This is a genomic window from Sphingomonas cavernae (assembly GCF_003590775.1).
In the GTDB taxonomy this organism is placed as follows: domain Bacteria; phylum Pseudomonadota; class Alphaproteobacteria; order Sphingomonadales; family Sphingomonadaceae; genus Sphingobium_A; species Sphingobium_A cavernae.
This window is the reverse complement of the sequence record NZ_QYUM01000002.1, coordinates 1305659-1361151: the sequence shown is the minus strand read 5'-3', so window position 1 is coordinate 1361151 and position 55493 is coordinate 1305659. Positions and strand designations below refer to the sequence as shown.

The 55493-nt window shown below is 65.0% G+C and carries 54 protein-coding genes, 1 tRNA gene and 2 pseudogenes (2 of these 57 running past the window's edge); 23 read left to right on the top strand and 34 right to left on the bottom strand.

Going from position 1 to position 55493, the window contains the following annotated elements; genetic code table 11:
* Positions 1-340, top strand: the end of a protein-coding gene (locus D3876_RS06660; protein ID WP_119760503.1) for a cyclodeaminase/cyclohydrolase family protein. Its footprint begins 362 nt before the window's first position; only the last 340 of its 702 coding nucleotides appear in the window; its start codon lies beyond the left edge, outside the window; it ends in the stop codon at positions 338-340.
* Positions 341-381: 41 nt separating this feature from the next.
* On the opposite strand, the pseudogene D3876_RS06655 reads toward D3876_RS06660, so the two are convergent.
* The 7 genes and pseudogenes from D3876_RS06655 to D3876_RS06630 form a co-directional block, all read right to left on the bottom strand.
* A pseudogene (locus tag D3876_RS06655) lies at positions 382-675 on the bottom strand (hypothetical protein); the annotation flags it as partial.
* Positions 675-857 (bottom strand): hypothetical protein, encoded by a 183-nt coding sequence (locus tag D3876_RS06650; RefSeq protein WP_119760501.1) that lies wholly within the window; start codon positions 855-857, stop codon positions 675-677. The gene D3876_RS06650 and the pseudogene D3876_RS06655, both read right to left, overlap by 1 nt.
* Positions 832-1110: a hypothetical protein gene (locus tag D3876_RS21110; RefSeq protein ID WP_338014314.1), complete on the bottom strand. Its 279-nt coding sequence runs from the start codon at positions 1108-1110 to the stop codon at positions 832-834. The genes D3876_RS06650 and D3876_RS21110 overlap by 26 nt, the downstream gene beginning before the upstream one ends.
* Before the next feature lie 138 nt (positions 1111-1248).
* Positions 1249-1374, bottom strand: coding sequence for a hypothetical protein (locus D3876_RS21105; protein WP_338014313.1), 126 nt, complete (start codon positions 1372-1374; stop codon positions 1249-1251).
* A complete protein-coding gene (uvrA, locus tag D3876_RS06640) occupies positions 1371-4379 on the bottom strand; it encodes an excinuclease ABC subunit UvrA (protein WP_119760499.1) in 3009 nt (1002 codons plus the stop codon). Before uvrA ends, D3876_RS21105 begins: the two co-directional genes overlap by 4 nt.
* A gap of 546 nt (positions 4380-4925) precedes the next feature.
* Positions 4926-5372: a hypothetical protein gene (locus D3876_RS06635; protein WP_119760497.1), complete on the bottom strand. Its 447-nt coding sequence runs from the start codon at positions 5370-5372 to the stop codon at positions 4926-4928.
* A 108-nt stretch (positions 5373-5480) separates the two neighbouring features.
* A complete protein-coding gene (locus D3876_RS06630) occupies positions 5481-6521 on the bottom strand; it encodes a cupin-like domain-containing protein (protein WP_119760495.1) in 1041 nt (346 codons plus the stop codon).
* A 262-nt stretch (positions 6522-6783) separates the two neighbouring features.
* Between D3876_RS06630 and D3876_RS06625 the strand changes: the two genes are divergently transcribed.
* Together D3876_RS06625 and D3876_RS06620 are read left to right on the top strand one after the other, a co-directional pair.
* The gene (locus D3876_RS06625; protein ID WP_338014312.1) at positions 6784-8019 is read left to right on the top strand and encodes a dicarboxylate/amino acid:cation symporter; all 1236 of its coding nucleotides are present in this window, start codon (positions 6784-6786) and stop codon (positions 8017-8019) included.
* Positions 8020-8303: 284 nt separating this feature from the next.
* Positions 8304-8696 carry a UrcA family protein gene (locus D3876_RS06620; RefSeq protein WP_119760491.1) on the top strand — a complete coding sequence of 131 codons (393 nt, stop codon included), beginning with the start codon at positions 8304-8306 and terminating at the stop codon, positions 8694-8696.
* A gap of 444 nt (positions 8697-9140) precedes the next feature.
* Here the strand turns inward: D3876_RS06620 and D3876_RS06615 are convergent, their stop codons facing one another.
* Both D3876_RS06615 and D3876_RS06610 read right to left on the bottom strand, forming a co-directional pair.
* A complete protein-coding gene (locus D3876_RS06615) occupies positions 9141-9866 on the bottom strand; it encodes a LytR/AlgR family response regulator transcription factor (RefSeq protein ID WP_119760489.1) in 726 nt (241 codons plus the stop codon).
* Positions 9867-9888: 22 nt separating this feature from the next.
* The gene (locus tag D3876_RS06610; protein ID WP_119760487.1) at positions 9889-11010 is read right to left on the bottom strand and encodes a sensor histidine kinase; all 1122 of its coding nucleotides are present in this window, start codon (positions 11008-11010) and stop codon (positions 9889-9891) included.
* Between the two features lie 127 nt (positions 11011-11137).
* Between D3876_RS06610 and D3876_RS06605 the strand changes: the two genes are divergently transcribed.
* A complete protein-coding gene (locus tag D3876_RS06605) occupies positions 11138-11362 on the top strand; it encodes a hypothetical protein (RefSeq protein ID WP_147417600.1) in 225 nt (74 codons plus the stop codon).
* A 205-nt stretch (positions 11363-11567) separates the two neighbouring features.
* Positions 11568-12119: a hypothetical protein gene (locus tag D3876_RS06600; protein ID WP_119760484.1), complete on the top strand. Its 552-nt coding sequence runs from the start codon at positions 11568-11570 to the stop codon at positions 12117-12119.
* 109 nt (positions 12120-12228) lie between these two features.
* Here the strand turns inward: D3876_RS06600 and D3876_RS06595 are convergent, their stop codons facing one another.
* The 13 genes from D3876_RS06595 to D3876_RS06540 form a co-directional block, all read right to left on the bottom strand.
* Entirely contained in the window at positions 12229-12414 is a 186-nt protein-coding gene (locus tag D3876_RS06595) for a hypothetical protein (RefSeq protein ID WP_147417599.1), read from the bottom strand.
* A gap of 258 nt (positions 12415-12672) precedes the next feature.
* Positions 12673-13263 (bottom strand): DUF3800 domain-containing protein, encoded by a 591-nt coding sequence (locus tag D3876_RS06590; protein WP_119761130.1) that lies wholly within the window; start codon positions 13261-13263, stop codon positions 12673-12675.
* Positions 13263-14774, bottom strand: coding sequence for a phospholipase D-like domain-containing protein (locus D3876_RS06585; RefSeq protein WP_119760480.1), 1512 nt, complete (start codon positions 14772-14774; stop codon positions 13263-13265). The genes D3876_RS06590 and D3876_RS06585 overlap by 1 nt, the downstream gene beginning before the upstream one ends.
* Positions 14775-14829: 55 nt before the next feature.
* Positions 14830-15216 carry a hypothetical protein gene (locus D3876_RS06580; protein ID WP_119760479.1) on the bottom strand — a complete coding sequence of 129 codons (387 nt, stop codon included), beginning with the start codon at positions 15214-15216 and terminating at the stop codon, positions 14830-14832.
* A gap of 3 nt (positions 15217-15219) precedes the next feature.
* Entirely contained in the window at positions 15220-17172 is a 1953-nt protein-coding gene (gene ftsH / locus D3876_RS06575) for an ATP-dependent zinc metalloprotease FtsH (protein ID WP_119760477.1), read from the bottom strand.
* Between the two features lie 91 nt (positions 17173-17263).
* Positions 17264-18199 (bottom strand): tRNA lysidine(34) synthetase TilS, encoded by a 936-nt coding sequence (tilS, locus tag D3876_RS06570; protein ID WP_119760475.1) that lies wholly within the window; start codon positions 18197-18199, stop codon positions 17264-17266.
* A 127-nt stretch (positions 18200-18326) separates the two neighbouring features.
* The gene (locus D3876_RS06565) at positions 18327-19238 is read right to left on the bottom strand and encodes a tol-pal system YbgF family protein (RefSeq protein ID WP_119760473.1); all 912 of its coding nucleotides are present in this window, start codon (positions 19236-19238) and stop codon (positions 18327-18329) included.
* Positions 19239-19321: 83 nt separating this feature from the next.
* Positions 19322-20227: a helix-turn-helix domain-containing protein gene (locus tag D3876_RS06560; protein ID WP_119760472.1), complete on the bottom strand. Its 906-nt coding sequence runs from the start codon at positions 20225-20227 to the stop codon at positions 19322-19324.
* Positions 20228-20331: 104 nt separating this feature from the next.
* Positions 20332-22617, bottom strand: coding sequence for a phosphoenolpyruvate--protein phosphotransferase (gene ptsP, locus D3876_RS06555; RefSeq protein ID WP_238475271.1), 2286 nt, complete (start codon positions 22615-22617; stop codon positions 20332-20334).
* Between the two features lie 48 nt (positions 22618-22665).
* Complete coding sequence (locus D3876_RS20600; protein WP_238475270.1) at positions 22666-22980, bottom strand: YdeI/OmpD-associated family protein; 315 nt, start codon at positions 22978-22980, stop codon at positions 22666-22668.
* 72 nt (positions 22981-23052) lie between these two features.
* Positions 23053-23274: a YdeI/OmpD-associated family protein gene (locus tag D3876_RS20595; protein WP_220475420.1), complete on the bottom strand. Its 222-nt coding sequence runs from the start codon at positions 23272-23274 to the stop codon at positions 23053-23055.
* An 89-nt stretch (positions 23275-23363) separates the two neighbouring features.
* The gene (locus D3876_RS06545) at positions 23364-24350 is read right to left on the bottom strand and encodes an NAD(P)H-dependent flavin oxidoreductase (RefSeq protein ID WP_182911924.1); all 987 of its coding nucleotides are present in this window, start codon (positions 24348-24350) and stop codon (positions 23364-23366) included.
* 29 nt (positions 24351-24379) lie between these two features.
* Positions 24380-25642, bottom strand: coding sequence for an aspartate kinase (locus D3876_RS06540; protein ID WP_119760468.1), 1263 nt, complete (start codon positions 25640-25642; stop codon positions 24380-24382).
* A 67-nt stretch (positions 25643-25709) separates the two neighbouring features.
* Between D3876_RS06540 and ubiG the strand changes: the two genes are divergently transcribed.
* Together ubiG and D3876_RS06530 are read left to right on the top strand one after the other, a co-directional pair.
* Positions 25710-26438 carry a bifunctional 2-polyprenyl-6-hydroxyphenol methylase/3-demethylubiquinol 3-O-methyltransferase UbiG gene (ubiG, locus tag D3876_RS06535; RefSeq protein ID WP_119760467.1) on the top strand — a complete coding sequence of 243 codons (729 nt, stop codon included), beginning with the start codon at positions 25710-25712 and terminating at the stop codon, positions 26436-26438.
* A 2-nt stretch (positions 26439-26440) separates the two neighbouring features.
* Positions 26441-26893 carry a GNAT family N-acetyltransferase gene (locus D3876_RS06530; RefSeq protein ID WP_119760465.1) on the top strand — a complete coding sequence of 151 codons (453 nt, stop codon included), beginning with the start codon at positions 26441-26443 and terminating at the stop codon, positions 26891-26893.
* Between the two features lie 52 nt (positions 26894-26945).
* Here the strand turns inward: D3876_RS06530 and D3876_RS06525 are convergent, their stop codons facing one another.
* From D3876_RS06525 to D3876_RS06490, 8 genes are all read right to left on the bottom strand, one after another.
* A complete protein-coding gene (locus tag D3876_RS06525; protein ID WP_220475419.1) occupies positions 26946-27404 on the bottom strand; it encodes a RidA family protein in 459 nt (152 codons plus the stop codon).
* Positions 27405-27447: 43 nt separating this feature from the next.
* Positions 27448-28119: a glutathione S-transferase family protein gene (locus tag D3876_RS06520; RefSeq protein ID WP_119760461.1), complete on the bottom strand. Its 672-nt coding sequence runs from the start codon at positions 28117-28119 to the stop codon at positions 27448-27450.
* 176 nt (positions 28120-28295) lie between these two features.
* Positions 28296-28739, bottom strand: a complete 444-nt coding sequence (locus tag D3876_RS06515; RefSeq protein ID WP_119760460.1) for a hypothetical protein — start codon at positions 28737-28739, stop codon at positions 28296-28298.
* A gap of 89 nt (positions 28740-28828) precedes the next feature.
* Positions 28829-33349: a glutamate synthase large subunit gene (gene gltB / locus D3876_RS06510; RefSeq protein WP_119760458.1), complete on the bottom strand. Its 4521-nt coding sequence runs from the start codon at positions 33347-33349 to the stop codon at positions 28829-28831.
* Entirely contained in the window at positions 33346-33906 is a 561-nt protein-coding gene (locus D3876_RS06505; RefSeq protein ID WP_182911896.1) for a DUF2059 domain-containing protein, read from the bottom strand. Before D3876_RS06505 ends, gltB begins: the two co-directional genes overlap by 4 nt.
* Positions 33903-35357 (bottom strand): NAD(P)-dependent oxidoreductase, encoded by a 1455-nt coding sequence (locus D3876_RS06500; RefSeq protein WP_119760455.1) that lies wholly within the window; start codon positions 35355-35357, stop codon positions 33903-33905. Before D3876_RS06500 ends, D3876_RS06505 begins: the two co-directional genes overlap by 4 nt.
* A gap of 159 nt (positions 35358-35516) precedes the next feature.
* Positions 35517-36323 carry an undecaprenyl-diphosphate phosphatase gene (locus tag D3876_RS06495; protein WP_119760453.1) on the bottom strand — a complete coding sequence of 269 codons (807 nt, stop codon included), beginning with the start codon at positions 36321-36323 and terminating at the stop codon, positions 35517-35519.
* Between the two features lie 122 nt (positions 36324-36445).
* Complete coding sequence (locus D3876_RS06490; RefSeq protein ID WP_182911895.1) at positions 36446-37381, bottom strand: complex I NDUFA9 subunit family protein; 936 nt, start codon at positions 37379-37381, stop codon at positions 36446-36448.
* A gap of 101 nt (positions 37382-37482) precedes the next feature.
* On the opposite strand from D3876_RS06490, the gene D3876_RS06485 reads away from it, so the two are divergent.
* Positions 37483-37569, top strand: a tRNA-Leu gene (locus D3876_RS06485).
* 70 nt (positions 37570-37639) lie between these two features.
* Here the strand turns inward: D3876_RS06485 and D3876_RS06480 are convergent.
* The gene (locus D3876_RS06480) at positions 37640-38101 is read right to left on the bottom strand and encodes an ExbD/TolR family protein (protein WP_238475269.1); all 462 of its coding nucleotides are present in this window, start codon (positions 38099-38101) and stop codon (positions 37640-37642) included.
* A gap of 163 nt (positions 38102-38264) precedes the next feature.
* Here D3876_RS06480 and D3876_RS06475 point away from each other — a divergent pair, with 163 nt between their 5' ends.
* Genes D3876_RS06475 through D3876_RS06445 form a run of 7 tightly spaced genes read left to right on the top strand, consistent with a single transcriptional unit; the run spans position 38265 to position 42647 of the window.
* Positions 38265-38933 carry a hypothetical protein gene (locus tag D3876_RS06475; RefSeq protein ID WP_147417598.1) on the top strand — a complete coding sequence of 223 codons (669 nt, stop codon included), beginning with the start codon at positions 38265-38267 and terminating at the stop codon, positions 38931-38933.
* A 56-nt stretch (positions 38934-38989) separates the two neighbouring features.
* On the top strand, positions 38990-39367 hold the full coding sequence (gene crcB / locus D3876_RS06470; protein WP_119760448.1) for a fluoride efflux transporter CrcB: 378 nt from the start codon (positions 38990-38992) through the stop codon (positions 39365-39367).
* Complete coding sequence (locus D3876_RS06465) at positions 39364-40473, top strand: RluA family pseudouridine synthase (protein WP_119760447.1); 1110 nt, start codon at positions 39364-39366, stop codon at positions 40471-40473. Before crcB ends, D3876_RS06465 begins: the two co-directional genes overlap by 4 nt.
* Positions 40473-41075, top strand: a complete 603-nt coding sequence (locus D3876_RS06460) for an FMN-binding negative transcriptional regulator (RefSeq protein WP_119760445.1) — start codon at positions 40473-40475, stop codon at positions 41073-41075. The genes D3876_RS06465 and D3876_RS06460 overlap by 1 nt, the downstream gene beginning before the upstream one ends.
* Positions 41072-41734 (top strand): HAD-IA family hydrolase, encoded by a 663-nt coding sequence (locus tag D3876_RS06455; protein WP_182911894.1) that lies wholly within the window; start codon positions 41072-41074, stop codon positions 41732-41734. Before D3876_RS06460 ends, D3876_RS06455 begins: the two co-directional genes overlap by 4 nt.
* Positions 41731-41958 (top strand): hypothetical protein, encoded by a 228-nt coding sequence (locus D3876_RS06450; protein WP_119760443.1) that lies wholly within the window; start codon positions 41731-41733, stop codon positions 41956-41958. Before D3876_RS06455 ends, D3876_RS06450 begins: the two co-directional genes overlap by 4 nt.
* The gene (locus D3876_RS06445; protein WP_119760441.1) at positions 41955-42647 is read left to right on the top strand and encodes an ATP12 family chaperone protein; all 693 of its coding nucleotides are present in this window, start codon (positions 41955-41957) and stop codon (positions 42645-42647) included. Before D3876_RS06450 ends, D3876_RS06445 begins: the two co-directional genes overlap by 4 nt.
* Here the strand turns inward: D3876_RS06445 and D3876_RS06440 are convergent.
* Positions 42639-43736 (bottom strand): alkene reductase, encoded by a 1098-nt coding sequence (locus D3876_RS06440; protein ID WP_119760439.1) that lies wholly within the window; start codon positions 43734-43736, stop codon positions 42639-42641. The genes D3876_RS06445 and D3876_RS06440 overlap by 9 nt on opposite strands.
* Positions 43737-43822: 86 nt before the next feature.
* On the opposite strand from D3876_RS06440, the pseudogene D3876_RS20740 reads away from it, so the two are divergent.
* The 3 genes and pseudogenes from D3876_RS20740 to D3876_RS06430 all read left to right on the top strand — a co-directional run.
* A pseudogene (locus D3876_RS20740) lies at positions 43823-44032 on the top strand (transposase); the annotation flags it as partial.
* Positions 44002-44634, top strand: coding sequence for an IS5 family transposase (locus D3876_RS06435; protein WP_338014295.1), 633 nt, complete (start codon positions 44002-44004; stop codon positions 44632-44634). The pseudogene D3876_RS20740 and the gene D3876_RS06435, both read left to right, overlap by 31 nt.
* A gap of 8 nt (positions 44635-44642) precedes the next feature.
* Positions 44643-45554, top strand: a complete 912-nt coding sequence (locus D3876_RS06430; RefSeq protein WP_119760438.1) for a DMT family transporter — start codon at positions 44643-44645, stop codon at positions 45552-45554.
* 9 nt (positions 45555-45563) lie between these two features.
* On the opposite strand, the gene D3876_RS06425 is transcribed toward D3876_RS06430, so the two are convergent.
* A complete protein-coding gene (locus D3876_RS06425; protein ID WP_119760436.1) occupies positions 45564-46127 on the bottom strand; it encodes a urate hydroxylase PuuD in 564 nt (187 codons plus the stop codon).
* A 110-nt stretch (positions 46128-46237) separates the two neighbouring features.
* On the opposite strand from D3876_RS06425, the gene D3876_RS06420 reads away from it, so the two are divergent.
* The 4 genes from D3876_RS06420 (at position 46238) to ssb (ending at position 49643) form a co-directional block, all read left to right on the top strand.
* A complete protein-coding gene (locus D3876_RS06420) occupies positions 46238-46933 on the top strand; it encodes a COQ9 family protein (protein ID WP_420801938.1) in 696 nt (231 codons plus the stop codon).
* A gap of 73 nt (positions 46934-47006) precedes the next feature.
* The gene (locus D3876_RS06415; RefSeq protein WP_119761120.1) at positions 47007-47258 is read left to right on the top strand and encodes a FeoA family protein; all 252 of its coding nucleotides are present in this window, start codon (positions 47007-47009) and stop codon (positions 47256-47258) included.
* Positions 47255-49108 (top strand): ferrous iron transporter B, encoded by a 1854-nt coding sequence (feoB, locus tag D3876_RS06410; RefSeq protein WP_119760435.1) that lies wholly within the window; start codon positions 47255-47257, stop codon positions 49106-49108. Before D3876_RS06415 ends, feoB begins: the two co-directional genes overlap by 4 nt.
* Positions 49109-49121: 13 nt before the next feature.
* Positions 49122-49643: a single-stranded DNA-binding protein gene (gene ssb, locus D3876_RS06405; RefSeq protein ID WP_238475268.1), complete on the top strand. Its 522-nt coding sequence runs from the start codon at positions 49122-49124 to the stop codon at positions 49641-49643.
* 311 nt (positions 49644-49954) lie between these two features.
* On the opposite strand, the gene D3876_RS06400 is transcribed toward ssb, so the two are convergent.
* Complete coding sequence (locus tag D3876_RS06400) at positions 49955-51058, bottom strand: helix-turn-helix transcriptional regulator (protein WP_182911893.1); 1104 nt, start codon at positions 51056-51058, stop codon at positions 49955-49957.
* A 231-nt stretch (positions 51059-51289) separates the two neighbouring features.
* Here D3876_RS06400 and D3876_RS06395 point away from each other — a divergent pair, with 231 nt between their 5' ends.
* On the top strand, positions 51290-55493 hold the 5' portion of the coding sequence (locus tag D3876_RS06395; protein WP_182911892.1) for an autotransporter domain-containing protein. Its footprint extends 1451 nt past the window's final position; the window shows 4204 of its 5655 coding nt (coding positions 1-4204); its start codon is at positions 51290-51292; its stop codon lies off the right edge, out of view.

The window sequence follows — 55493 nt, the reverse complement described above, 5'->3', positions numbered from 1 at the left end:
AAGACTTCTTGAAGAATCTACCGATATTATCTTTACGATATCGAGGCAATGCCTCTCCTTAGTTGACTATGCCTTGATCGTTTTTGACGGGGGGTCAAAAAAAGTCCGCGGCGATTCCGGCGCGGCGATAAGTGCAGCGATAGCCGGCGCAATGTCTGGACTATTCATCATAAATCTCAACCTGCGATCGTTTCAATCGGGACGATGGGCGATCGGCCGCAAACGCGAGGCCGAAAATTTGCATGCGGAGATTATCCGAAAGCAGGAAGACGCGTTTACGCGAATTGTAACACTTCAGCCTGAAGAAGTCAGCGAAATCCAGCCTTCGCTATTCGATTAGTTACTCCACCGCGTGTGGTGCGCTGACAAGCCCCCGGCATGTCATGCTCCCACACCCTCAAGCGCCAGCTCCGTAGCCGGAGCCTTCTTCCCCCGCTCCAGCAGTGGCTTGAGATACCCCCCCGTGAAGCTCCGCGGATTGTCTGCGACCTTCTCGGGCGTGCCCTCGGCGACCACCTCGCCGCCCTTGACGCCGCCTTCGGGGCCGAGGTCGATGATCCAGTCGGCGGTCTTGACGATGTCGAGATTGTACTCGATCACCACCACCGAATTGCCCTGCTCGACGAGCGCGTGGAGAACTTCGAGGAGCTTGCGCACATCCTCGAATAAGGTGCCTACCAGCGCTTGCCGGTGGCCTCTATGGCGGCGAGGAGCGCGCGCTTGCTTTCGGTACGGCGCCTGCCGCTGTTGCGGGGCATTTCCACTTCGCCAAGCGCTTCGCGACGGCGCGCGAGATCGCGCCCGAAAGCTTCGAGCGAAATCGCCGCGCGGCTAGTCTTTGAGGTCGGCAACGCCATATTCGTCCGCAGTCTCTTCCCGAATGCGCCTTTCCATATAACGCACGTCCAGATCTTGAGAAAGGGCGAACAGGGTTCGGGCCTGCCGGAGCATTTCGGGCGCGGCGCCCGAAGCGAACTGACCTAAGCGATCGGCAAGGAGATCTTCGATCGCGATCGCGGCAAACCGGCGGCCGCCAACTTCAAAGAGCGGGACCCGGTCATGATCGGCATGGCCGTCCAGCAGCGTCGAGCCGACAACCTCGAAACCCATGCCAAGATCGGGATGCACCCATCCGCCCGCGACATGGCCAAGGCCCGATCGCGTGAACCCATGCGCCTGCAAGGCGGCTTCGAAAACATCCTGTCGCGTGGTGACGATATCGAAGTCGCCCGTCGCGATCGCGCTACCTTAATAGAGCTCGACCGCCGCGCCTCCGACGAGAACCGGCCTCGGGAAACCCGAGATCGCGACATCATCGCTGATCTGTGCGAACAATCGCAACGCCGTCTCGAACTCGGGGCGGAATATGCTCACTCCGCCGCAGCCTCGTCGAACTGCAACTCCTTCGCGGGCGCCTTCTTCCCGCGCTCGAGCAGCGGCTTCAAATACCCGCCCGTGAAGCTCCGTGGATTATCAGCCACCTTCTCGGGCGTGCCCTCGGCCACCACCTCGCCGCCCTTGACGCCGCCTTCGGGGCCGAGGTCGATGATCCAGTCGGCGGTCTTGATGACGTCGAGATTGTGCTCGATCACCACCACCGAATTGCCTTGCTCGACGAGCGCGTGGAGGACTTCGAGGAGCTTGCGGACGTCCTCGAAATGGAGGCCCGTGGTGGGCTCGTCGAGGATGTAGAGCGTGTTGCCCGTCGCGCGCCTGCTCAGTTCCTTGGCGAGCTTGACCCTCTGCGCCTCGCCGCCCGAGAGCGTCGTCGCCTGCTGGCCGACCTTGACATAGCCGAGGCCGACTTCGGCGAGCATCGCCATCTTGTCGCGGATCGGGGGGACGGCCTTGAAGAACTCGACCGCGTCCTCGACCGTCATGTCGAGCACGTCGGCGATGCTCTTGCCCTTGAACTTCACTTCCAAAGTTTCACGGTTATAGCGCTGGCCGTGGCAGACGTCGCAGGTGACGTAGACGTCGGGGAGGAAGTGCATCTCGATCTTGAGCACGCCGTCGCCCTGGCACGCCTCGCAGCGGCCGCCCTTGACGTTGAAGGAGAAGCGGCCGGGCTTGTAGCCGCGCGCGCCCGATTCGGGGAGGCCCGCGAACCAGTCGCGGATATTGGTGAAGGCGCCGGTATAGGTGGCGGGGTTCGAGCGCGGGGTGCGGCCGATCGGCGACTGATCGATGTCGATCACCTTGTCGAGATGCTCGAGCCCGGTGATCTTCTCGTGCTTGCCCGCGATCATCCGCGCGCCGTTGAGCGCGCGCGCCGAGGCGGCGTAGAGCGTGTCGACGGTGAAGCTCGACTTGCCCGAGCCCGAGACCCCCGTGATGCAGGTGAAGGTGCCGAGCGGGATGCTCGCGGTGACATTCTGCAGGTTGTTCGCGGTAGCGTTGTGGACCGTCAGCTTCCTGCCCGAACCCTTGCGGCGTTTCGCGGGGACGGGAACCTCGCGGCGGCCGGTCAGATAGTCTGCGGTGATGCTCGCGGGGTTGGCGAGCACCTCTTCCAGCGTGCCCTCGGCGACGATCTCGCCGCCATGGACGCCCGCGCCCGGCCCCATATCGATGATGTAATCGGCGTGGCGGATCGCATCCTCGTCATGCTCGACGACGAGCACGGTGTTGCCGAGGTCGCGGAGGCGCTTGAGGGTTTCGAGAAGCCGGTCATTGTCGCGCTGGTGGAGGCCGATGCTCGGCTCATCCAATACGTACAAAACGCCGGACAGTCCAGAACCTATCTGGCTCGCGAGGCGGATGCGCTGGCTCTCGCCCCCCGAGAGCGTGCCCGAGGTGCGATCGAGGTTCAGATAGTCGAGCCCGACATTGTTCAAGAAGCCGATGCGTTCGACGATCTCTTTCAGGATGCGTTCGGCGATCGCGTTCTGCTGGGTCGTCAGGTGGTTGGGGAGATCGAGGAACCATGGGAGCGCGTCCGCCACCGACATGCGCGTGGTGGTGCTGATGTCGGTCATCGCGATCTTCACCGCGAGCGCCTCGGGTTTGAGGCGCGCGCCACCGCAGGTCTCGCAGGGGTGCGCGGCCTGGTATTTGCTCAGCTCCTCGCGCATCCACGCGCTCTCGGTCTGGAGCATGCGGCGGTTGAGGTTGCCGATAACGCCCTCGAAGGGCTTTTTGACGTCATAACTCTTGCGGCCGTCGACGAAGGTGAGCGTCACGGGCTTGCCGCCGGTGCCGTGGAGTATGATCAGCCGCACCTCGCCGGGCAGGTCCTTCCACGGCGTGTCGAGGCTGAAGCCGAACTCGCGCGCGAGGGAGGCGAGCACCTGCATATAATAGGGGCTGGGCGGGTTGGACTTGGCCCAGGGGACGACCGCGCCCTTTTTGAGGCTGAGGTCGTGATTGGGTACGACGAGATCCTCGTCGAAGAGCAGCTTTTCGCCAAGCCCGTCGCACGCGGGGCACGCACCCTGCGGCGCGTTGAACGAGAAGAGCCGCGGCTCGATCTCGGCGATGGTGAAGCCCGAGACGGGGCAGGCGAATTTCTCGGAGAAGACGATGCGGTTGTCGGGGACGCCGGCGCCCTTCATCGCGCCGCCCGTCACATTCTTTCCGTTCGTGTCGAGCGAAGTCGAGACACGTCCCTCGACTTCGCTCGGGACGAACGGTGTGCTCTGGGTCAGTTCGGCAACCGTTCCATCCGCCAGATCTGCATAGGCCAACCCCTCGGCGAGCTTCAATGCGGTCTCGAAGCTGTCGGCGAGGCGGGTTTCGATGCCTTCGCGGACCGCGATGCGGTCGACTACCACCTCGATGTCGTGCTTGTACTTCTTGTCGAGCGCGGGGGCTTCCTCGATCTCGTAAAACTCGCCGTCGATGCGGACGCGCGTGAAGCCCGCCTTCTGCCACTCGGCGAGCTCCTTGCGATACTCGCCCTTGCGGCCGCGCACAACGGGGGCGAGCAGGTAGAAGCGCGTGCCCTCGGGGAGCTGCATGACGCGGTCGACCATCTGGCTGACGGTCTGCGCAGCGATGGGAAGGCCCGTGGCGGGGCTGTAGGGAATGCCGACGCGCGCCCAGAGCAGGCGCATATAATCGTAGATCTCGGTGACCGTCGCGACGGTCGAGCGCGGGTTACGGCTCGTCGTCTTCTGCTCGATCGAGATCGCGGGGCTCAGCCCCTCGATATGGTCGACATCGGGCTTCTGCATCAGCTCCAGGAACTGGCGCGCATAGGCCGAGAGCGACTCGACATAGCGGCGCTGCCCCTCGGCATAGATGGTGTCGAAGGCGAGGCTCGACTTGCCCGAGCCCGACAGGCCAGTGATCACCGTCAGCGTATCGCGCGGAATCTCGACGTCCACGCCCTTGAGGTTGTGCTCGCGCGCACCGCGCACTGAAATATGGGTCAGCATTCGGAACACCGACGCTTCGTTATGTGTGGCAGCATGGTGGCATCTGTTCCAGATTTGTTCGCGAGTCGCAAGCACGGGCGCGGCGGAGCGCGCGATGCTACTGCCAGATAGTGTCAGCAGGACGAAGGGCAAGGCCGGCATCCTTGCGCGGGTTCAAGAGGCCACTCCACACCGCGCGACGTGCGCCAACTTCCTGGAATCGAAGCATGCTTTCAAAATGAGAGCGAATCCTTTCCGGGCTTCGCAATGCGGCTTTGAAAATCAGCGGTGCAACGCGTTACGCTCGTCGCCATTGGAAGCGGGAGGGCTTCCAGTGCAACCGCGCTTCGGGGCGCGACCTGTGTGGGGGCACAGGTCAGGGATGGGCGTTGCACCGCCGGGACGCAATCGACGCCGCAGGGGGTGGGCACAACACCACGCTTCGCGGCGCGACCATGGGGCGGGTGACGAACATCAACCGAGCGGTCGACGCGGACGCAACGGCGCTGGAGCGCGCCGGCGTCCGCGTCGACCCTTTTTTCGGCGAAACCCCGCCAGAGTCGCGCGTCAGGCCCAGTCGGCGCCGCCCACCACCGAATCGCGGATGGCGAGCCAGGCATCGAACAGCGCTTCGATGCGCATGCATCCCGCGGGAGTGAGGTGGACGATGCTGCGCCGGCGGTCGCGACGGTCGCCCGATAGCGTGACGAGGCCGTCGCGCTGCAGCGTCTGGAGCCAGCGATGCGCGGTCGCGGGCGGGACCAGCGACGCGACATAGGCATCGTTCTGATAGACTACACGCCCCTGGCGATGACACACATAGAGATCGAGCAGCATGTCGAACGCCGCCTCGCCGAAATATTCGCGGTTGAAAAGCTCGAGACGAAGCTGGCGCATATGGAGCAATCCGCGCGCGAGATGGAGACGCGCCTCCGCCTTTGGGGATGCCCCCGTCCCAGAAATCTCGGTCAATGCGTCGGTCATTACCGCGCGCGTCAGTTCTTCGCCGTCCATGGGGCCAATTTCGCCCAGAAAACCGCGCGCGACAATCCGCCAAAATGGTGAATCCGCCGGCGCGATTGGTCCATCGCAACGCCCTGAAAACACTGACCGCGGCGCGAGTCACAACGTGCCGTAGCTCGCGTAAAAGCTGTAGAAATCATTGTCTGCGGCAAAATTGGTGAAGGACATCCCGATTGTGACGTCGCGTGCCTCGACATGGTGCCACCAGCCGACGGGTATGAAAAGCGCCTCCCCCGGCGCTATGTCGCATTCGAGCACGGCTGGACGGCCGTCGACGGCGGGCCCGGGCGGCAACTCCTCGCCCGTCCATTCGCTGAAACAGTGACGATGGTTGCGCATCAATGGCGTGTCGTGGCTGGCGACGAGGCGGACACGCTTGGTGCCGCGGATCTGGAGCAGCAGGTTGTTGGTGAGGTCATGGTGCCATGGCGTGATCGTGCCGCGCGGACCAATCCACAGGAAGCCATCGCGGTCGGGCTGTTCCGCAAGATAGCCCGGTATGTCGCCGACATCGTCCCACAGCTCGGCGAGCGCGCGGCGGTTATGGTCGTTGTTGTTCGCGGTCATGTAGAAATCGTTGCTCGGTTCGGGCTGGCGCAGTCGTGCAATAAACTCCGAGAAACGTCGCGTCGCGGAGAGCGTGGTGGAGTTGATCTCGTAGTCTTTGTTTGATTCCCGCCCCCATTGCACATGGACCTGGCGATCCCCGAAACGCTGGTCGAAATCGTCGAGCGACCAGCGCTGCATCGCCGGCCAATGGTCGATAAGACCGGCGAGCAGAACCGGGCGATGCGCATGGTAATGATCGCCGTAGAATTGCGCGGCATCGGGCGCGTGTAGCCGGGGAACCCGATCGGCATCGACGCGCTGCGCGGCGAGCCGCGCATAGCTGGCCAGCACCCAGTCGCGCTTGGCAAGCTGCGCGCTGAGCCGCGCCGAACCCGCCATATAGGGACTCCTGACGGCACGCTCGACCTCTGCCACGGCAAGCCCGTGCGCGACACCGCGTCCTGCGAGACGCTGCGCCAGCCGGTCGGGCTCGACCCCGAACACCAGTGCCTCGGCGATCTCGCGCCGCAGGTCATCATTGACAACCGCCGCGGCATTGCCGCCGCCACGCATTTTCTTCCTGTTTGCCATCAATATCCCAAGTCTTGCGATGCTGCCTTCCTATGACGGCGATACGGCAGAATTGTTACGATTGGCGGCGCGGCGAAAGCTGGGGCGACGTAAGATGTTTCCATTCAGGTGAAGCGGACTTCAGCGTGCCGGGCTCCTCCGCCATGCATCCAGGCTCTGGGGCTGCACGAAAAAGCCGTTCCCACTTTTCGGGTAACTGCTTTAGGTCTGCGGAGACATTCGGAAGCGACGGGGGAGCCGCATGCCGCAGGCGTGGCGAATTTTGATTGGATTGCTGGCGGGGCTCGCGCTCGGTGCGGGCGCGGTATGGGCGGGATTTGACAATCTCGACCGCATCACCGCGATCGCGGGGCCGATCGGCGGGCTGTGGCTCGACGCGCTCAAGATGACGATCATTCCGCTGGTGGTGGCGCTGCTCATTACCGGCATCGCGCGGACCGCGGACAGCGCGCGCGGTGGCGGACTGGCGCTAAAATCGGTGGCGCTGTTCGTCGGCCTGCTCTGGCTCTCGACCGCGATCGCCGCTGTACTGATCCCGAGCCTGCTCGCGCTTTGGCCAATGCCGCAGGACGCCGCACAGGCGCTGCGCGCCGCGCTCGGCCAGCAGCATATCGAGGTCGGCGCGCCGCCGGGCTTCGCGGATTTCCTAGGCTCGATCGTGCCGACCAATCCGATCGCGGCGGCGGCGGCCGACGCGATGCTGCCGCTGATCCTGTTCACTACGCTGTTCGCGATTGCGATCACGCGGCTGCCCGCCGCGCAGCGCGAGCCGTTGACCGGCTTTTTCGCGGCAATTGCGGACGCGATGCTCGTCATGGTCGGCTGGGTATTGTGGCTTGCGCCGATCGGCGTGTTCGCGCTCGCGCTGGTGGTCGGGATTCAGGCGGGCACCTCGGCGATCGGCGCGTTGCTGCACTATATCGTCATCGTCTCATGCGCGGGGCTCGTCGCCTGGGCGCTCGCCTATCCGATGGCGGTGTTTGGCGGTCGGCTGCGGCTGGGCGCCTTCGTGCGCGCGGTCGCCCCCGCGCAGGCGGTCGCGCTCAGCACCCAGTCCTCGCTCGCCTCGCTTCCGCCGATGCTCAAGAGCTGCGAGACGCTGGGAGTGCCCGCCAGCGTGGCGAGCGTATCGCTGCCGATCGCGGTCGCCATTTTTCGCGTGACGAGCCCCGCGATGAACCTGGCCGTGGCGATCTATGTCGCGCACTGGTTCGGCATGTCGCTCGACCCTGCAACCATCGCGACGGGCGCGGTGGTGGCGGCGGTCACGACAATGGGATCGGTGAGCCTGCCCGGGCAGGTCAGCTTCCTGACCTCGGTCACCCCCATTGCCGTCGCGATGGGGGTGCCGCTCGAGCCGCTCGCGCTGCTCGTCGCGGTCGAGATGATCCCCGACCTCGTACGCACCGTCGGCAATGTCACGATGGACGTGGCCGCGACGAGCGCGATCGCGCGGCACGCCGATGTGGCGGACGAGTCGCCCGCGCCCGCGCCATAGAGTCGTAACAAACGCAACGATTCTGCCATTTCTGACGAAATATTCAGAAAAACGGGATGCGCTCGTCGATATGGATATGTCGTTCGTCGCACTGCGAGCCGTTCGCAGAGCCTTCCGCGCCGCCTGTCGAAGCGGGCGTGAAGCGCTGTCGGGACAATTGTAATCAATAGTTGCGCGGCGGATCGACGGCGTTCCCAGAGCCGACCCGATCCGCCCGCACCCCGCGCCGCCTACCCCCCTTGCGGCGGCGCCGACGACCCGAAGGTTTCAGGAAGGACCAGACAATGTATGTAAAGACATGTGCGGCCATCGCGGCCGCGCTGGCCGGCGCCACATTGCTTCATGCGACCGCCTTCGCCGGCGAGCCAGAACCGATGGTTGCCACCGCCCCGCCGAGCGACGCGCGTTCGATCGCGGTAAGCTATGCCGATCTCGATCTGACCGAGGACAAGAGCGTCGACAGGCTCAACACCCGCGTCCGCCACGCGGCGCGCACGATTTGCGAGGTTGGCGGGATCAAGCCCGTAAAAATGATGCAGCTTTCGGGCGAATGTTATGACGGTGCGATGGATCGCGCGACCCGCGACATCGAGATCGCGGTGGCCTCCGCGCGGAGCGGCGACCAGCTTGCCAGCAACGTGGGCGCGACCGGCCATATCGGAGTCAGCCGCCAATAATCTCTGGTCGGGGTTGTACCGCGCTTCGTCATCCCCGACCCGCTGCCCCCGCCCATAAGGGCAGATCGACGCCTCCGGCCTTCCCTTGGGCCGGGGGCGTCACTTTTTACGCTCCTGTTTGCATTCCGCTGAGCAAGGCGATGGACGGCATCGTCGCTGCATCAGGCCCGTATGTCGTGTTCGTCAACCTCGCGGCCGACTCCGAAAGCGCGCCGAAGCAGTAACGATCGGGCGTATCGAAACGGCGTCCGCTGTGAGGGGGAAGCTGCCATTTGAGATCCTCCCGAAGCTCGCTTGGGGAGGGTGACCGCCCGAAGGGCGGTGGAGGGGCAAGCGCCGAGCCATACCCCTCCACCATGCTTCGCATGGTCCCCCTCCTCGAGCAAAGCTCGGGGAGGATCTCTAGGTCCGCTATTTGGTCGAAAGCTGCAACGCGGGCAGAGCCTAGCGCCCAGCGATCGACTTTGCGGCGGCGAGATAGGTGCGGCCGATGCGGACCTCGCCCTCGTCGCCCATGTCGGCGAACCACACGCCGCAGCCGTCGTGGCGGAGCCGCGCGATGCGATCGCGCCGGACGATCGTCGAGCGATGGAGGCGGATGAACCTGTTCGGATCGAGCCGCGCTTCGAGCGAGGCGATCGTCTGATGCAGCAGGAAGCTGCGACCGCCGACATGCAGGCGCATATAGTCGCGCTCGGCGTCGATCCGGTCGATATCGTCGGCGGCGATGCGGACGAGTTCGGCGCGGTGCGGCACCCAGAATTCGGTGGCGAAATGCGTATCGTCTTCGGGCGTCGCTTCGCGCGCGACGCCGCGGCGCTCGGCGACGCGCTTGACCGCGCGCACCAGCCGGTCGGGTGCGACGGGCTTGAGCACATAATCGACCGCCTCGATGTCGAAAGCCTCGACCGCAAAACTGTCGAACGCGGTCACGAAGATGATTGCGGGGGCGCCGCTCTGGCGCGCGAGCGCGCGCGCAACGCCGATGCCGTCCAGCTCGGGCATCGCGATGTCGAGCAGCAACAGGTCGGGCTTGAGCGCCTCTGCAAGCCGCAGCGCCGCGGCGCCGTCGGAGGCGGTGCCGATGACCTCGATCATCGGTTCCCTGGCACAGATCAGTTGGAGCCGCTCGATCGCGAGCGGCTCGTCATCGACGATAAGGGTTCGCATCGGCGCTGCTTGTAGCGCTTCTTCAATATCCACGATAGACCTCGGGCATCGTCAGCCGGACAACGAAACCACCGTCTTCAGGCGCAAGCCATTCGATCCGCGCGGAATCCCCGAAGCGCGCGGCGAGCCGGTCGCGGACATTGGCGAGGCCGATGCCATTGCCCTGGATATCTTCGTTAGCATCTGCGCCATTGCCGTTGTCGGCGACGGTGAGGACGAGCTCGCCATTTTCCGAACGCGCGGTGATCGAAACGGTGACGGGGCGACTGGCGCGCGAAACGCCGTATTTGATCGCGTTCTCGACGAGCGGCTGGAGGATCATGCCCGGCAGGCAGGCGCTGAGCAGATTGTCGGGTATCTCGATCCGTGTCCTCAGACGCTGCGGGAAGCGGACGCCCTCGATATCGAGATAGAGCCGCTGGAGGCGAACCTCCTCCTCGAGCGTGACGTCGTCCAGCGGATCGCCCGACAGCGATGTGCGATAGAAGGTCGAGAGGTTCATGATCATCGTCTCGGCCTCGGCGCGGCTGTCCTTCATCACGAGCGAACTGAGCGAGTTCAACGTGTTGAACAGGAAGTGCGGATTGACCTGGTAGCGCAGCGAACGGAGCTCGGCCTGTTGCGCGGCGCGCGCAAACTTGGCGGCGCGGCGTTCGGCGACGCGCACCTCTCCCGCATAGGAGATGGCGAGATACAGCGCGGCCCAGGCCGAGAAGAAGAAGAAGCGCGAGAGGCCCTGTTCGGCGATTTCCTGCCACACCGTCCAGCCCTCGGCCTTCATCGCGAGATCGGCCTCGTCGAACATGCTCTGGGGATCGTAGACGTTGAAGACATAATAATTGAACGCTGCGACCGCGATCGCGCACGGGATTGCGCCGAGAAAGGCGGTGGAGATGCGAATCCACAGCGGCTGGTGACAGAACTGGCGAAGCAGCAAATAGAGCAGCCAGGTGAGCATGATGCCCGCCGCGGTCACTATCATCCGGCGTTCGGCCATTTCGGCCTGCGCCGGAAAGTCCATGACCATCGCGCGCAGGCTGACGATAAGTGCGTAGAACAGCCAGAAGCCGATTATCGAGTAGAAGGCGATGATCGGGCGAACGGTGAGGCGCGGCTGTTCCTGTGCATGCGTTTCGAATTCCATGCACCCTTGTAGCGCGCAAAGGCTGAAAAACGCCATTGTTCCTATGTCGTCCGTCGAAACGCTCTCGGATTTGGTCGAAAGGGGAACCGCAAATGCGGATCGCCCGTTGTTCCGGGGAGGAAACAAAGTGGACTGCGAGATCAACATGGGCAAGGCGAAGAACAAGCCGCGCGGCGACGCCGGGACCGACAAGGCGATCGCCGGGCGGCTGAAGCGACACCCCGAGGATGTCGATGCGCGTCTCGACGCCGCGCTCGATGAATCGATGGACGCATCGGACCCGCCCGCGCTCACGCGTGCGCGCGGGCCGCGTGACAGCTCGAAGGCGCCCGACGCCGATACAAAGCGATGATTCCGCAGCGCGGAATCCAGACTGTTGCAGAATGGTCACGACAGAATGTCAATTATTGTGCGGCGCACCCAATTCGTCGCAAGATTCTTGCCCAGGCGCCGTATCTCTGATTCCATGCTGAACGGGGACGATATGCGCCGTTAAAGCCACGTCAACCATATGAGGCGCATGATCGGATCCAGGGCAAAAGGTCTGGAGAAAGGACATGAGCATCAGGGCACGGCCGGCGGACGGGGCGCTGACATTGGCCGAATTGAAGGAGTTTGCGAGCTTTCCCGCAGCCACGCAGCGTTATATCCGGCGCTCGCTCGACGTCGGGCTTGAACGCCACGACGCGATCGAACTCTGGTCGCGCGACGTGGTGGAAGCCGCGAGCATCAACGCCCAGACACGCATCTACGAACGCCTTCCCGAAATCCGCGCGCTCGTGCCCGACGATAGCGGGCTCGACGCGATGGAACCGTTGATGGCGCCGCTGGTGACCGTCTCGGCCTTCGATCTCGGACAGGACCGGCTGGTGAGCTTCGGCGCCTATCGCTTCCTCTATGAACGGCTGATCGGGGCAAGCGTGCGTCCCTGGCTTCCCGGCGCGTTCTGCGCGGCCGCGGCGCTGCCGCACCTCCATCCCGACAAGCGGCGGCTGCTGCTGCAGTCGATCAGCGAGGCCGCAGCCACCGCGATCGGCTGGTCGAGCCGCGAGCCGTCCTTCTATCCCGAGTGGGTGGACAAGGTGGAAGCGGGCGCGCTGCCCAATTGAAGGAGCGGCGGCATCGTCGTGCGTTGCGGGTTTAATCCGCGCGCATATGGGTCGAAGATGGGTTGGACGCATTCGGGGGTGCGGCGCTTTGCCCGTCAAACGCCCGGCTCTAAGGCCGCGCTTCTCGCCAGAGCATGAGAGCCAGTCCGGCCGCGATTATCACGCCCACCACGCTTGCCCATTGCGGCAGTGCGCTTCCGCTCAGGACGACATCGAACGGTCGGATCAAACGGTAGAGATGCGCCAGTGCTATCAGTACGGAAACGACGATGGCGAGTCTGGTGAACGGTTTCATAGCCCAATCCTCGAACCGATCAGGAGCGTGGCGCGTAATCAGCGGCGATCTCGCCCTGGCTTCTGTCGCGGACATTCGAGAAACGCCGATCGATGCCCAAAACAGGTAAGCCCCGTCGCTTTCGCGGCGGGGCTCCCTAGACGGCTCTTTCCGTAAAGGTCGGAGCCAGTCATATCGCTCTTTCTTTCGATCGAGCTCAGTACCAACGGGCGGGGCGAGGGATGGTTCCCGCGCCGTCAAAAAAATTTCACGAAAATGTCAGCCAAGCGTCTTCAGCCGCACGACCCCGTTCGCCATGAAGGGCGCTAGGATGCGGCGGATGCGTTCGGCGCGCTCGGAGACGACCGCGAGGTTGAACACCGAATTGGCGATGACGTCGGCGATCTGGACGCCCGCCGAGCGCCGGCTGTCCTCGAGCCGCGCGCGGCCGCAGGTGCCGAGCAGCGCCGCGATGTCCTGCCGCACCAGCGCCAATGTCGCGGCATCGTAGCGGCCATCATCGATGATCACGTCGGCGCAGCCCGCGGTCTCGGGCAGCCATGCTTCCACCACTTCTTCGAGCAGCGCGGCATAGGCCTTGAGGTCGCGGTCCTTCTCGCCGGGCACACCGGGGACCTGCTTCGCGGGAAGCTGGGCGACGATCGCGCGACCCCCGAAGCGCTCGAGCAGCTCGAAAAACAGTCCGCGCTCGACGAGCGAGATGCGGCTGCCCTTCATCTCGCCGCGGGCCGCGGTCACTTGCTTGAAGCGCGCGAGCAGCCGGTCGGCGGCCTCCGCCTCTATTGCAACACCCGCGAACACCATCGCGCCCGCCGAGGTTCCACCACTTTCATCACAATAGATTGGCATCATCCCTCCCCGTTCGCCGTGGGTGCCCGCGCCGCTGCGCGCCTGCGTCGCCAACCGAGCCCTTTTTGCCAGCCTTTCCAGATGCCGCGTGTGGCGAGCGGCTCGAAAAACCCGTCGGCTGTTTCTGGATCGAGCAATTCGTTGTCGGCGATGAATTCCTCGAGCGGGCCCGGCTTCTCCATATCGAGCAGTTCCAGATGCCGGCCCCGACCATTGAGCGCGTCGATCACAGCGACCAGCGATCCGGTGCGCGCGAATTCTGCAGCAACCGATGTGGGATCGCTGTCCAGATGCTCGGCCATCAGGCGGTTGCGCAACGCCACGATCTGCGGTTCGACGTCGTGGTTGTGCGGCAGCGCGGCATCGATGATCAGGTCGCACTCGCTGTCGAGACCTTGCGAACGGTTGTTGAGGTTGGACGAGCCGACGCGGAGAAGGCGATCGTCGACGATCGCCACCTTGGCATGGACATAGATGTCGGTGCCACCGGGCGTGACGGGAACATAGATGCGAAATCGGTTGCGGCGATCGACCTTGCCTATGGCGCGTGCAAGCCGGATGCGCGCGGCATCCATCGCCTTCTGCTCCAGCCAGCCATCGGCGACGCGCGGCATGACCAGAACGAACTCGGGGGGATCCTCCTCCTCCATCCGCGCGGCGATCGCCGCCGCGATCTTGCCCGATGTGAGATACTGGTTCTCGATATAGGCAAAGCGCCGGGTCGCCGCGATCATGTCGAGCCAGAGCGCCTCGATTTCGCCCACCTGCTCGACCTCCTGATAGGCGGCGCGCGTGCGCGCGATCGCGATGTCGACGTCATCGAACATCGATTCAAGCGCGGCGGGCCATAACGAGGCGCGGCTGTCGGCAGCGCCCGGATCGACGCCCGTGGCCAGACGCCAGCGATCGCGGCCCAGTTCGGCGAGCGCCGAGGCGGTGCTCCCCTCGACGATCATCGTCGCATCGTGCCACGGCCGATAGGGCTTGCCCGTCGGCAGCGTCCGTCGCGGATCATCGTCCTGATGCCGGCTGGTGTCCCAGCGCGCGTTCGAGATGTCGATCCCGCCGCACACTGCAAGGTGATCGTCGACGACGACGATCTTCTGGTGGTGACTGCAGCCGGGCGGGTGCGCGCTGTCCAGGCGAAAGTCGATCGCCCGCGTGCGGTACCAGCGCCAGAGCATCACCACCGCCGCAGGGTGGGCGAGCTGTTTCAGCGCGCCGAAATTCCATTTGAGCACGTCGATCGTCCGTGCGGGCTGCTCGCGCGCCAGCCTGAGGAAGAAGCGGCCAAGCGTTTCGCCCTTGCCATTCTCATCTGGCTCGAGCGCGATCCGCGTGTCAAAATCCCAGCCGATGATGAGGATTCGGCGTCGTGCGCGCTCCATGACGCCCTTGATGAGCCGGTAATAGTCGGCGGCGTCGACGATAACCGCAGCGCGGCGAGCGCGCTCTATGCGCCAGCAGTTGCGGCCTGCGACAACGATGGGCGTGGGTACCGCGTTTTCCATAGGCTCCCCGCTTCGATCCGGCTCCGTCAGATGACGGGGCAGGTTAGACGACGGTTCAGAAGGGGCAAGGATAGCGCTTCTTCATCATCGCGTAATAGACCGACTTGACGTCCGTCGTAGCGCGAAGCTCGACGGGCACCTGGTTGAGATCGGCCATCAGATTCGACGACGTAAGACCCGAACGGTCCGGAGGGCAGCTATGCGCGGGTTGCCCCGCCGCCTTCTGCCGGGCGAGGTCCGCGCGATAGGCGCGCGTGATTGCCGCGACCTCCGCCTTGATCGCCGCGAATTCGGGCGACGCAGCGGCAGCATCACCCAGCTTTCTGACCGCTTGGGCGCGCGCAAGGAAATCAGCGACGCTGGCGCCAGTGGCAGGGGCGGTAACGGTGGGTGGCGCCGCCTGCACGAGCAGGAGCAGCGCCAGCAATCCCCCCAGGATCACGCGTCAGGCGCCCTGGGGCGCCGGGCCGCCGAAACCGCCGCTGGGACGCCGGGTCTTGGGGATGGACGAACCGCCAGTGCCCAGTGATGCCGGCTTGTGGGCGTTGCCGTCGTCGCGGCCGATATCCTCGCCCGCAATCGCGCGCTTGGATTCCTCGCCCGACAGCGTCTCATATTCGAGCAGCGCCTCGGCCAGCTTGTGGAGCTGGTTAAGATTGTCGGTGAGCACCTGACGCGCGACGGACTCGCCTTCCTCGACAAGGCGGCGAACCTCCTCGTCGATCATGCGCGCGGTCTGCTCGGACATATGCTGGCTGCGCGATACCGAGTGGCCGAGGAACACCTCGTCCTGGTTGTCGCGGTAGCGCAGCCAGCCGAGCTTTTCGCTCATGCCGTATTCCATGACCATCGCGCGCGCCATGTCGGTCGCCTGCTGGATGTCGTTGGACGCGCCGGTGTTGAGCGAATCCTCGCCATAGATGAGCTGTTCGGCGATGCGGCCGCCAAAGCAGAGCGCAAGCTTCGCCTTCATCTGCTTCATCGACATCGAATAACGGTCGCGATCGGGGAGGTTCCACGTCACGCCCAGCGCACGGCCGCGCGGGATGATCGTGACCTTGTGCAGCGGATCGCAGCCGGGGACGTGGAGCGAGACGAGCGCGTGGCCGGCCTCGTGATAGGCGGTCGCCTTTTTCTCGTCCTCGGTCATGACCATCGATTTGCGCTCGGCGCCCATCATGACCTTGTCCTTGGCCTCCTCGAACTCGGACATGGCGACGAGGCGCTTGCCCTTGCGCGCCGCGAGCAGCGCGGCCTCGTTGACGAGGTTGGCGAGATCGGCGCCCGAGAAGCCCGGCGTGCCGCGCGCGATCGTGCGCGCGCTGACGTCGGGCGCCAGCGGCACCTTTTTCATGTGCACTTCGAGAATCTTCACGCGGCCGTCGATATCGGGGCGCGGCACGACGACCTGACGGTCGAAGCGGCCCGGACGCAACAGCGCGGGATCGAGCACATCGGGACGGTTGGTCGCCGCGATGATGATGATGCCTTCATTGGCCTCGAAACCGTCCATCTCGACGAGGAGCTGGTTCAGCGTCTGCTCGCGCTCGTCATTGCCGTTGCCGAGGCCAGCGCCACGGTGACGGCCGACGGCGTCGATCTCGTCGATAAAGACGATGCAGGGCGCGTTCTTCTTGGCCTGTTCGAACATGTCGCGGACACGGCTCGCGCCGACGCCGACGAACATCTCGACAAAGTCCGAACCCGAGATGGTGAAGAACGGAACATTGGCCTCGCCCGCAATCGCTCGGGCGAGCAGCGTCTTGCCGGTGCCCGGCGAACCCACAAGCAGCGCGCCCTTGGGGATCTTGCCGCCGAGACGCGCGAATTTGGTCGGATCCTTGAGGAAGTCGACGATTTCCTGCAGTTCCTCGCGCGCTTCGTCGATGCCCGCGACATCGTCGAACGTGACGCGGCCTTCCTTCTGGGTGAGCATGCGCGCGCGCGACTTGCCAAAGCCCATCGCGCCCGAACCCGCATTTTTCTGCATCTGTCGCATGATGAAGAAGGCGATGCCGATGATCAGGATGAAGGGCAGCGACTGATACAGGATGACGAGCCAGATCGAGGGCTGCTCCTCGGGCTTGGCCGCGAAGTTGACGCCCTTTTCCTTCAGCCGCTCGATCAGCATGGGATCGTTGGGGGCGTAGGTGCGAAACGCCTTGTCGTTCGAAAGCGTGCCCGAGACGACATCGCCTGCGATCTCGACCTTCTTGACGGTGCCTTCGTCGATGCGCTGGAGGAATTCGGAATAGGAAATGCCGTCCGCTGCGGCGGCGCGCGTGCGGCCGTCAAACATCGCAACGAAAAGCGCCAGCCCGACGAGAATGCCTACCCATATGAGCAGGCTCTTCATCCAGGGGTTGGTTTCGGGCTGCTTGTTGTCGTCGTCGTTCATCTAGGTGTCCGGAGAGATTCGTCCCGATCCTAAGATAGGGCAGGAATGCTTAAAGACAATGCAACCCTGCGCATTTCGGCGGATGGCGCCTTCAAATCGCCGTGCGGCGAGGCGGAGCGGTTGAAATTTGCCACAATTTGCCGCCGCGCACGAGCAGTCCGCCCAGGCTGATCTGGCCGCCTCGCGCGATTTCGGCCAATGCGCGGTCAAGTTCGGGCCCGGAGGGCTCGAGGCCGGGCTCACGGCGCTTGAGCGCGATCCGGAGCAGGCGCCGCACCAGCTCGGCGGGAAGCCCGGCGGGATCGAGCGCGATACCGGTTTCGGTCTCGACGATGCGTTCGGCGGCGATTTCATCGGCCATCCAGCCCAGCGCGGCCTCGGCGTCGGCGAGATGCGCTGCGCTTCGCGCCAGCGCCTGCGGGTCGATCCACGGCGCATCCGCCAGATGGCGGCGAAAACGCGCGCGATCAAAGCGCATATCCTCATTCGATGGATCGCGCAGCGCGGCCAGCTCCTCGGCCTCTACGATCGCCTGAAGCTCGGCGCGGCGCCAGCCGAGCAATGGGCGGAGAATGTGACGATTGACCGCGCGAATACCCGCCAGCCCGCCAACTCCCGCGCCGCGATTCAGGCGCATCAGCAGCGTTTCGGCCTGATCGTCAGCATGATGCGCGGTCATCACCCAGGCCACGCCCTGCTCCAGCCGCCAGGCATCGAGCAGCGCATAGCGCGCGCGCCGCGCCTCGGCCTGAAGCGAACCCGTGATCGGCGTTTCGGGGGTCAGCGTGCTGTGGGGAACCCCGCGCGCCGCGCAAAGATCGGCGACCCAGCGCGCCTCGGCGGCGGATTCGGGACGCAGACCGTGATCGACGGTCGCGGCGCGCACGCGGCCGGGCCACGCGGCCTCGGCGAGCAACAGCAAGGCGAGGCTGTCGGGCCCACCCGATACCGCGACCCCGACAATGTCGTCGTCGAGCGCGGGAAGCCCCTTGAGGAAGCGGGCGAGCGTTTCAGGAGGCACGGTCATCGTCCTCCCATACCGTCATGCTGAACTTGTTTCAGCATCCATGAACACCTGAGTGTCCGCTTCTGCAAGAACCGTGTTCATGGACCCTGAAACAAGTTCAGGGTGACGTGCCCGGACATGGTCCGCCTCACGCCTTGCACTTCGCCTCGGCTCTGCCCTTGGCGACCTGCGCCTTGAGTCCCGCCGAAGCGGTGGCGCCGTAAACCTGATCGAACTCCTCATAGACCTTGCAGGCATCCGCGGTCTTCTTGAGGCGCGTCAGCGAGACGCCCAGATAATAGAGGCTTTCGGGGGCGCGCTCGCCCTTGGGCAGCTTCTGGTAATTGTCGTAGAAGGCGACCGACGCGAGCGCTGGCTTGCCCTCGTCGAGATAAGCGCGGCCGAGCAGATTGTTCGCGTAGCTGACGCGCTTATGCTTCGGATATTTCTCGACAAAAGCCTTCAATTGTGCCTGCGCCTGCGGATAGAATTTGGCTTCCCACAGCCGGTAGCCATAGAGATAGGCGTCCTCGCCCGCATCGCCTGTCGCGGGCTTCTGAATCGCGTCGAGCGCGGCGGCGCGCTCGGTGCTGAGCGCGGGCGTCGCCGCGGTCGGCCGGGCGACGGGCGGCTTGACCGAACCCGACGCCGCGGCGGGCGGCGTTGCGGGCGCCGCACCACCCTCCAGCGCGGTGAGGCGGCCATCGACCTCGGCCTTGTATTTGGTCATCGCCTCTTCGAGCTGCCGCACCCTGAAGGCGTTCTGTTCGGATTGTTCGGTAAGCGTGCGCAGCTCGGTTTCGAGCGCGCTCACGCGCGAGGTAAGATCGGCAAGCGGGGTCGACGCGGGGGCGCCGGCAGGATCGACGACCTGCGCGGGCGCTGCGATTTCGGGCTCAAAATAGCCAGGCGCGCCGCCCGGGAAGACCTTGCGCTGGACCGCCTTCATTTCCTTTTCGAGCTTGTCGACGCGCGGGGTGAGATTGGCCCCGCTCTGCGCCGCAAGCGGCTGCGCGGCGATGCCGCCAAGAAGGATCGCCAGAAACAGCGTTCTACGCATGGTATTCGTCCCGCTCACAAGATGGTTCAGACGCCTTATAGGGACAGCGGCCCCCCCGCCTCAAGGGCGGAGCGCTTGTTGCCTCACGGCCGGGCGGCGCCCGGGGGCGTCTGGGCGTTGGAGGCCGATGGCGTGCCCATAGGCGCCGTCCCTGGCGCCGCGGGGGTCGTGGGCGCTGCTGCTGCAGCGCGCGCGGCAAGCGCGGCGGCGCTCACGCCGACATCAGCGATCGTTTTTTCGGGCGGCCCGAGCGGCGCGACCTCGCGCCCGCCCACGGTGACCCGCAGCGCGTCGGGACGGCCGGTCAGGATTTGCGGATTGGTCGCGTCTTCGGGCACCTGATAGGTTTCGCCCGTCACCATCGTCTTTTCGAAGAGCCGCTTGCCGCCTGCCTCATAGATGCGCAACCAGACATCCTGGGTGGCGGTGAGGACGACCGCGCCAGTGGCAACAGGCGCGGCTGTCGGCGCGGCGGGCGCTGCGCCATTGGTTGCGACGAGCGCCTCGTTGCCCTCGGCTTCGAGCGTCTCGGTGCCCGCGGCGACCGAGGCGGGATCGCGTCCGCCAAGCCCGTCGAGCAGACCTCCGCGGAAGATCACAAAACCGCCGATGACGAGCAGCGCGAGCAGCGCGGCTGTCCAAGCAAGCGCGCGCGTCGGCACGCGTGCGGGATCGGCGGCCTCGAAATACTGCGGCTCGTGCGTGATGCCGCGATAATCCTCGAGCTCGACGCGAACGTCGCGCCCGAACGCGACCTCATCAAGCCCCAGCGCGCGCGCATAGGCCTTGGTGAAACCGCTGCAATAGGTGATCGCGGGAAGGTCGTTATAGCGCCCCTCCTCGATCGCCTCGAGATGGCGCTGCGGGATCCGGGTGCGCGTTGCGATGTCGGCGAGATCGAGACCGGCGGCCTTGCGCGCCTCGGCAAGCCGCTCCCCAACTTTCTTGGAGGACGCGTACGCCCCCTCGGCTTCGGTTTGATCCGTCATCCCATCCGTGACTTGTCAGATTTTCGACCCAGCGCCCATGTCACATTTGCACGCGCGCAATGTCAATGCGTCGCGCCCACAATTGCCAAGCTTTTTTCGGGTGTTCAGGCAAGCTCGACGCCGTGTTGCTCCGCCCATCCCGAAAGCGCGGCGCGCATGCTCGGCGGCGGCGTGTCGAGCCAGGCCGAAAGCGCAGTCTGCAGGGCGCCCCGATCGAGCGAGCGCAGCATCGCCTTGACCGGGCCGATCGCCGCGGGCGTGATCGATAACCGCTCGATCCCGAGCCCGATCAGCGCCATCGCCTCGAGCGTCCGTCCGCCCATCTCGCCACACACCGCGATGGGTACGCCCGCGGCCTTGGTGGGCGCCACGACGCGGCGGAGGAAGCGGAGGATCGCTGGCGAAAGCCAGTCATAGCGTTCCGCGAGCTTGGGATGTGCGCGGTCCGCTGCAAACAGGAACTGGGTCAGATCGTTGGTGCCGATTGAGAGGAAATCGATCCGGGGCAGCAGGATGTCGAGACTCTCGGCGAGCGCGGGCACCTCGAGCATCGCACCGTAACGGATCGCGCTCGGCAGCATCCGCCCGCGCGAGGCGACCCAGTCGCGTTGCTTCTCGAACAGCGCCTTGGCCTCGTCGAACTCCCAGGGTTCGGACACCATCGGGAACATGATGTGGAGCGTACGCCCCGCCCCCGCCTCGATAAGCGCGCGCGCCTGCGCCTTCATCAGCCCGTTGCGATCGAGCGCGACGCGCAGCGCACGCCAGCCCATAGCCGGGTTTTCCTCATGCTCGCCGTCATGACGCATATAGGGGAGCGCCTTGTCGCCGCCGATATCGACGGTACGGAAGATGACGGGGCGGTCGCCCGCGGCCTCGAGCACGTCGCGGTAGAGCCGCTGCTGGCGCTCGCGCTGCGGCAGCGTCGCCGAAACGAGGAACTGGAACTCGGTGCGGAACAGCCCGATGCCCTCGGCGCCCGTGATGTCCAGCGCAGCGACGTCGTCGCGCAGGCCGGCATTGACCATCAGCGCGATGTGCGCGCCGTCCTTCGTCACCGAGGGTTCGGTCTTGAGCGCGGCAAAGGCGGCACGGCGCTTCTGGCTGACGTCGAGCTTGCCCTCGAAGGCATCTTCCATCGAGGGTGATGGGCGGACGAAGACCGCGCTCTGGCTCGCGTCGAGCAGGACAAGATCGCCCTCGCCGATCGTGCGGCGGACGTTGGTGACGCGGCCGAGCACGGGCACGCCCATCGCACGCGCGACGATGATGACGTGCGCGGTCAATGACCCTTCCTCGAGGATCACGCCCTTCAGGCGACGGCGGTCATATTCAAGCAGCTCGGCAGGGCCGAGGTTGCGCGCGATCAGGATCGTGTCCTGCCTGAGCCCGAGCTGCGCGGCCGAGCCGAGCTGGCCGGAGACGATGCGGAGCAGCCGATTGGAGAGATCCTCCAGATCGTGCATCCGGTCGGCGAGGAGCGGGTCGTCGATCTGGCGCATGCGCATGCGGGTGCGCTGCTGGACACGCTCGATCGCCGCTTCGGCGGTCAGCCCGCTGTCGATCGCCTCGTTGATCCGGCGCGACCAGCCCTCGTCATAGGCGAACATCTTGTACATCTCGAGCACTTCCTGGTGCTCGCCGCCACCGAACTCGGCCTGGCTCGCCATGCGGTCGATCTGTTCGCGCATCTTGTCGAAGGCCGAATAGACGCGGTGCCGTTCCGCCTCGATGTCCTCGGCGACGGTGTGTTCGATCGTGATGCGCGGCTGGTGATATACCGCGAAACCACGCGCCATGCCGTCGACGAGCTTGAGGCCCGTGAGCCGCACCGGATCGGTATTGTGCACGCGGCCCGCGGCGGCCGCCTTTTCGTCGATCAGCCCGGCATTGGCGATCAGTTCGGAGAGCACCATCGCGACGGTCTGGAGCGCCTCGATCACCAGATCGTCATATTTGCGTGGCTCGGCATGCTGGATCGAAAGGACGCCAACCGCCTCTTCGCGCCGAACGATCGGCACGCCCGCAAAGCTGTGGAACAGCTCCTCGCCCGTCTCGGGCTTGTAGGCGAAATCGGGGTGCGCCGCGGCTTCGTCGAGATTGAGCATCTCGACATTTTCCGCGATCGTGCCGACCAGACCCTCACCGAACGCCAGCTTGGTGACGTGAACCGCCTCCTGCTTCAGCCCGCGTGTCGCGAACAGCTCGAGCACGCCGTCGCGCAGCAGATAGATCGAACAGACCTCACTATCGAGCGCCTCGCCGACGATGTTGGTGACCTGGTTGAGCTTGGCCTGCGCTCCGGTGCGCGCCGCCATCACATCGTGGAGGCGGGTGAGAATTTCGCGCGCGGAGGCGACAGCGGATGTGGTCGGTGCGGATGAGGCCATTGTAAAAAAGGGCTATCAGAAAGTCGCCGCGCTTTCCAATGTCCTTGCTCAGGCTTTTCCCGCTTTTTCGCGCAGTGGATAGATGGCTTCGCCGCGCACGAGCATCGCGACGAATTTTTCGATCCGCGCAGCACGCGTTTCCGCCTTCTTCGCGTCGTGGACACGGTGAAGCACGGCATAGCGGTTGGTGGCGTCGAGTCGCTCGAAAAACGCCGCGGCGGCGGGTGAAGCGGCGAACGCGGCGGCCAGATCATCGGCTATGGTTGCGCTGCTTTGCGGTGCATAGGCGGCCGCCCAGCGACCATCAGCCCTGGCACGTTCGATCTCGGCGAGACCGCCCGGGGCGATGCGCCCATCTGCCAAAAGCGCCTCAGCGCGCTTGCGGTTTCTTTCCGACCATTTGCTGCGCGGTTTTCGCGGGGTGAAGCGGATCAGTCAGTGATCAGCGTCATATTTGTCGAGCTGCCCGTCGATCCAGCCATGACAGAGCGCGGCGTCGATCGCTTCCTGCTTCGAGACGCTGGCGATCCCCGTATGCGCCTTGGCGAACTTGATCCAGAGGCCGGACGCGTCCGCGGGTTGCGCGGCAAGCCACGCCTCCCACGCCGCGAGATTCTCGAAAGCGATGATCGGAAGCCCGGCCCTTTCGGTTTCCATCCAGCCCCTCCCAATGCGTCATGCCAGCGAAAGCTGGCATCTCCTGACCAGTTCGCGCCATATTCCTTGGCAGACCGACGCAGAAAACGTCAGTGCGCGCGCGTCTCCAGCGCCTCGGCGGCTTCGGCCATCAGCGCCGCGATGATATCGGCGACGGGCTCCTCGGCCTTGACCATGCCGACCGACTGGCCCGCCATTACCGAGCCCGTTTCGACATCGCCGTCGATCACCGCGCGGCGCAGCGCGCCCGCCCAGTAATGCTCGATCTCGAGCTGCGCCGCGCCCATGTCGACCTTGCCGTCGTCGAGCTTCTGGGCAACCTCGCGCTGCTTGGCGGCGAATGCCTCCATCTCGGCATTGCGGAGCGCGCGCACGGGGATCACGGGCAGGCGCGGATCGATCTGGACGCTGGCGATCGCATCGCGCGCCGAAGCGCGGATAAAGGCTTTTTTGAAATTGGGATGCGCGATGCATTCGGTCGCGCAGACGAAGCGCGTGCCGAGTTGGACGCCCGCGGCGCCCATTTCCAGATAGCCCGCAATAAGCTGACCCTTGCCGATGCCGCCTGCGACGAAGACGGGAAGCTGATCGGCGATCTCGGGGAGCATTTCCTGTGCAAGCACCGAGGTCGACACGGGGCCGATATGGCCGCCCGCCTCCATCCCCTCGATCACCAGTGCGTCGACGCCCGAACGGATCAGCTTTTTCGCCAGCGCGAGCGCGGGCGCGAAGCAGATGACCTTTGCCCCGCTGGCCTTGATCGCATCGAGCCCGCCCGCCGGCGGCAGCCCGCCCGCGAGCACCACATGGCTGACCTTGTGCCGGGCGCAGACCTCGATCAGGTCGAAAAGCTGCGGATGCATGGTGATGAGATTGACGCCGAACGGCTTGTCGGTCCGCTTCTTCGTCTCGGCAATCTCGGTGTCGAGCAGCTCCGGGCTCATCGCGCCGCACGCGATCACGCCGAAGCCGCCGGCATTGGAAATCGCCGAAACGAGATGACGCTCCGAAATCCAGCTCATCGCGCCGCCGAGGATCGCGATGTCGCAACCGAGAAACTCGGCGCCGCGCGCCATGCGGCGCGCGAGGCGTTCCTGACCGATGCTCACGCTTCCAGGGGCTCCGGGCCGTCGAGGCCGTAAGCCGTGTGCAGCACGCGCACCGCGAGCTCGGCATAATCCTCCTCGATCAGGACCGAGACCTTGATCTCCGACGTCGCGATCGCCTGGATGTTGATGCCGCGATCGGCCAGCGCCTTGAACATCGTCGAGGCGACGCCCGCATGGCTGCGCATGCCGACGCCGACGATCGAGACCTTGCAGATCTTGGTGTCGTGCTTCAGCTCGGCATAGCCGATCGTGTTCTTCGCCTTTTCGAGCGCGTCGATCGCGCGCGCCAGCTCGGCGCCGGGGACCGTAAAGGTAACATCGGTCGAGCCCGTCTCATGCGCGATATTCTGCACGATCACGTCGACATTGATGTTGGCATCGGCGAGCGGGCCGAAGATCGAGGCGACCGCACCGGGCCGGTCGGGCACATCGGTGAGCGTGATCTTGGCCTCGTTCTTGTCGAGCGCGATGCCGGTGATGCGTTGGCGTTCCATCTCGTTTTCCTCAATTTCGTCATCGCCGACGATCATCGTCCCCGGCAGTTCGTCATCGGTCGGATCCTCGAAGGAGGAGAGCACCTGAACGCGCACCTTCTCCTTCATCGCGAGCCCGACAGAACGCGTCTGGAGCACCTTGGCGCCGACGCTCGCAAGCTCGAGCATTTCCTCGTAGGTGACCTTTTTCAGCTTGCGCGCGCGCGGCACGATGCGCGGATCGGTGGTGTAGACGCCGTCGACATCGGTGTAGATATCGCAGCGATCGGCCTTGACCGCCGCGGCCACCGCAACCGCCGATGTGTCCGATCCGCCGCGGCCGAGCGTGGTCACGCGGCCGTCGCCGGCCATGCCCTGAAAACCCGGAATGACCGCGACCTGTCCGCCCGCCATTGCGGCGATCAGCGCCTCGGTATCGATCGTCTCGATGCGGGCAGAAGCATGCGCATCATTGGTGCGGATGGGCAACTGCCAGCCGAGCCAGCTCCGTGCGCGGACTCCAAGCGCCTCGAGCGTGATCGCGAGTAGCCCGCTTGTCACCTGCTCGCCCGCTGCGACCACGACGTCATATTCGCGCGTGTCGTAAAGCGAGCTCGCCTCGCGGCAGAAATTGACGAGCCGGTCGGTCTCGCCCGCCATCGCCGAGACGACGACGGCGACCTCGTTGCCCGCGTCAACCTCGTGTTTCACGCGCTGCGCGACGTTGCGAATCCTTTCGATGCCCGCCATCGAGGTTCCGCCGAATTTCATTACAATACGGGCCATTGAGACTTCCCGGAAATTCCCTGAAAAGCCCTTTGGTCAAAGGGCGCGGCCCTGATAGGGTCGAGATATGGCAAACGCAACTACGATCGACCCGAAAGAGGCCGCTCATTTCGGGCAGATGGCGGCCGAATGGTGGGATCCCAAGGGCTCCTCGGCGATGCTCCACCGGATGAACCCGGTGCGCCTTCACTATATCCGCGACATGGCCGACTGGCACTGGCAGCTCGACGAGCATGACCGGCGGCCTCTTGCTGGCAAGACCGCGCTCGACATGGGATGCGGCGCGGGGCTGTTGTGCGAGCCGCTGGCGCGACTGGGCGCGGCAGTGACGGGGATCGACGCGGCCGCCGAAAATGTCGCGGTGGCGCGGCATCATGCCGACCGGTCGGGGCTTGCCGTGGCTTATGAACAGGGCGGGATAGAAACGCTCGGCGTGCGCCGCTTCGACCTCATCACCTCGCTTGAGGTGATCGAGCATGTGACCGATCCCAGGGCGTTTGTAGAGGGGCTCGCCGGCGCGCTGGCGCCAGGCGGACTGATGATCCTGTCCACCCCGAACCGAACGAGCCTGTCGCACCTCGCGATGATCACGATTGCCGAGGGGACGGGGCGGATTCCCAGGGGCACGCACGACTGGGGCAAGTTCCTGACCCCCGAAGAGCTGACCGGGCTGGTCGAGGCGGCGGGGCTCAAGGTGATCGACGTGACAGGCATGAGCTTTTCGCCGACGCACGGTTTCAAGCTGAGCGAGAACAAGGCGCTCGATTATTTCGTGACGGCTGTGCACGCCGGGTGACGATGATACGGGGCTATCGCGCGGAGGATCGCGCAATGTGCCTCACGCTGTTCGACGGCAATGTCCCGGAATATTTCCATGTCAGCGAACGCGCAGATTTCGAGGCATTTCTCGACGATCTGCCCGAACGCTATCTGGTCGTGGAAGATCGCGGCACGATCGTCGGATGCGGCGGATTCGCGATCATACCGGAGAAACGGCTGGCCGAATTCTGCTGGGGCATGGTGGCGCGCGACAGGCATCGCGCCGGATTCGGCCGTATGCTCGCCGAAGAACGCATAGCGCGCATAGCGGCGACGGGCGCAGCGGACACGATCAGCCTTGAGACGACGCAACACAGCGCAGGTTTCTTCGAACGGCTCGGCTTCCGCACGCAGTCGATCCGGCCCGCGGGATTCGCGCCGGGGATGGACCTGTATCTCATGACGCGAGCGGTGGTCGTCGTTGATAAGTAAGAAAAAAGATCCGCTCGATCAGACCTTGATCGTTAGAATTGCCTGTTCTGCGTCAATCGGGAAATTTCGCCGAGCATTCGAGCTCGACCGCGGCGCCCAACGCAAGACCGTTGGCGCCGAACGCGCTGCGCGCGGGCAGTCGGCCGGGCTTGAAATAATTGATGTAAACCGCATTGAACTCGGCCCAGCGCGTGATGTCGGCGAGCATGACGGTGCACTTGAAGACATCGTCGAAGCCGAGGCCGCGCTTGCGGAGCTTGGCGCCGATATTCTCCATTACCTGCCTGGCCTCGCCCGGCAGCCCGCCGGAGGCGAGCGCGCCGCTCTCGGTGGTACCGATCTCGCCTGAGAGGTAGAGAATGTCGTCGACGCGGACGGCTTCCGAGAAGGGACGCGCAGAAGGCGGCGCACCCGTCGGGTAATATTCGACCGGACCTGCCCATGCGCCGGCGCTCAGGCCGAGTGCGCCGACCAGCGCCGCCATCCTGAAACCCGATACAAGCCTCGCCATCACTATGCTCCCCGCTGTTCGGCTGCAACCTAGCCGAGCGGCCTCAGAAGTCGACCTTGTCGTAATGCTCGGGGGGCTTGATGACCTCCATCCGCTCGGAGAGCAGCGGGCGGAAGCTGGGGCGCGATTTCAGGCCCGCATACCAGCGCTTGACCAGTTCATGCCCCTTGAAGTCGATCCCGCCCAGATAATCGGCGACCGAGATATGCGCCGCCGCCGCCAGATCGGCGAGGCTGAGCGTCGCGCCCGCGAGCCATGTGCGGTGGTCGAGCAGATAGTCGAGATAGTCAAAATGGCTGTGCGCGTTCTTCATCGCCTCGCGCAGGATGCGCGCGTCGGGCGCGGCGCGGTCGACGAGGCGCTTTTTCATGCGCTCGTGCATCAGCGGGGCGACGACGTCGCCGTAAAACTGGTGATCGAACCATGACACCAGCCGGCGCACCTCGGCGCGGTTGGCGGCGGTGCCGCCGATGAGTTGCGCCTTGTCCGTCGTTTCCTCGAAATATTCGCAGATCGCCGAGGAATCGATCAGGATCAGGTCGCGGTCGGCCTGCGTCATCACCGGAGTTTGCCCCGTGGGGTTCATGTCGATGAATTCGTCGCGGCGCTGCCACGGGGATTCGCGCACGAGTTCATAGCCGACCCCCTTCTCACCGAGAAGAAGACGGACCTTGCGCGAAAAGGGACAGAGCGGGAACTGGAAGAGATGCCACATGGAGGCGCGACTTTAGCGTGGCGGGCGAGTCCGTCCACCCTTTGATGCGGCGCAGCAGGAATTTAGCAGTCACTGTCGCCCCAGCGCAGGCTGGGGCCCAAGCGGTGCTGGTTACATCGACGAGATCGGAAATATCGTCTGGGCCCCAGCCTGCGCTGGGGCGACGGCAAGAGACGTCAGTCGTCCCAGTCGTCTTCGTAATCAGGGATCGACACGGTGCTGCCGATATCGGCCATGCGGCCAGCCATTTCCGCCATCATCCTGCGAAACTCGGGCATCATCACCGCCATCTGCGTAGCCATCGCGCCCATCGTTCCAGTCATTGCGCGCGTGCGACCTACCATCCGCTCCTCGAAATACGGGTCGTCGCGTTCCGCCCGGTCGCGCAGCGTCTCGTCGCGCGGCGTGGGCGAACTCGGGTCGATCGCGCGCTCGATTTCTCCGATGCGCATATCGAGCACCGCGCCCATTACGCCCAACATCGCGCCCGCGACGCGATCCTGCATCACCGGATCGTTCATCTTCTCGGCGATTTCCGCTTCGGGCGCACGATCATGGTCGCGCGCCTGGACGGGCGCGGTGAAGGCCAGCGCAACAAGGCCGAGCACGAAATAACGCATCGCAATCCTCCAGACGCGCGGAGCACGCGCGGGTACAGCCTGGACACCTACAGAGTGTAAAATGAGTCCAGGCTGAACGGGTTCCGTGCCTATTCCGCCGCAACCTCCGCTGGCGCATCGCTGAGCGGATAGTCGAGCCGCGACAGCATTTCCTTCGGACACACCTGCCAGAACTGGTGCCGCCTGCGATCCCAGTCGTCGAGGATCGCGTTAGACCATTTGCTGTCGGTCGCGACCGCATGCTCGGCGATGAGCGACTTGAGCTTGGCTTCCCAATAGGCCGAGTCGACGCTCTGCCAGACGATGCTGTCGGGGTTGGCGCGGCGTTCGAAATGACCGTCCTCGTCGAGGATGAAGGCCATGCCGCCCGTCATGCCCGCACCGAAATTGGCGCCGACCTTGCCGAGAATGACGGCGACGCCGCCCGTCATATATTCGCAGCCATTGGCGCCGCAGCCCTCGACCACGACCTCCGCGCCCGAATTGCGGACCGCGAAGCGCTCGCCCGCCTGCCCCGCCGCGAACAGCTTGCCCGAGGTTGCTCCGTAAAGGACGGTGTTGCCGATGATCGTATTGGCGTGGCTGTCGAGCGGCGAGCTGACCGTGGGGCGCACCGTGACGATGCCGCCCGAAAGCCCCTTGCCCACATAGTCGTTGGCGTCCCCGAACACCTCGAGCGTGATGCCCTTGCACAGGAACGCGCCAAGCGACTGACCCGCCGAGCCGCGCAGCCGGACATGCACGTGCCCGTCATTGACCGCGGACATGCCGTAGAGCCGCGTGATCTCCGCCGAGAAGCGCGTGCCCACCGCACGGTGCGTGTTGCGGACATTGTAGGTGAGTTGCATCTTCTCGCGACGCTCGAACACCGCCTTGGCATCGGCGATCATCTGCGCGTCAAGGCTGTCGGGCACCTCGTTGCGGAATGTGGGCAGGTTGAAGCGGCGCAGATTGTCGTCCGCGTCGACCTTGGCGAGGATCGGGTTGAGATCGAGATCGTCGAGATGCTCGGCGCCGCGGCTGACCTGCCGGAGCAGCTCGGTGCGGCCGATGATCTCGTCGAGCGAGCGATAACCCAGCCGCGCCAGGATCTCGCGCACTTCCTCGGCGATGAAGGTCATCAGGTTGATGACCTTTTCGGGCGTGCCGACGAACTTCTGCCGAAGCTTCTCGTCCTGCGTGCAGACGCCGACGGGGCAGGTGTTCGAATGGCACTGGCGCACCATGATGCAGCCCATCGCGACCAGCGAAAGCGTGCCGATGCCGAATTCCTCGGCGCCGAGGATCGCGGCGACAACGATGTCGCGCCCGGTCTTGAGGCCGCCATCGGTGCGAAGCTTCACGCGGTGGCGAAGCCCGTTGAGCGTCAGCACCTGATTGACCTCGGAGAGGCCCATTTCCCAAGGCGTGCCCGCATATTTGACCGAGGTCTGGGGCGAAGCGCCGGTGCCACCGACATGGCCCGCGACGAGGATGACGTCGGCATGGGCTTTTGCGACGCCCGCGGCCACCGTGCCAATGCCCGCGGAGGAGACGAGCTTGACGCAGACGCGCGCGCGCGGGTTGATCTGCTTGAGGTCGTAGATGAGCTGCGCCAGATCCTCGATCGAATAGATGTCGTGATGCGGCGGCGGCGAGATCAGCGTCACGCCCGGCGTCGCATGGCGCAGCTTGGCGATGAACTCGGTGACCTTGAAGCCGGGGAGCTGCCCGCCCTCGCCGGGCTTGGCGCCCTGCGCCACCTTGATCTCGATCTCCTCGCATGCGCCCAGATATTCGGCGGTGACGCCGAAGCGGCCCGACGCGATCTGCTTGATGACCGAATTGGCGTTGTCGCCATTCGCATAGGGCTTGTAGCGCGCCGAATCCTCGCCGCCCTCGCCCGAGACGGCCTTGGCGCCGATGCGGTTCATCGCGATCGCCAGCGTCTCGTGTGCCTCGGGAGAGAGCGCACCGAGCGACATGCCGGGGGTGACGAAGCGCTTGCGGATCTCGGTGATCGCCTCGACGCTGTCGATCGCCACGGGCTCGTTGGTGAAGTTGAACTCGAGCAGATCGCGCAGGTAGACGGGCGGCAGATCGCGCACGCCGCGCGCGAACTGGAGATAGGTCGAATAGCTGTCGGTCGAGACCGCGGTCTGGAGCAGGTGCATGAGCTGGGCCGAATAGGCATGCGTCTCGCCGCCATTGCGCTGGCGATAGAAGCCGCCGATCGGCAGCGTCACCACTGCCTTGTCGTACGCCGCCTGGTGGCGCATCATCGCGTTGAGGTGGAGCGACGAATACCCCTCGCCCGAAATCTTGGCGGGCATGCCCGGGAAGAAATCGTTGACCAGCGCGCGCGACAGGCCGACGGCCTCGAAGTTGTAGCCGCCGCGATAGCTCGAGATCACCGCGATCCCCATCTTCGACATGATCTTCAAAAGGCCGTCGTCGACCGCCTTTTTGTGGCGCTTGAGGCATTGCTCGAGGCTGTAGTCGCCGAACAGGCCGCGCGCCTGACGATCCGCGATCGCGGCCTCGGCCAGATAGGCGTTCACCGTGGTCGCGCCGACGCCGATCAGCACCGCATAATAATGCGTGTCAAGGCATTCGGCGGTGCGGACGTTGACCGAGGCGTAGGAGCGCAGCCCCTTGCGCACGAGGTGCGTGTGGACCGCCGCGACGGCGAGGACGCCCGCGATTGCGACACGATCGGGCCCGACATTCTCGTCGGTCAGGAAGATTTCCGAACGCCCCTCGCGCACCGCCTGTTCAGCCTCGGCGCGGATTCGCGCGATTGCCGCGCGCAGACTTTCCTGCCCGCCGCCGGTTTCGAAGGTGCAGTCGATCTCGGCGGTCTGTGCACCGAAATGCGCCCTCAACCTGTGCCACTCGGCACATGTGAGGACGGGCGAGTCGAGCACGAGCACGCCGTCATTCTGCGCCTCGCGGTCGAGAATGTTGGCAAGGTTGCCGAAGCGCGTCTTGAGGCTCATCACCTGCGTTTCGCGCAGGCTGTCGATCGGCGGGTTGGTGACTTGGCTGAAGTTCTGGCGGAAGAACTGGCTGATCAGACGCGGCTTGTCCGAGATGACGGCAAGCGGCGTGTCATCGCCCATCGAGCCCACCGCCTCCTTGGCGTCCTCGACCATCGGCGAGAGGATCAGCTCCATGTCCTCGAGCGTCTGCCCCGCCGCGACCTGACGGCGTGTGAGTTCGGCGCGATCCCATTGCGGCGTGGCGTGGGCGGGCGCGGGCAGATCCTCGATGCTCAGGAAGTTGCCGACCATCTGCGCATAGGGCAGCTCACCCGAGATCCGGTCCTTGACCGCGAGATCCTCGAGCAGAACCCCCGCATCGAGATCGACCGCGATCATCTGGCCGGGGCCGAGGCGGCCCTTCTGGACCACCGAGCTTTCGGGCACGACGACCATGCCCGCCTCGGAACCGACGATCAGCAGATTGTCGATCGTGCGCGTGAAGCGCAGCGGACGGAGCGCGTTGCGGTCCATGCCCGCGACCACCCAGCGGCCGTCGGTCATCGCCAGCGCGGCGGGGCCGTCCCACGGCTCCATCACACTTGCCAGATACTGGTACATCGAGCGATGCGTTTCGGGCATCTCGGGGTCGTGCTGCCACGCCTCGGGGACGAGCATCAGCTTGGCGGTCGGCGCGTCGCGGCCCGAGCGGCAGATCGCCTCGAACACCGCATCGAGCGCGGCGGTATCCGACGCTCCGGCGGGGATGACGGGCTTGATGTCCTCGCTATGCTCGCCGAACGCGATCGAGGCCATCTTGATCTCGTGGCTCTTCATCCAGTTCTTGTTGCCGCGGATCGTGTTGATCTCGCCATTATGCGCAAGGCAGCGGAAGGGCTGCGCCAGCCACCATTGCGGGAAGGTATTGGTCGAATAGCGCTGGTGGAAGATCGCGACGCGGCTCTCGAAACGCTCGTCAACGAGGTCGGGATAGAAGACCGACAGCGATTCCGCGAGAAACAGCCCCTTGTAGATGATCGACTGGCACGACAGCGAACAGATATAGAAGCCCGAAATCTGCGCCTCGATCACCTTCTTCTCGATGCGGCGGCGCACGAGATAGAGATTCTTCTCGAACTCGGCGGCGTCGACCGCGTCGGGCAACGGGCCTGCGATCATGATCTGCTCGATCTCGGGGCGCGTTTCCTGCGCCTTGCGGCCGATCACCGAGACGTCGACGGGAACCTGGCGCCAGCCATAGATGGTGTAGCCCGCGTCGATGACCTCGCTCTCGACGATCGTGCGACAGGTCTCCTGCGCGGAGAGGTCGGTGCGCGGCAGGAAGATCATGCCGACCGCAAGACGGTTGGGCATGGGCTTGTGCCCGCCATCGACGATCGCGTCGTCGAAGAAGCGCGCGGGGATGTCGACATGGAGGCCCGCGCCGTCGCCGGTCTTGCCATCGGCGTCTACGGCACCGCGGTGCCAAACCGCTTTCAGCGCGTCAATCGCCGAGGCGACGACGCGCCGCGAGGGCTTGCCATCGGTCGCGGCGACAAGGCCGACGCCGCAGGCATCGGATTCGAATTCGGGGCGGTACATGCCCTCGCGGGCGATGCGTTCGCGCTCGGATTCCATGGCGTACGTCATGACTTGTCACTCTCATTGGGTTGGCGCGCTTGCCACGATTCTATGGTCTCGGCGATCTTCGCTTTCAGCTCAACCTGACGGGCAGCCGCCGTCTTGAGGCCGATTTGCATGAGCTCCGGCATCATTCGGCGCGTGACCTGTTGCACCTTCTTCATCACAGGATGCGATTGAAGCGCCATCAGTTCGTTGATCTCGGCCGCCGTGAAATAACGGGCATAAATGGCGGCGGCATCGTTCAGCGCAGTCTTCTTCATCTCTTCGACCAGATCGCGCGTATTGTTGAGGATCACCAGCCTGATCTCGTCTACGAGATCCGCGGGAAGCGCCGAACCCTCTTGCGCATAGTGTTCAAACATCGTGTCGAAGCTGGCGTTCGCGCTGCGCAATGCCGCTTCTTCCATTTGCTTTTCATAGTCTTGCGACCTGAGCAGCCGCACAGCGGCTTCCACGGCTGCAAAATCCTGCGTCGGTTCTGCCTTGCTCGCCACCTGGGGCGCGGCAATGGGAGCCTCGCTCGCGGTTGCCGCAGTCGATGCGAGAAGAGCGAGCCAGATCATGCCGCCTCCAGAGCTTTCGCAGGCGCGACCTTGCCTTTCGCCTTCAGATAGCTGTGCATATGATCGGCCACGTCGCGGCCGTCGCGGATCGCCCATACGACGAGGCTGGCGCCGCGCACGATGTCGCCCGCGGCGAAAACGCCGTCCATGTTGGTCATCATGCTCTTGTGATCGACGCGCAGCGTGCCCCAGCGCGTGACCGAAAGGTCCGCCGCACCGAAAAGTCTGGGCAGTTCCTCGGGGTCGAAGCCAAGCGCCTTGATGACGAGATCGGCGTCGAGGCGGAACTCGCTGCCGGGATCGGGCTCGGGAGCCCGCCTGCCCGAGGCGTCGGCCTGACCGAGACGCATTTTCGTCGCGCGGACGCCCGAGACGGCCTCGGTGCCGTCGAACGCCTCGGGGGCGGAGAGCCAGACGAACTCGACGCCCTCTTCCTCGGCGTTCTTCACCTCGTTCTGCGAGCCCGGCATGTTGGCGCGGTCGCGGCGGTAGAGGCATTTCACTGACTTCGCGCCTTGGCGGACCGCGGTGCGGACGCAGTCCATCGCGGTGTCGCCGCCGCCGATGACGACGACATTCTTGCCCGCGGCATTGAGCGCGCCGCTTTCGAATTCGGGGACGGCGTCGCCGAAGCTCTTGCGATTGGAGGCGATCAGATAGTCGAGCGATTCGACCACGCCCGGCGCGCCGACGCCGGGCGCCTTGATCGCGCGCGCCTTGTAGACGCCCGTCGCGATCAGCAGCGCGTCGTGGCGTTCGCGGAGCTGCTCGAGCGTCGCGTCGCGGCTGACCTCGAAGCCGCGGTGGAAGACGATGCCGCCGTCCTCGAGCCGCTTGATGCGGCGCTTGACGATCGGCTTTTCGAGCTTGAAGCCGGGGATGCCGTAGACGAGCAGTCCGCCCATGCGGTCGTGCCGGTCATAGACATGCACCTCATGCCCCGCAGCGCGCAGATATTCGGCGGCCGTGAGCCCCGCAGGCCCTGCGCCGATCACGCCGATCGACTGGCCGGTGGCCTTGCCGGCGACGAGCGGCTCGACCCAGCCTTCTTCCCAGGCGGTGTCGGTGATGAACTTTTCGACCGAGCCGATCGTGACCGCGCCGTGGCCCGAGAATTCGATGACGCAATTACCCTCGCACAGCCGGTCCTGCGGGCAGATACGGCCGCAGATCTCGGGCATGGTCGAGGTGGAGTTGGACAGCTCGAACGCCTCGCGCAGCCGGCCTTCGGCGGTGAGGCGCAGCCAGTCGGGAATATGGTTGTGCAGCGGGCAATGCACCGAGCAATAGGGCACGCCGCACTGCGAGCAGCGCGAGGCCTGTTCCTCCGCCTTCGCGGTCTCGTAGCGCTTCGCAATTTCCTCGAAATCCTCGGCGCGCAGCTCGGCCGCACGCTTTTCGGGATAGGCTTGCCCCGTTCCCACGAATTTCAGCATCGCCTGCTCGGCCATCGTCACCCTCCGTTGCACAAGGTTCCGATAGCCGAAGAAACCGCAGAGTCACGTGGATTCTGCAATTTAAGACAACAATACTGACGTTCTTTACCGTGTTTTTGGCTCGCCCGGAGGGAAATTAGGCTTGAGCGTTAGAATATTACGGCCGATACGGTTCTATCTCATCAAAAGCCAGACGAAGGCGATGCTGCCAAGGACGATTCGGTACCAGGCGAACGGCGCAAAACCGTAGCGCGAGACGACCGCGACAAAGGCTTTGACGATCGCGAGCGCGACCAGGAAGGCGCAGGTGAAGCCGATCGCGATCGCGCCCAGATCATCGACACTGAGCAGCGCGCGATCCTTCCATAGCGCATAGACGGTCGCGCCGAGCATCGTCGGCACCGCGAGGAAGAAGCTGAACTCGGCGGCGGTCTTGCGCTCGACCCCCATCAGCAGCGCGCCCATGATCGTCGCGCCCGAGCGGCTGACGCCCGGCACCATGGCAAGGCACTGGACTAGGCCGATCCGTATCGCGGTCCAGGTCGGCATTGCCTCGACGCTGTCGAAGCGAACGTGCTTTACCATCCGCTCGATCATGAGGATCGCAATGCCGCCGAGCACCAGCATGACCGCAACGATGATCGGCGTCTGGATCGCAGCGCGGATCGCATCATAGGCGACGACGCCGATCGCCATCGCGGGCAGGAAGCCGATGATGATGTTGCGCGTGAACGCGACCGCGCCCTTGTCCGCGACCAGCAGCCCCTTGCCGATATTCCAGAAGCGCCCCCAATAGGCGACGAGCACCGCGAGGATCGCGCCGAGCTGGATCGCGATCTTGAACGCGACCGAGGATTCGCCCTCGAAGCCCAATAGCGCGCTGGCGAGGATCAGGTGACCGGTCGAAGAAACGGGGAGGAACTCGGTCAACCCCTCGATGATGCCGAGCAGGATATAGGTCAGGATTTCGGAGGAGGTCATGGGGCGCTACGCTTTCACTCTGCCGCTCGCCCTGAGCCTGTCGAAGGGCTTTCGTTCTTTTTTTGCGGGAACGAAGGAAGGAAAGGGCTTCGACAGGCTCAGCCCGAACGGATGTGGCGCTGTCAGGCCGCGCCCTTCACGCCCGCGAAACGGCCGTGGCGACGATATTGGACGAGCCAGCCCGGCGCGACCGCGGCAAGCGGCGTGGGGGTGATGCCGAAGGCACCCAGCCCCTCGGCCGTATCCGCGGCGACATTGTCCTTCTGCAGCATAAGCCACTGATCCCAGGTAATCGGCGCGCCCGGCAGCCAGCCGGCGAACCGCGCCATGGCTCCAGCCAGCGCATCGGGCACGTCCGCCACCAGCGGATGGCGGCCGGTTTCCTTCGCGATCCAGGCATTGAGCTCGCCCATGGTGAGCACATGCGGCCCGCCAAGTTCATAGGCCTTGCCGGCATGCCCGTCCTCAAGCAGCGCCTTCGCCGCTGCCCGCGCGATATCGCCCGCATAGACCGGCTGGAACTTCGCCTGGCTCCGAATCACCGGCAGCACGGGCAGCGCGCGGATGAGCCCCGCGAAGCGGTTGATGAAATTGTCCTCGCGCCCGAAGACGATCGAGGGGCGCAGGATCGTCGCGGCCGGGAAGGCCTTGCGCACCGCTTCCTCGCCCAGTCCCTTGGTGCGGCCATAGGCCGATTCGGCTTGTGCGCTCGCACCGATCGCCGACATATGGACGAACGTCGCGACCCCCGCGGCAGCCGCGGCCTCGGCGACATTGCGCGCGCCCTCGACATGTACCTTGTCGAACTTGCCCGACAGGATTCCGACCAGATTGATCACCGCATCGGCGCCCTGCACTGCGCGCGCGACGCTGTCCTTGTGCGTCACGTCGGCGGCGACGAACTGCGTTTGTCCCAGATTTCCGAGCGGCTTCAGATACCAGGCGCGCCTGGGGTCGCGCTCGGCAAAGCGCACGCGTGCGCCGCTGCCAAGCAGCTCCTGCGCGATATAGCGGCCGAGAAAGCCGCTGCCGCCGAACATCACAACCAGCCGGTCCATCACTCACGTCCTCAGGGTTTATTTTGCTGTCGCGGCAATGCCCCCTAAACCCCGTGTTGACAAGCATCGATAACCCCGTCTATCCGCGCCGCCTACCCCGTGCCCAGATGGCGGAATTGGTAGACGCACCAGCTTCAGGTGCTGGCGCTCGCAAGGGCGTGGAGGTTCGAGTCCTCTTCTGGGCACCAGTCACCTTTCCGGCAATGTTCGGAAACGAGCGAAGCTCTGGCGGATGGCTGTGATAACTGTCCACACCATCTAGCGCGGACCTAGGCTGTCCAGGTAACGCTCATTGCCCACCATGCCGAGCCGCGTGATCCCCGCCTGCTTCACCGTCGCCAGCGTGCGGTCGAAGATTTCGTAGCGCGCCGCCCCGTCCGCCGCGACGTGCAGCACAGGGCCCGCGGGATCGCGCGTCAGCGCTGAAAGCCGGGCTGGAAGCGCGGCCTCGCTGACGGGTTGACCGTCCCACAGCAGCGTATTGCCCGCCGTGATCTCGAGCCGGTGGATGGGACGCGCGGCGTCGGTGCCCTTGCCCGATGGCAGTTCGACAGGAACCTTATGCAGTTGAATCGGGATGACCATGATGAACATCACGAGCAGCACGAGCATCACGTCGATCAGCGGCGTCGTGTTGAGATCCTTCATCAGCGGCGGTTGAGCGGGAGCGGCAAAGACGGTGCGACGACGCGTGGCATCCTCCTTATGATGATACATCATTACATATCCTGCTTTTGTTACGATGCCAATATGGCCGCGACAGCTCCGCGCTGTCCCGTTTTCGTACAGAGGTCATCGTAACGCGCCGAAATTAACCAGTTTTCGCTGTTCTTTCTTTACTCTCGCCCGGCGTAAGCTCGCATCAGAACGAGGATCAATGCCGATGACCCGAATTACGCTTTCCACGTCAACGCTCCTGCTGGCCGCGCTGCTGGCGCTTGGCGCATGCAATGACGAGCCCGATCAGGCCGAGCTTGCGAAGCTCGACAACAGCCTGGCGGGCAATGTCACCGACCCCGCGCTCGCGGGCGCGCTCAAGGATCAGATCGTGGTCGATCCCAGGCGCGCCGGCGCGGTGGCCGTGCCGGGGCCCAGACCCAGCGCCGCCGAACTCGGAACGCTCAAGCGCGCGCCCGCGGCCAAGGCCACCCCCGATCCGGTGGCGCCTGCGACGCTCGCCGCCGCGAAAGCCGATGGCGGCAAGGCGGGGTGCATGTCGGGGCTTGGCTATAATGCGGCATGGGCGGCGAAGCTGCCCGCCGACCTCCCGCTCTTTCCGCAGGCGCGCGTCAGCGAGGCCGCGGGCAAGGACGCCGCGGGTTGCCGCGCGCGCGCCATCACCTTCGCAACCGCGGCGGACATCGGCCAGGTGATCGACTTTTACTATACCCGCGCGACCGCCGCCGGCTTCACCGCCGAACATGTCCGCGAGGGGCAGGAGCACATTCTCGGCGGCACGCGCGACCGCGACGGCGGCGCCTATTATCTCCTCGCCCGCGCGCTGCCCAAGGGCGGCACCGAGGTCGATCTGATCGCCAATATCGGCCGCTGAGGCGCGCCGCGATACAATAGGTGCAATCACGGGCGCTTTTCGGCTAAGGGCGCCCCATGCGGAATCTCCTTCTTGTCATGCTCGGCGGCGCGCTCGGCAGCGCGGCGCGCTTTGGCGTCGGCCGGCTGACGCTCCAGCAGTTCGGTCCTCATTATCCCTGGGGCACGCTGATCGTGAACCTTGTCGGTGGCTTCGCCATGGGGCTGCTTGCCGGCCTGCTCGCGCGCTTCGGGCAGGGGGCAGAGGGATATCGGTATCTGATCGGCATCGGGCTGCTCGGCGGCTTCACCACCTTTTCCGCGTTCAGCCTTGACGCCGCGAACATGATCGAGCGTGGCGCGCTTGCCGGAGCGACGATTTATGCGCTCGTTTCGGTGATTGGTTCGATCGTTGCTCTGTTTGCGGGGCTCTGGATGGTAAGGGCGTTCGCATGACCAATAATATTCCCACCGATGTCCGCCAGTTCACCGTCGCGCATGACGATGACGGCATCCGGCTCGACCGCTGGTTCAAGCGCCACATGCCCGATGTCAGCTTCAATCTGGTTTCGCGCTGGGCGCGCACGGGGCAGCTCCGCATCGACGGCAAGCGCGCCACGCCGGGTGACCGGATCGAGGCGGGGCAGGTGCTGCGCGTGCCCCCGGCCGAACCCGCCAAGGCCGAGACCGCGAAGCCCAAAACCAGGCGCGAGCGCCCCGAGCTCAGCGAAGACCAGATGGCCTATGCCCAGTCGCTCGTCATCCACAAGGATCGTTCGGCGCTGGTGATCAACAAGCCGCCGGGCCTCGCGACACAGGGCGGCACCAAGACCGACGAGCATGTCGACGGACTGCTCGACGCGCTCGCCTTCGAGGCCGAGGGGCGCCCCAAGCTCGTCCACCGGCTCGACAAGGATACGAGCGGCGCCTTGCTGCTCGCGCGTTCGTCACGCGCCGCGGCCAGTTTCGCCAAGAGCTTTTCGAGCCGCACCGCGCGCAAGGTCTATTGGGCGCTCGTGGTCGGCGTGCCCGATATCGATGACGGCATGATCGAACTGCCGCTCGCCAAGCAGCCCGGAACGGGCGGCGAAAAAATGCACGTCGACGAGAAAGAGGGGCTGCCCGCGCGCACGCGCTACCGCGTGATCGAGCGCGCCGGCAATCGCGCGGCCTGGATCGAACTCCAGCCCTTCACGGGCCGCACGCATCAGCTCCGAGTCCACATGGCGGCGATCGGCCATCCGATCGTCGGCGACGGCAAATATGGCGGCAAGGAAGCCTTCCTCACGGGCGGGGTCAGCCGCAAGATGCATCTGCACGCGCGCCGTATCCGCATCGATCACCCCGATGGCGGTCAGGTCGATGTCACCGCGGAGCTGCCGCGGCATTTCGCCGAGAGCATCGACACGCTCGGCTTCGATCCCGTGCTCGCCGAGGCACTGACGATCGACGAGGTCAAATTCTCCGAAACGCCCGAGGGCAAGCGCCGCAAGGCGGCCGCCATCGCAAAGGACAAGCGCAAGGAACGCAAGGGCGAGAGGCGCGGACGGGGGCGCGACTGATGCACCCCAATCCGCAATTTCGCTGGGAGGACCGCGACGCGCTGCGCGGCTTCGTGACCGAGATCGGGTTTGGCGCATTGTTCGCGGCTACCCCCGATGGTCCGCGCGTCGCGCATGTCCCCACCGTCTTCCTCGACGACGCGACGCTGGGCTTTCACGTCGCGCGCGGCAACGGCATTGCGCGCCATCTTGACGGCGCGACCGCGCTGTATGTGGTGCAGGGTCCCGAGGCTTATATCAGCCCCGACTGGTACGGGATGGAAGATCAGGTGCCGACCTGGAATTATCTGGCGGTCGAGCTCGAAGGCCAGGTCCGCAAGATGGAGCGCGAGCAGCTTGTCGAGCAGATAGACAGGCTCTCGGGCGTGCATGAGGCCCGGCTCGCGCCGAAACCCACATGGACCCCAGCCAAGATGACACCGGGGCTGGTCGACAAGATGCTTGGTGCCATCACCGGCTATACGCTTGAGATCACCGCGTGGCGCGGGACCAAGAAACTCGGGCAGAACAAGCCCGCGGCTGCGCGCAACGCTGCGGCGGATGCGCTCGAGATGGCTGGCAATCGCGCGATGGCGCATCTCATGCGTGAGATGCCACTGTGATCAACCGCCTCGCGCTCTTCGATTGTGACGGCACGCTCGTCGACAGCCAGGCCAATATCTGCGTGGCGATGGAACATTGCTTCGACCAGGCGCGGCTTATCCCCCCCGATCGCGCCGCGATCCGCCGCATCGTCGGGTTGAGCCTGCCTCAGGCGCTTGCTGAACTGCTGCCCGATGCCGATGCCGCGCTCCATCATGCGCTGGCCGACGATTACAAGCGCGCCTTCCACGCGCTCAGGGGCAAGGGTCTCGTGGACGAGCCGTTGTTCGAGGGCATAGCCGAGGCGATCGAGGCGCTCGATGCTGACGGCTGGTTGCTTGGCGTCGCCACGGGCAAGTCCGATCGCGGCCTCGCGCTCTGCCTCGAGCATCACGGATTGAAGCATCGCTTCGTGACGCTCCAGACCGCCGATCGCCACCCCTCCAAACCCCATCCCGCGATGATCGAGGCGGCAATCGCCGAAGCCGGCGCCTCGCCCGAGACGACGGTGATGATCGGCGACACGAGCTTCGACATGCTCATGGGCCGCGCGGCCGAGGCGCATGCATTGGGGGTCGCCTGGGGTTATCACGCACCCGAAGAGCTGAGCGTCGCGGGTGCGCACCGGATCGCGCATGAGCCCGCGGCGATCCCGATGCATCTCAAGGAGTTCGCATGACATCCGACCAGGCCGAGGCGCTGGCGCGCACGCGCTACTTCATCATGACCTTCGCCCGGATTGCCGGCGCGCTGATGGTCTTTTTCGGCATCGTCGTCACCGCGGGCCGGTTCGAGAACATTCCACCTTTAATCGGCTATGTGCTGGTCGTGGTCGGGCTGGTCGATATCGTGCTTGTCCCGCGCGCGCTGGCGCGCCGCTGGCGGACGCCCCCTGCGCAATGAAGCGGTTCTACAAACAGGCATCGGTGATTGATGCGGAGGGCGGGTTCGGCATCGTGCTCGACGGTCGTCCGGTGCGGACGCCGGGTCGCGCCGCTCTGACGGTGCCGACGCGCGCGCTCGCCGACGCGATTACGTGCGAATGGATGGAACAGGGCGACGATATCGACCCGCGCGTAATGCGGTTCACGGGTTTGTCCAATGCCGCGATCGACCGGATCGCCCCCGATGCTTCCGGCTTTGCGGCAGGGCTGTCGATCTATGGCGAGAGCGACCTGCTCTGTTACCGCGCCGAAGGCCCCGCGCCGCTCGTGGCGCGCCAGACTGATGCGTGGGATCCGCTCCTCGACTGGGCGGCCAACCGGTACGACATTGTCTTTGCCGTCGCGACGGGGATCATCCACACGCCCCAGCCCGCGGCAACGCTCGAACGGCTCGCTGCCGCCACCCGGGCGCGCAGCGCCTTTCATCTGGCAGGCTTGTCGCCGCTGGTGACGATCACCGGATCACTGGTCGCCGCGCTCGCGCTCGCCGAAGGCGCGGTGAGCGCCGATGCGGTCTGGCAGGCTGTCACCGTCGATGAACGCTGGCAGGCCGAACAATGGGGCGAGGACGCGCTCGCGCTTCAGGCGCAGGAAGCGCGCCGGGCCGAATTCATGGCCGCGGCGCGCTTCCTCGCTCTGTTAGGCTGAAGCCTGGGCGCCGGCGCGCGCAAAGGGGTAGTCGATATAGCCCTCGGCTCCCTGGCTGTACCAGGTCGTCATCTCGTCGCTGTTAAGCGGCAGTTTCTCGGCAAGCCTCAGCGGCAGGTCGGGATTGGCGATGAAGGTGCGCCCGAACGAGATCGCATCGGCGAGGTTCGCGTCCAGCGCCGCCTGCGCCCCGGCGAGCCCGAAGTCCGAATTGAGCACCAGCGGACCTTTGAACACCGGCCGGATGGCGGGCGAGACCCTGGGCTGATCAGTACGCCCGAAAGTGCCTTCGGGGCCGGGCTCGCGCAGTTCGAGAAAGGCGATGCCGATATCGCTCAGCAGCTTTGCGGCGGGCACAAAGACGCTTTCCGGATCGCTGTCCTGAACGCCCTGCGTGTCGCCATTGGGTGAGAGCCGGATTGCCGTGCGGCCGGCGCCGATTTCGCCCGCGACGGCCTCGGTAACCTCGCGCAGAAGGCGGATGCGGTTTTCAGGTGCGCCGCCATATTCATCGTCGCGGTGGTTGCTGTTGTCGCGCAGGAACTGGTCGATCAGATAGCCGTTCGCCGCGTGGATCTGGACGCCGTCAAAGCCCGCTGCGCGCGCGTTGCGTGCGGCGCGGACATAGTCGGCGACGATCTCCGGAATCTCGGCAAGCGCGAGCGGACGGGCCTGCTCATAAGGCTGGCGCCCGTCATAGGTGTGCGCATTGCCCGGTGCCGTGGTCGCCGAAGCCGAGACGCCGACCGCGCCATTGTTGAAGCTCGAATGGACGACGCGCCCCATATGCCAGAGCTGGGCGAAGATATGTCCGCCCGCCTGATGCACCGCTTCGGTCACGGGCTTCCAGCCTTCGGTCTGCTCGGCATTCCACAGTCCCGGCGCATAAGGCCAGCCAAGGCCTTGCTGGCTGATCCCGGTCGCTTCCGAGATGATGAGCCCGGCGCTCGCGCGCTGCGCATAATAGGTCTTCATGATCTCGGTCGGCACGTGCGCGCGCGTCGCACGGGCGCGCGTCAGCGGCGCCATGAGGATGCGGTTGGGCGCGGCGACCGCGCCGAGATTTATGGGATCGAAAAGACTTGGCATGAAATTCAGTCCTTCTTTGAAACGCGACTGGACGGAGATAGGACGCTAGGCGGCGTGGACGAATTGGTTGACGTGGACGGTGTGGGTTGATTCAAGGCTGCCTTTTGGAGGCAGGTTTGAGCCGGGGCGATCTGAGCGAAGCAGAATGGCGCGTTCTGAAGGGTCTGCTGCCGATCGAGCCAGAGAACCGAGGGCGCGGCCGCAGGCCTGAGCAGAATCTCTCGATAGTCAACGGCATACTCTGGCGGCTGCGCTGTGGGACTGCTTGGCGCGATGTCCCGCCAAAATACGGCAATTGGAACACGATCTACCGGCGGTTCCGTCGTTGGAGCGAGGCCGGGGTCTGGGAGGCCGTGTCGGTGACGCTTGCCGAGATCATGGCCGACACCGGACACTACAGCATCGACAGCACCACCCTTCGCGCCCATGTCTCGGCAGCGGGCGGAAAAGGGGGACTTGTCGACGCGCTCTTGGCCGCTCGCGGGGCGGGTTCACCAGTAAGCTTCACTGTCTGGCTGATGCCCGAGGACGCCCCGTCGCCTTCCACCTGACTGGTGGTGAAGCCGCCGACTGCACGGCCTATGACACGCTGATCCGCCTGCCGGACCGCGCTCCGGCGGCTCTGCTGGCCGACAAAGGCTACGACACCAACGCCATTCGCGCCGATCTCGCGAGCCGCAGCATACAGGCTGTCATCCCGGCGCGCTCCAATCGCCGAGAAAGGATCGAGCACGATCGGCAGCTCTACAGGCAGCGAAACGGCATTGAGCGAATGTTCGGCAAGCTGAAAATCAATCGTGCCGTCGCCACCCGCTACGATCAAACGCCCTCAAGTTTCCTCGGCATGGTCCATCTCGCTGCCATCCGGCTTTGGATCAAATTCGTCCACGCCGCCTAAGGCGGGCTATGCACGAGTCGACGCCCAAAAGTTTTTCTTCCACCGTTGCAAAACAAGTTGGGGCGCCGCGTCGCGCCTTTGCTGCGCTGATGCTTTCCAACATCTGTCTGGCCTTCGGGCCGTGGTTCGTCCGCCTCGCCGATGTCGGGCCTACCGCTTCGGCCTTCTGGCGGCTGACGCTCGCGGTGCCCTTTCTGCTTGTCGCGATGCGTATGCTCGACGAACGCGTGCCGCGCATGGGGCTGGCGCTCTGGGGCACGATGGCGCTTTCGGGGCTGTTCTTCGCAGGCGATCTGGCAAGCTGGCACTTCGGCATTCTTCAGACCAAGCTCGCCAATGCGACGCTGTTCGGCAACTCGACCAGCCTGATGTTCCCGATCTACGGATTCCTCGTCGCGCGCGCCTGGCCCAATCGCTCGCAGGCCGTGGCCCTGTTTCTCGCCGCCTTCGGCGCGGCACTGCTGATGGGGCGATCCTATGAACTGTCGTCCCGGAATCTGATCGGCGATCTGCTCTGCCTTTTTGCGGGCGTGCTCTATACCTTCTACTTCATCGCGATGACGCGCGCGCGGATGGTCATGGGGCCGGTGACGGCGCTGACATTTTCAACGATCGGGGGTATCGCGCCCTTGCTGCTTTTCGCGGTGCTTTTCGGCGAGGCGATCTGGCCGCACGACTGGAGCCCGCTGATCGGGCTCGCGATCGTCAGTCAGGTGATCGGTCAGGGACTCGTGATCTATGCGCTCGGCCATCTCTCGCCGCTCATCATCGGCCTTGCGCTGCTGATCCAGCCCGTCATCACCGCAACGATCGGCTGGCTCGCCTATGGCGAGCGGCTTGGGACGCTCGATCTGATGGGGGCGATCGCGGTTGCGATCGCGCTGGTGCTGGTCAGGCGGCCCGACAAGCGCGCCGCCTGACGATAGCGATTAGAAGCCCGATTCTGCGGTGATCATGCAGTAAAGCATCGGGATCGAGAGCAGCGTGTTGGTCCGCGAGAACATCATCGCGGTCGTCGCTGCCTTCGCCTTGGTCGCGTCATCGGCCTCGACCAGTCCAAGCGCCTTCTTCTGATTGGGCCAGATGATAACCCATACGTTGAAGGCCATGATCAGCGCCAGCCACATGCCGATGCCGATCGTGCGGAAGGGCGATTGCAGCGTGAAGGCCTGGTGCGCATAGCCCGCCTGGATCATGACGATGATCCCCGTCACGACCGTCGCCACCGCACCCCAGCGGAACCAGAACAAGGCTGCGGGCGCGATATATTTCGACACGCCCGGCTTCAGCTCTGCGGGCACCTTGGGCATGGTCGGGATCTGGGTGAAGTTGAAATAATAGAGATGCCCGATCCACATGACCCCCGAAATCACATGGAGGAAGCGGAAAAAGGCATTGTTGTCGTACATGCCCTGCACGCCGAACAGCACGGCCAGCAGCGCGAGCACGCCCACGCCCAGCACCGCGTTCAGATTTCCGAAAAATTTCGCCATATTGACCCTCCCTTGTTGCACGCTCGTAACGCTTTTCCGAACGCCTATCATGCGCCGCAAGGGGTGTCACGGCCTTGCGGCATGGGCGTCGAGCGCGCATAGATCGGCCGATGATTGGAGACGCGCCGCACATGTCCGCCCAGCCGCCCGCCCTGCCCGCCGATCCGACGCTCGATGAGATCCGGGCCGCGCTAGCGCCGCGCGTTGCCGCGCATGCCAGCTTCGACGGCTGGAACGCGGTCGCGCTTGCGCGTGCCGCCGGGGAGCTTGGCGTCGATGCCGATATAGCGCGGCTCGCCTTTCCCGGTGGCGGGGTCGAGATGATCGACGCGTGGTTTGCGGCGATCGATCGCGCGATGGAGATGGCGCTCCCCCCCGAGAAGCTCGGAGCGATGAAGGTCCGCGAAAAGATCACCGCGCTGGTGCTCGCGCGCATCGACGCCGCGACCCCGCACCGCGAGGCGCTGCGCCGTGCGCTCGCGATCCTCGCCATGCCCCAGAATGCCGCGACCGCGCTCAGGCTCGGCTGGCGCGCGGCGGATCATATGTGGCGTCTCGCGGGCGACACCGCGACCGATTACAATCATTACAGCAAGCGCGCGATCCTCTCGGGCGTCTATGGCGCGACGCTGATGGTGTTCCTCAACGACGAGAGCGCGGGCCTCGCCGAAACGCGCGGTTTCCTCTCGCGGCGTATCGACGGCGTGATGCGCTTCGAAAAGACCAAGGCGCAGTTCCTTGCGCGGCGCGAGCGCATGCCCAGCCTCTCGCGCTTCATCGGACGCCTGCGCTATCCCGCGCTATGAAACCAGTGCTGGCTATTCCCCGGCGTTATTGATAATCAGTCGCAGAAATATGGATAGAATCAACGGAAACACGGTGCGGCTTGATCAATTGCCCCTGCGCCAGACGGCGCAGATCGCGGAAATCGACTGGAACATGCTCGCGCCCAACGAGGCGCGCCGGCTTCGCGAGCTCGGCTTTGGCGAAGGCGTGGCGGTCGAGGTCCGGCATCATAGCGGGCTCTTTCGCACCGGCCCGATCGCATGCAAGGTTGGGCGGATGACGGTCGCGCTGCGCCGCAGCCATGCCGCGGCGATCCTGGTCACGATTTCGGCCATAGCATCATGACCCCTGCACCGATGATCGCGCTGGTCGGCAATCCCAATGCCGGCAAAAGCGCCCTTTTCAACGCGCTCACCGGCGCCCGGCAGAAGGTCGGCAACTATCCCGGCGTCACCGTCGAACGCAAGTCGGGGCGCATGGCGCTGTCCGATGGCCGCCCCGTCGAGCTGGTCGACCTGCCCGGCGCCTATAGCCTCGATCCCGGCAGCCCCGACGAGGCGGTGACACGCGATGTCGTGCTGGGCCATCAGACGGGCGAGAAGCGGCCATCGGCGCTTATCGTCGTCGTTGACGCGGGCAATCTCGACAATCATCTGCGCTTCACGCTCCAGCTTATCGCGCTCGACCTGCCGGTGGTGGTCGCGCTCAACATGGTCGATCTTGCCGAGCGCGACGGGCTGAAACTGGATGCGAACGTGCTCGCGCGCGAACTCGGCGTGCCCGTCGTCCCGACCGTCGCGGTGCGTCGCCGCGGGCTCGACGAACTCAAGGCCGCGCTCGAGACGCTTGTCGGCGACGGCAGCGCGGCGCCGCACGTCGCGGCACCCTCGCCCGAGGACATCACGCATCTCCAGCGCCGCGCGCGCGCGATCTCGGTCGCGGCGACGGTTTCCGAAACCCCGGTCCGGCAGGTGACGCACCTGCTCGATTCGGTGCTGCTGCACCCCGTCGGCGGCCTGCTCATCCTGCTCGCGCTGTTCTTCGTCATGTTCCAGGCGGTGTTTGCCTGGTCGGAGGCGCCCATCGGCTGGATCGAAGGCGGTTTCGCGGCGCTTCAGTCGGTCATTGCCGATGTGCTGCCCGACGGCGTCTTCCGATCGTTCCTCGTCGACGGCGTGATCGCCGGCGTCGGTTCGGTCGTCGTCTTCCTGCCGCAGATCCTCATCCTCTTCTTCTTCATCCTGCTGCTCGAAGCCTCCGGATATATGGCGCGCGCCGCCTTTCTGATGGACCGGCTGATGGCGCGCGTGGGGCTCAATGGCCGCGCTTTCATTCCGCTCCTGAGCTCCTTTGCCTGCGCGATCCCCGGCATCATGGCGACCCGCACGATCGACGATCCCAAGCAGCGACTGACCACGATCCTGATCGCGCCGCTGATGACCTGTTCAGCGCGTCTTCCGGTCTACGGCGTGATTATCGGCGCTTTCATCCCCGCGCGCGACCTTGGCTATGGCGTCGGACTGCAGGGCGCCGTCTGGTTCGGCCTCTATCTTGTCGGGATTCTCGGCGCGATGCTCGTCGCCTTCGTGCTGCGCAGCACCATCGCGCGCGGCGGCACGAGCGGTTTCATGATGGAGCTGCCAAAATATCAGATGCCGCGATTGAGCGACATCGCGATCGGACTGTGGCAGCGCGCCTGGATCTTCCTGCGCCGCGCGGGCACGATCATCATGATGGTAACCGTCGTGCTCTGGGCGCTGCTCTCCTTCCCGCAGGCGCCCGCGGGCCAGAACCAGGTCGAACAGTCAATCGCCGGCCGTATCGCCTCGGGGCTCGAGGTCGTGGTCAAACCCATCGGCTTCAACCATGAAATGGCGCTCGCGATCATCCCCGCAATGGCGGCGCGCGAGGTCGCGGTTTCAGCGCTCGCCACGGTCTATTCGATCGAAAGTGATGACGAGGACGAGACCGCGCGCTCGCTGGGCACGCAGCTTCAGGGCCGCTGGTCGCTGCCCACCGCGCTCGCCTTCCTGATGTGGTTCGTCTTTGCGCCACAATGCCTTTCGACGATCGCGGTCATGCGGCGCGAGACCAATGGCTGGAAGTGGCCATCATTCGCCTTGGCATATCTCTTCGGACTCGCTTATGTCGCAGCAGGCGCCACCTTCTGGGGCGCGACGGCATTGGGACTTTAGAAGGGATAAGGGCGTGGCTGGCTCGGTGAACAAGGTGATTTTGGTCGGCAATCTGGGCGCCGACCCGGAAGCGCGCTCGCTCAACAATGGCGGCGAGGTCGTGAACCTCTCGATCGCCACGTCGGAGCGCTGGAACGACCGCGAAGGCAACAAGCAGGAGCGGACCGAATGGCACCGCGTCGTGATCTTCAACGAGAATCTGGCGAAGGTCGCGAAGCAGTATCTGCGCAAGGGCTCGAGCGTCTATCTCGAAGGTCAGCTCCAGACGCGCAAATGGCAGGACAATAACGGCCAGGACAAATATTCGACCGAGGTCGTTCTCCAGCGTTTCCGTGGCGAGCTCGTCATGCTCGGCGGCCGCGACGAAGGTGCGGGCGGCGGTCGCTCCAATGAGGGCTGGAGCGGCGGCGGCAATGACTATGGCCGTTCGTCGGGTGGCGGCAACGATTTCGGCCGCGCTTCGGGCAGCGGCGGTGGACGACCCGCAGCACCGGCTGCTTTCGACAGCGATCTCGACGACGACGTTCCGTTCTAGGATACACCTGCAGCGATCTGTTGCGCTAGGTCCTCTAACGCGCTGTTTTAAGGCGGAATAAGCTGAATTTGCCGGGCTCAACATTGAGATAGAAGCCCGGCATATATTCCACCTTCAGGTCGGTTGCGAATTAGATCTGATTCACCGTGGGTTCTCGGCCTTGATTTGCGGTAAGCGGTCCGACCGCTTTCCGGGACGAGAAAGCAGGTTCAAGACGTCAATTCGTGCCAAGACACATATTATGGTCGGATGGTCGACGTTGCGCTGCCAAGGGCCAAATTCACAACCAGCTTCCGGACGGAAAGGCCGTATCAGCGCCGCAGCAACTTGTTGATCAAGGCCACCAGTTGGCCTTCGCGGGACACCTCGCATTTCCGGAATATACTCTTCATCTGCGCGTTCACGGTGGCCGTCGCGGCTCCCCGGCGGTGCGCGATCTCCTCGCGCGCGACGCCTTGAGCGGCGAGCAGGCTTACCTCCGCCTCGGCGGGGGACAGGCCCAGGATTTGTGCCAGCATGCGGTGGTGGGGCTCGCCCAGATCGGCAGGCTCACGCAGGATGACGAGCAGACGCGGCTCGAAGCCGAAGCTCCATTCGCGCTGGGGCAGCGAGAAAATCTCGCAGATTTGGCCCGAGAGCGGTCCGTCCTTGCCGCGGAGCCACAGCCGGGCATCGGCGGTTCCCCCATCGGCCCGCAGCGCATGACCGAGCGCGCGCTGAAACTCCCGGTCCTCGTCGGACCTGCGCGCGAAAAGCATGCCGCGATCAAGCCGCAGCCCGCGCCGTGCGCTCAGCAACGCCTCCGCGGCGGCGGTCAGCGCGCCGACCTGGCCGCGCCGATCGCAGATGAACGCCGCGGCATTCATCGCCTCGAGCGCCCCCGCGATCAGCCTGGCACCCTGATGCTCCATGGCCTGCTGCATTCGCGCAGCCGCCAGAGCATAGGGCGCGGCATCGGCGAAGATCAGGCGCTGGGCCGCAGTCGTCCACCCGTCGGCATGCGTTCTCAGCGTGGAGAGGCCGAGAAAGGCCCCGGCTTCTCGCAGGAGAACGGTCTGACAACCATTCGGCATTTCGAAGCGCTCGGCAAACTCGTCGTAAACCTCGCTTTTTAGTCGTTTGCGCGCGCTGTCATAGTCGGCCTCGCTCGCGACCTCGAAAGGCAAACCGGCACAGGCGACGCGCCAGTTCACATCGGCGCTGCCGCCACCGATGGCGACAGCTTCCTCGGTACAGCCCTCGATTGGATCGGTCATCCAGTTGAACGGGATCGTGTGCGCCCCACCGAACGCGATCAATTGCGCGCGCGCGGAGCCGGTTTGACGCGCAAGCTCGCGAAGGGCGTTGTCCCATCCGTCCTTTTCGAGCGGAGCCGACAGAAATACCTCGCCAAGCGCGGCCGAACGCTTCGCCACTGCCATTACCCCCCAACACAATTCACCGAACCGGCGTCGCCAACTCGGTTCCCCCTAAGCCCGCAGCGATAGAAGCCCGGCCCGCGCGCCGTCAATCCCGCCATACCATGATCAGGGGATGATGCGCTTGGCGTACAACGATATGCGCAGTCCAGCCTGCGGGACGCGACCCCTGCAGGCAACATATTCCGGGGGGAATCGATCACAATGGCGAAGTTCAAGACGCGTTGCATGTTTACGTCCGCACTGGTGGCGGCGACGGGATTTCCGTTTGGCGGGGCCGTTCAGGCCGCCGACTATGGACTCCACCTGACGCAGAATGAACTGGTGTCGGTCGAATATCCCGAGACCGAGACCGTCGAAGGCGACCGGATCGGCATCTTTGCCGAAGCGGCCACGCTCACGTTGGACAATGAAGGCACGATCCGCGGCAACGGCGGCTATGACGGCTTTGCCGGCCCGATCGAGGGCGGGATCACGGCCGCAGGCGGCCCTCTGACGGTGACCAATTCGGGTGAGATCAGCGGCGCCGGGCACGGCATTTCGACCGCCTATTTCTATAATTCAGCCACCGGCCAGCTTCTCGGTCGCGCGATCGGCAATAGCATCACCAACACCAGCACGGGCACGATCCGCGGCGAGAGCAATGACGGCGTGCGGCTGATCGGCGGCGGCACGGTGACCAACAGCGGCGATATCATCGGCACGGGCGCGGCGGGGGCCGACGGCATCTCGATGTTCGCCTATCAGGGCCCGGCGGCAACGGGCGCCAACAGCGTCGCGCAGGATCTGACCGGAATCACCTCGATCGGCACCGTCGACAATCTGGCGGGCGGCACGATTTCGGGCCAACGTTTCGGGATCATCTCGTCCAACGGCGGCACCGTGCACAATGCTGGCGAGATTTCGGGCGGCGTGGCGGGCATTAGCGTGCGCTCATTCGTGCCGGGCATGGTCGGCGAGGTCACGAACGGCGGCACGGTCGCGGGCGGAACCGGCGTGATCTTTGGAGACGCTGTCGGCGTGGGATCGCTCGCCAGCGCATCGCTCGACAATGATGGCGATATCACTGGCAGCGCCAGCTACGGCATCGTGAACCATATGGACAGCCTGCTGACAGTGACCAATGGGGCGGACGGCACGATCACCGGCGCACTCAGCGGCATCATGTCGGAATTCGGGACAATCGAAGTCACCAATGCCGGCGATATTCGCGGGGGCGGCACCGCGGACAGCATCGCCGCACTGCCCGATGCGGGCATCGTGATCGGGCAGCCGGGCTCGCGCGTGGTCAACACCGGTATGATCTCGGGCGCCAATGCGGGCATCACCACTACCGCAGCCTATAATCGTACCACTGGGGCAACTGTGGGCGTCGCGCGCAACACAATCGTCGAGAACAGCGGCACGATCATCGGCGACAGCAATGACGGCGTGCGACTGATCGGCGGCGGCACCGTCACCAACAGCGGGACGATCGAGGGACGAGTCGATGGTGCGCGCGCCGATGGCGTCAGCACCAACGCCTTTACCGGACAGGACATCAGCGGCCCCGATCCGATCGGCACGGTCATCAACCGGACGGGCGGCACGATCTCGGGTGCGCGCGGGGGTGTCTTCCACTTAGCGGGAGGCGTTGTCGAAAATGCGGGCGCGATCACCGGCGGCGCAGTGGGTGTTCAGATCCAGAATACCAACCCGACGCTGGTCGAAGCGAAGGTTGCCAATAGCGGTACAATCACGGGTCCCGACGGAGTCGTGGTCCTCCGTAACATCAGCAGCAGCACGGTAACCAATAGCGGCACGATCACGGGCACGGCGGGCAATGGCGTCTATCAGGGCGGATCGGGGGCGATGACGCTCACCAACGCCGCAACCGGCACGATCACCGGTACGACATCCGCGGTGCTCGCAGACCTTGGCGCGATCCATATCGACAATGCAGGCAAGATCCGGGGCACGGGCAGTTATGACGGCTTCGCGGCACTTCCCGACGGCGGCGTGACGCTCGTCACCGGGCAATCGACGATCACCAACAGCGGCGAAATCTCGGGCGCGGGGCATGGCATCTCGACCGCCTATTTCAACAATGCCGCAACGAGCCAGCTCGAAGGGCGCGCGCTCAATACCCAGATCACCAACACCGGCACGGGCACGATCCGCGGCGAGAGCAATGACGGCATCCGCCTGATCGGCGGCGGCACGGTCACCAATAGCGGCGCGATCATCGGGACTGGAGGGCCGCTTGCCGACGGCATCTCGATGTTTGCCTATCAGGGGCCGGCGGCGACGGGCGCCAACAGCGTCGCGCAGGATCTGACCGGCATCACCTCGATCGGCACCGTCAACAATCTGGCGGGCGGCACGATCAAGGGCGATCGCTACGGCATCATCTCGTCCAACGGCGGCACCGTGAACAATGTGGGCGAAATCTCGGGCCTGACGGGCGGCGTGCGCATCCAGTCCCCTGTGGCGGGTCTCATCGGCACCGTCGACAATGGCGGCACCATAACGGGCGGACATGGTGTCATCTTTAGCCAGGCGCTTGCTTCGGGTTCGCTCCGGAACAGCGGCACCATCGCGGGCACCACAGGACGCGGCGTCTTCAACGATATGGCCGCGCCGCTCACTGTCGAAAACCGGGCAGGCGGCACGATCACCGGCGTCACAAGCGGCATCCTGTCCGAACTTGGCGTGTTGACGATCACCAATGCGGGCACGATCCGCGGCGACGGCACTGCCGACAGCCCTACCGCGCTGCCCGATGCGGGTGTAGTGATCGGACAGCCGGGCTCGCGCGTGGTCAACAGCGGCCTGATCTCGGGCGCCAATACGGGCATCACCACCACCGCGGCGTATAATCCCGCGACGAACGCGATCGCAGGGGTGGCGCGCAATACCGTTGTCGAGAACAGCGGCACCATCCGCGGCGACAATAATGACGCCGTAAGGCTGTTCGGCGGCGGCAGCGTCATCAACAGCGGCACGATCCAGGGCGTCGCGGGCGCGACAACCGATGGCATCACGATCCAGGCCTTTAGCGGTCAGGACACCAGCGGCCAGACCGCCATTGGCACCGTGACCAACCAGGCCAGTGGCGTCATCTCGGGCGCGCGCTATGGCGTGCTGATCGCGAGCGGCGGCGTCGTGGACAATGCCGGCACCATCACCGGGACGCTGAACGGTCTCGTCATCGGCAAGCAGAACACGGCTGGCAAGACGGCCGCGCTGACCAATAGCGGGACGATCAACGGCGGCGTGCATCTCGACGTCGATAGCGCGACCGCGACCAACAGCGGCACGATCCGCAGCGGCACCGGCGTTGCGTTCTCCTCGCTCGGGGCGGTGACACTCACCAATAGCGGTGCGCTGACGGGTGGAGCAGGAACTGCCGCTACGCTGAGCGGATTCGACGACAGCCTGATCCTCAAGACAGGCTCGGTCATCACCGGCGCCGTTGACGGCGGTGCGGGCGTCGACAGCGTGACGCTTGACGGAACCAGCGCCGCAGCAACGGCGGCGCAGTCACTCACGCAGATGGACGGGTTCGAGAAGCTGTCGGTCGACCGGGGCTATTGGAATACCGCGGGCGCCGTCGGCGCGTTCGATCAGGTGACGATCGGCGCCAATGCGACGCTTCGGCTGAACGAAGTGGCCGCGCCCGCTGGCGCGGCGAGCCCGATCGCGACGACGTCGGTGGTCAATAACGGCCTGCTGGTCTTCAACTTCGCCGATGGCAGCGCGCTCGACGACGCCGACGCGCTCGTCATCTCAGGGAGCGGCGGCGTCCGGCTCGAGGGCGAGGCGATCATCACCGTCGACACCGGCGCGCTCGCCTATACGGGCCTCACCGACATCGCGAATGGCGGGCTGATCCTGACGGGAAGCCTTGGCAGCGACGTGGTCACGTCGGGCGACGGCATTTTCCAACTGGGCGACGGCGGCACGACGGGCAGCTTCACGGGCGACCTCGTCAACAATGGCAGCTTCGTTTTCAACCGCTCGGACGATTATGATTTCCTCGGCGATTTCTCGGGCACCGGCGACTTCGCCAAGATGGGCGCCGGCACGCTGACCTTTGCGGGCGGCTACAGCTACACGGGCGTCACGCGTATCCTCGGCGGCACGGTGCGGCTTGCGGGCCAGATCGATCCCGAGACCGAGATCGACCTCGGCGCGGGCACCTTTGACATCAGCGGCACCTCCCAGACGATCGCCTCGCTTTCGGGCACGTCACAGAGCGACGTCGTGATCGATGACAGCACGCTGACCGTCGATCAGGACAGCAACACCGAATATGCGGGCGAGATCACCGGCGACGGATCGCTGGTGCTCACCGGCGACGGGCGGCTCAACCTGACAGGCAACAGCACCTATACCGGCCCGACCACGGTTGAGGGCGGCACGCTGTCGGTCAACGGCTCGATCGTTTCGA

What these genes read in the sequence shown, in the direction of transcription:
- D3876_RS06540 (WP_119760468.1), bottom strand. Translation starts at nt 25,642, where the DNA reads ATGGCCCGTATTGTAATGAAATTCGGCGGAACCTCGATGGCGGGCATC.
- D3876_RS06495 (WP_119760453.1), bottom strand. Translation starts at nt 36,323, where the DNA reads ATGACCTCCTCCGAAATCCTGACCTATATCCTGCTCGGCATCATCGAG.
- D3876_RS06505 (WP_182911896.1), bottom strand. Translation starts at nt 33,906, where the DNA reads ATGATCTGGCTCGCTCTTCTCGCATCGACTGCGGCAACCGCGAGCGAG.
- D3876_RS06530 (WP_119760465.1), top strand. Translation starts at nt 26,441, where the DNA reads ATGATACGGGGCTATCGCGCGGAGGATCGCGCAATGTGCCTCACGCTG.
- crcB (WP_119760448.1), top strand. Translation starts at nt 38,990, where the DNA reads ATGCGGAATCTCCTTCTTGTCATGCTCGGCGGCGCGCTCGGCAGCGCG.
- D3876_RS06635 (WP_119760497.1), bottom strand. Translation starts at nt 5,372, where the DNA reads ATGGACGGCGAAGAACTGACGCGCGCGGTAATGACCGACGCATTGACC.
- uvrA (WP_119760499.1), bottom strand. Translation starts at nt 4,379, where the DNA reads ATGCTGACCCATATTTCAGTGCGCGGTGCGCGCGAGCACAACCTCAAG.
- D3876_RS06460 (WP_119760445.1), top strand. Translation starts at nt 40,473, where the DNA reads ATGCACCCCAATCCGCAATTTCGCTGGGAGGACCGCGACGCGCTGCGC.
- feoB (WP_119760435.1), top strand. Translation starts at nt 47,255, where the DNA reads ATGACCCCTGCACCGATGATCGCGCTGGTCGGCAATCCCAATGCCGGC.
- D3876_RS06430 (WP_119760438.1), top strand. Translation starts at nt 44,643, where the DNA reads ATGCACGAGTCGACGCCCAAAAGTTTTTCTTCCACCGTTGCAAAACAA.
- D3876_RS06620 (WP_119760491.1), top strand. Translation starts at nt 8,304, where the DNA reads ATGTATGTAAAGACATGTGCGGCCATCGCGGCCGCGCTGGCCGGCGCC.
- D3876_RS06615 (WP_119760489.1), bottom strand. Translation starts at nt 9,866, where the DNA reads ATGCGAACCCTTATCGTCGATGACGAGCCGCTCGCGATCGAGCGGCTC.
- D3876_RS06500 (WP_119760455.1), bottom strand. Translation starts at nt 35,357, where the DNA reads ATGGCCGAGCAGGCGATGCTGAAATTCGTGGGAACGGGGCAAGCCTAT.
- D3876_RS06515 (WP_119760460.1), bottom strand. Translation starts at nt 28,739, where the DNA reads ATGCGTTATTTCGTGCTCGGCCTTGTTGCGCTGGCCTTCACCGCGCCC.
- D3876_RS06420 (WP_420801938.1), top strand. Translation starts at nt 46,238, where the DNA reads ATGATTGGAGACGCGCCGCACATGTCCGCCCAGCCGCCCGCCCTGCCC.
- D3876_RS06475 (WP_147417598.1), top strand. Translation starts at nt 38,265, where the DNA reads ATGACCCGAATTACGCTTTCCACGTCAACGCTCCTGCTGGCCGCGCTG.
- D3876_RS06450 (WP_119760443.1), top strand. Translation starts at nt 41,731, where the DNA reads ATGACATCCGACCAGGCCGAGGCGCTGGCGCGCACGCGCTACTTCATC.
- D3876_RS06545 (WP_182911924.1), bottom strand. Translation starts at nt 24,350, where the DNA reads ATGGCGCGCGGCGCCGAGTTTCTCGGTTGCGACATCGCGATCCTCGGC.
- D3876_RS06595 (WP_147417599.1), bottom strand. Translation starts at nt 12,414, where the DNA reads ATGAAACCGTTCACCAGACTCGCCATCGTCGTTTCCGTACTGATAGCA.
- D3876_RS06480 (WP_238475269.1), bottom strand. Translation starts at nt 38,101, where the DNA reads ATGATGTATCATCATAAGGAGGATGCCACGCGTCGTCGCACCGTCTTT.
- ptsP (WP_238475271.1), bottom strand. Translation starts at nt 22,617, where the DNA reads ATGGCCTCATCCGCACCGACCACATCCGCTGTCGCCTCCGCGCGCGAA.
- D3876_RS06440 (WP_119760439.1), bottom strand. Translation starts at nt 43,736, where the DNA reads ATGCCAAGTCTTTTCGATCCCATAAATCTCGGCGCGGTCGCCGCGCCC.
- D3876_RS06445 (WP_119760441.1), top strand. Translation starts at nt 41,955, where the DNA reads ATGAAGCGGTTCTACAAACAGGCATCGGTGATTGATGCGGAGGGCGGG.
- D3876_RS06600 (WP_119760484.1), top strand. Translation starts at nt 11,568, where the DNA reads ATGAGCATCAGGGCACGGCCGGCGGACGGGGCGCTGACATTGGCCGAA.
- tilS (WP_119760475.1), bottom strand. Translation starts at nt 18,199, where the DNA reads ATGACCGTGCCTCCTGAAACGCTCGCCCGCTTCCTCAAGGGGCTTCCC.
- D3876_RS06630 (WP_119760495.1), bottom strand. Translation starts at nt 6,521, where the DNA reads ATGGCAAACAGGAAGAAAATGCGTGGCGGCGGCAATGCCGCGGCGGTT.
- D3876_RS21110 (WP_338014314.1), bottom strand. Translation starts at nt 1,110, where the DNA reads ATGGGTTTCGAGGTTGTCGGCTCGACGCTGCTGGACGGCCATGCCGAT.
- ftsH (WP_119760477.1), bottom strand. Translation starts at nt 17,172, where the DNA reads ATGAACGACGACGACAACAAGCAGCCCGAAACCAACCCCTGGATGAAG.
- D3876_RS06610 (WP_119760487.1), bottom strand. Translation starts at nt 11,010, where the DNA reads ATGGAATTCGAAACGCATGCACAGGAACAGCCGCGCCTCACCGTTCGC.
- D3876_RS20595 (WP_220475420.1), bottom strand. Translation starts at nt 23,274, where the DNA reads ATGGAAACCGAAAGGGCCGGGCTTCCGATCATCGCTTTCGAGAATCTC.
- gltB (WP_119760458.1), bottom strand. Translation starts at nt 33,349, where the DNA reads ATGACGTACGCCATGGAATCCGAGCGCGAACGCATCGCCCGCGAGGGC.
- D3876_RS06465 (WP_119760447.1), top strand. Translation starts at nt 39,364, where the DNA reads ATGACCAATAATATTCCCACCGATGTCCGCCAGTTCACCGTCGCGCAT.
- D3876_RS06520 (WP_119760461.1), bottom strand. Translation starts at nt 28,119, where the DNA reads ATGTGGCATCTCTTCCAGTTCCCGCTCTGTCCCTTTTCGCGCAAGGTC.
- D3876_RS06585 (WP_119760480.1), bottom strand. Translation starts at nt 14,774, where the DNA reads ATGGAAAACGCGGTACCCACGCCCATCGTTGTCGCAGGCCGCAACTGC.
- D3876_RS06490 (WP_182911895.1), bottom strand. Translation starts at nt 37,381, where the DNA reads ATGGACCGGCTGGTTGTGATGTTCGGCGGCAGCGGCTTTCTCGGCCGC.
- D3876_RS06590 (WP_119761130.1), bottom strand. Translation starts at nt 13,263, where the DNA reads ATGCCAATCTATTGTGATGAAAGTGGTGGAACCTCGGCGGGCGCGATG.
- D3876_RS06560 (WP_119760472.1), bottom strand. Translation starts at nt 20,227, where the DNA reads ATGACGGATCAAACCGAAGCCGAGGGGGCGTACGCGTCCTCCAAGAAA.
- D3876_RS06650 (WP_119760501.1), bottom strand. Translation starts at nt 857, where the DNA reads ATGGCGTTGCCGACCTCAAAGACTAGCCGCGCGGCGATTTCGCTCGAA.
- ubiG (WP_119760467.1), top strand. Translation starts at nt 25,710, where the DNA reads ATGGCAAACGCAACTACGATCGACCCGAAAGAGGCCGCTCATTTCGGG.
- D3876_RS06525 (WP_220475419.1), bottom strand. Translation starts at nt 27,404, where the DNA reads ATGGCGAGGCTTGTATCGGGTTTCAGGATGGCGGCGCTGGTCGGCGCA.
- D3876_RS06565 (WP_119760473.1), bottom strand. Translation starts at nt 19,238, where the DNA reads ATGCGTAGAACGCTGTTTCTGGCGATCCTTCTTGGCGGCATCGCCGCG.
- D3876_RS06425 (WP_119760436.1), bottom strand. Translation starts at nt 46,127, where the DNA reads ATGGCGAAATTTTTCGGAAATCTGAACGCGGTGCTGGGCGTGGGCGTG.